The following is a 55,509-nucleotide window of genomic DNA, read 5'->3' on the forward strand; positions in this document are numbered from 1 at the left end:
CTTGTTTGTAGGATTCCACTTATCGTCAGTATCAGCTAAAATAGTCTTTCCTGCCTCATAAGTTTCAACCACTACTTTCTTTATTTCACCCTCATACTGTAAATTAATTCCAGCTTCTACAGTAGCTTCTGCATGATATTCCACTGGGTATTTCTTAATAAAAGTTCTTAGTATTGATTCACTTTTTACGTTTTCAAAAGGAGTTAGATCCATGTCTTTTGCTATTACATTTATAAATCCAAATACGCCAGAAAACGGTTTATCTGGTCCGGTAAAACCGTTCTTGGCTAATAATGTAGCAAAAACTGAATTCCTAACTGCTTCTGCTGTTGCACCTGCTTTCCACATAGACAGTTTACCAGATCTTGATTCCCTTAACGCTATGTGAGGAACTAAAGTGAGTGATAAAGCATTCTTTGTTTTTTCATAATCCAAGTTTAAGAGTTTAGACAGAGCTGAGGCAGAGCCTAGCTGGAGAAAGTTTACGTGATCATATCCTTTCTTCCTTAAACTCGTACTATCACACAGCCTAACCCCTATTTCATAACCAACAACAATACTCTTTAGCAAATCTTCTCCAGAGACATCAAACATACTACCAACTGCAAGCAATCCACCAATTAAATCACTTGGATGGAGGGGCTCCTTACTTAAATATATATCATTAAAATCTAAGTAACGGATCAGTAAGGTATTATAAAAGGATGCAAAATCTGGTGTTGCATCTCCTCCACCTAACATAAGTGAATTACCGGGGAATAAATTACTCATTTCCCTTACTATTTTTGCTGGAGGTGAATCTAGAGAAGATAGTCCAACCGCAATGCTATCCAGCACTCTTCTTTTAGCTTCATGTAAGAGCTTATCAGAAAAATCATCAGAAGATACCACGTACTCGGATATTTTATTAATGAGCTCCATATAAGTAATGATTGAAACTAGCAATATAAACTTTTTGAGATAAATTTAAATAACATAAGAGAGAATTTTAATCATGATGAATATGACAAAAATAGCATTTATAGCAGTTGGAAAGATTGGTCAGACAATAGCATTTAACACAATTATAGATGGGTACGCTGATGAAGTCATGTTTTATGATATTATTCCAGAATTACCAGAGAAATTTGAACATGAGGTTAGACATGCGTTAGCGTCTAAGAGACTTGCTGTCGAGATTTTGTCAACTAACAACCTCGATGACATTGCAGGAGCAGATATTGTAGTGATAACTGCTGGTAAACCAAGAAAAGCTGGGATGAGCAGAAGAGATCTCTTTGTAGACAATGCAAAAATTATGATTGATTTTGCTAACAAATTACCAAAGAAAAACCCTGGGGCTTTGTACATAATGGTAAGTAACCCGGTAGATATGATGGCCTCTGTGTTTGCAAAGTACTCCAAAGAGTATGTAATAAGCACTGGAGACCAAGTAGAGACAATGAGATTAATGGCCTACATTTCCAAAAAGTTAAAGATACCAGTGTACAAAGTGAATGGCTTCGTTGGAGGAGAACATGGAGAAGATGCTGTAGTGTTATGGAGTACAGTAACAGTGAATGGAAAACCGTTTTCAGAGAGCCTCGGAGTGACAAAGGCGGAAGTAGAGGATTACGTGAAGAAGATCCCCGGAGAAATAATAAGAGTTATGGGAGGTACTACATGGGGACCTGGTAAAATAATTTCAGAAATAATAAGGGCTTATGCACTAAATGAGAATAAGGTTATGTCAATAACTATACCAAGACAATTCGAAGATGAAATAATTCATGTGAGTGTACCGACAGTTATAGGTAGCTCTATTGGACCTACACTAGAAAGTTTGTTAGATGAAAAAGATAGATGGAACTTGATGGCTTCAATGAAAGACTTCTATAATGTATATAAGGAGAATTTAAAAAGCCTTGAAGAATCAATACAAGCGCATTGATTTTATATTTTTTAACTCAATTTTTTTATCATGAAAATACTTCTAGTCGATTATGACAACACGCTTTTTGACACAAACGAATGTGTAAAAGCCTCAGCAAAGGAACTGTGGGGATTAGATGTTGACGGAGAAGAAGTAAGAAAGATTAAGAAAGAAGGGAAAAGTGCTATTTACTCGTTGGCTTATACAAAGTATAGTCATTTAGCTAAACCAAACTACGCGATGATAAACTACGTTAAAGACATGGTAAGTGAGGGAAATATTGTTTTTGTACTGACAGCTAGGCACTGTTCTGTTAGACCATATGTTGATTTTTCTCTCCTCTCTCACGGTATTATTGTTAGTGGAATTATCTGCAGAAATGATGAAGAGATGAAGATGAGAGATGAGGAATGGAAAGCTAAGATTATTGAGCTTTTTGAAGGGGAAATTGAAGTCTACGATGATAAAGAAGAGAACCTAAGGTACTTTTACAATTTTTACAAGAACAATATAAAATATTTTCTAGTAAGAGGTGAAAAAATAATTGAGTACAATATAAACTAAATAGGACTATATACACTATTTAGTTCTATTTAATCTACTTACATTAGTCTTAAATTCTCCTTCATTTACTTAAAAGTATGCGATTATTCATAATATTGAGTTCAGCCTTGCTTTCAATACTCAGTATTTTTATTTCCCCACAATATGCTGCATTACCCCTTCTACCTTTATTTTTGTACTTGGAAGGAATAAGATTAAAACCTATAGTGGTTTCTCCTCTTCTTTTGCTCTCAGTACCATTAGATAATTTGGTAGTGTATGGTTCAGTATTAGAGTTAGTTCTCCTCTCCTCATCATGGTGATAAAAATGGTGGATTTAATCAAGTTGATTATTATAGGAATTATTCAAGGCTGTGTCTGTTTTAGCGTTAAAATCAAATACTTTCAAACACTATTAAATACTTGGTGAATAATAAAAAACTCTACAAACTCAATAATTTTGCAAAGTTGATGTGTGTTGTTCTTGATGCTATGGTTAAATGGATTAAGCAAGGAAAAATTAGAGTTATTAACAGATGTAAATCCCCGAATCAGAGCTCAAAATATTCATCAAAGGGGATAATATTTTCGGTGAAGAGAGTCCCAAATATAAAAAGAGCTAATCATGTTGAAAACACAATCAAAGACAATTAAAAGGACAGTTGCAATTGAGTGTTATACTAATCAATTCGGGAGAAGAATTCTCTGTGAGATTGAATCTGCATATAAGAAGATGTTAATGGAGATGATTGGTTTTGCACTAAAATATGATGCTACTCAGAAAACTCTTAACGACACTTTTTACAAAAAATATCGCAAAGAGTTTCCATGGTTATCAACGCGTGTTATAAAAGGTTCTTACAGAGATGTTCTTAGAAGGGTTAAATCATTTAAAAAGTTAAAAAGAAAAGGGAAAGCAAAAATTGATAGACCAGAAGTCAAAAAAGTCACAATCACGTTTTCCGATTCGCAAGACTGGGAACTGAAAAATGGGGGTATATGGATTAAAAGTGATGCAATCAAGGATGAATGGTTGGAGTTAAAATATAGAGACACAAAGCTTTTGCATAGGTACTTATATCATGGGTGGGAATTAGCTGAAGAGCTAAAGATTAAGCTAATTGACGGTAGGATTTTCTGTTATTTAACTTTCAAAAAGGAGGTAGAAGTCAAAGGGAGCAAAAACGTTCTAGCTGTTGATATTAATGAAAACAACGTTACTGCTGTGCTTTTTAAAGATGGGAAAATTACTGAGGCTTATAGAATTGAAACTGGTTTAGGAAATCTAGTTGTCTCTTACTCAGAAAGGAGAAAGAGAATAACTCAAGGTAAATCAACAAAGGACAGAGAAGTCAAAAAAGCTTTGAAGAAGTTGAGAGAAAAAGAGAGGAAAGAAGACACGATCTATCAAACAGTCAGTATCCTAGAGAAAATAGCCATCAAGAACGACGCTGTGATTGTAGTTGGAGAAGTGTTTAAAGGAAAGAGGAAGATTGAGGAAAGGACGTATAATGATAAATTGAGGCATAGAATTCACCAATGGAGCGTTAGTAAATTGTTTAATGTATTGGAAAACAAACCAGTATATATAACAAGCATAAATGAAGTATATACCTCGACCACAGATCCATTTACTGGGAAAAAACTAGAGAGTTTCACTCCCCTGATGATGCGCTATGCGTGGAGGGGGAGAAAGAGAGTTAAAGTATTGAAGTTTAGATTGAGAATAGCTGAGAATGGACTAGACAGAGACGTCATAGGGGCAATAAACATTGGTTTAAGGTATTTGAACTCAAATGGGAGCCCCATGGCATTGGGCTCGACTGAGCCCCATGCGGTGTGGTTGAAGCTGATGATACCACACCTAGGGCTAACCCTACCCATGAAATTGAATGTGTTGAAAAATAACGAAAAGTATCATGGGTAGGGAAACGCATATCAGAATGGCTACCAGTAAGTAGCAAAACACAAGTTCTAATTTCCTCTCACTTCCTTTTAGGGTTAGACGTAGCAATAGCGTATACATTTGGGCTTTTCATGGAGATAGGATCGATAGGATCAGCACTGATATATTTTAGAAAAGATATAATTAACGTGTTCAGAGATAAAAGGCTTTTAATTTACCTAGTTATAGTTACTTTAATAACTGGTATAGTAGGAGTACCCCTTTACATAATTTCAGATAAGTTACTTGCAAACGCATACAATCCGGGTATACCGATGCTAATACTTGGGTTTGCATTGATTATTGACGGTGTCTATATTAGGTTTTCAAGGATAAAAACTAGGGAGTTCAAGGAGTTAAAAATAAAGGACTACTTGTTGGTGGGGTTTGCTCAAGGATTAGCCGCTTTACCCGGAGTAAGTAGATCTGGAATGACAGTCTCAACGATGCTGTTCTTAGGAGTGAAACCGGAAGACGCGTTTAGATATTCTTACCTAGCTTATATTCCAGCCGCTCTGGGTGCCGTAGGAACAACAATACTGTTTAGCAAAGAAAACATTCATTATGTAGTTTCTTTAGCAGGTACAGAAGGAATTATTGCGGCTATAATAGCAGCACTTATTACTGGTTTAATTACAATTGGTCTATTGCTTAGATTTGCTAAAAGGAGAAATATTTATGTCGTGGACTTTGTATTAGGAGCTGTTGCTATTGTGATTAGTCTTCTAGCTCTTCTATAACTGATGACATGAATTCGTCCATCTTTTTTACGATATCCGTTTGAATGTTATACCCCTTTGCAATCTCACTCGGCATCTTATACTCTACATAAACTTCTCCTCTCTTCTCCCAAATAGCAACTCTCAAAGGAAGATCATAAGAAACTTCAATTTTCTTTTGCATTAATAACGTGCCAACTTTAGGATTACCGAAATAGATTACCTTACACTTGTCTAGTTGGAGACCTACCTCTTCAGCGTTCTTTTTATGGTCTACCTCAAAAAACACAGTCGCATTTAATTTATTTATTTGATCTTTTACCTTTCTTTCACATTCTTCAAAGTTAAATTTACATTCTACTATTTCCATATGAGGTGATGAAATCATAATATAATTAAATCTTTTTCCAAAACTTTAATCTACTGAAAATATCAATAATTTGCAATATAAGGTTGTAGGTCTATCAAAAGCCAAACACTAAAAGGTACTTTAACGAGGACAAGAGTCCTTACTATCCTCACACTGCTCTCAATTAAATACATTACCACTCGGGAAGAAATATAAATATGATGAGTTTCTTGTTTAAGAATATGAAAAAGGATATATTAATACCTTTCCTTCTCCTAGAACTCCTAGGTGTAGGAATGATCTACCTAGGATTTAAAACAAAGGGTGAACTCTCAGTAAGTTTAGGAATTGCTGGATTGCTTCTTCTCGTTGTTACTGCTTGGTATTTTAGTGAGAAGAAACCAATTTGGTAGCTTCTTCTTTCAGTTTTGGATTAATCTTAGCTTCCTCTAGGACTTTCTTTATTTTCTCTTGAATAATCTTCTTTTCCTCCAAGTTAGCCTCCTTGTATGCCTTCATTAATTCCCTGAGATACTCTTCACCGAAAATCTTGTCAACCGAATATCTCAGCTCGAAATACTTTAGCTTATCCACATTATCAGCAACCCTAAAACCAGAATAGTGAGAAGGGTCATAAGCTGCAGACCTAACTAATCCCTTGTATTTCTCTGGTCTAACGATTTTACCAACAACTATTACTGCATCCCTAGTTATCTTTTCTTTCTTAACTTTTTCTGTAATGTCTTTCACTTCACCAAATATTATCTTTTGTTCGTCCCACCACGTAGCCTTGTAAACTACAGCAACGGGAGTATCGTCGGAAACTCCTCCTTCCTTTAACTCCTCTACAACTTTGTCAATAACTGCAATCCCGGTATAAATCACCATAGAAGCTCCTTTATTCAGTAGAGGTGCGAAGTCCTTTATTGACCCCTCCATAGGTACTGAAGCTGATGCCCTTGTGATTATCACTGTTTGAGAAACTCTAGGCAATGTTAATTCAATCCCTAAAACTGAGGCAGCTGCTATTGCAGCTGTAATCCCTGGAACAAGTTCATAGTTAACCCCTGCATCTTGCAGAGCCCACAATTCTTCCATTAATGCACCATAGATCGAAAAATCTCCAGACTTGAGCCTAACTACCAGCTTACCTTCTTTAGCCCTTTTTATCATAATCTCTGTTAACTGTTCAGTAGTCAACTCAGCAGTATTTACTATTTCAACATCTCTCCTAGCCCACTTTAGCAACTCCGGGTTAACTAAAGAGCCTGCATAAAGAATTACGTCAGCTTCCTCCAAGTAGTTCTTCGCTTTTACAGTTATTAACTCTGGGTCTCCGGGACCTGAACCAATAAATACAACCTTACCTTTCAACCTTTCTCACCCCAATTAACATTGAAAAATAGTCCTTATTAAAAGAACCATCCCATGGGATAATTTTCTCTCCATCCAAATAACATCTCCTAGCGTAATACAAAGTGTAAGAGGAATTAAGCATTTCGGATATTTTATCTAGGTTCTCATTTGCTTTCATTACCACAATGGTCTCTACTTTATCTTTAACCTCCTCAAGTAAAGATAAACGACTAGAAGGAATAATGAGAATACTTTCGTCACCCAACGCAAGAGGCAATTTCATCCTTGAGGCACAAGAAGTTATAGAGCTAACACCAGGGATTAACTCTATCTTTGTAAAGCAATTACTTACAAATTTATGAGTTCTAAAGAATGTGCCATATAAAGTTGGGTCTCCTAAGGTTACAAAGACTGAAAAATCACCTGCCTCCTTGCAAATCTTATCACCTATACTCTTTAAGGCACTTTCTTCAACCTTCTTAGCCATAGGGAAACCTAATGTTACTAGTTTAGCATCTTTCTTAGCGTACTTTTTCACTATATTAAGTGATAAGCTCCTATTAGTCCCAGTAGAATATGGGACAAAGATCACATCAGCATTTGAAATAGCATTTACTCCTTTTATAGTTATTAACTCTGGATCTCCGGGACCAAGTCCAACAACATACAATTCCTTTGTCAAGGTTTCTCACCATAAACTATGAATATTGGGTTTCGTGATAACATAGCATATCCTTTACTTGTTTTCATCCCTTTAGCAACTATTACCTCAACAACATCTGTCTTATAGTTTAAACTGTTAAGTGACGTAATAGCTTTTGATATAGTCTCTAAGAGTATTGCGTCTATAACTATTTTCCCGCCTTTCTTTAACTTTTTATCTGCAGTAAAAATTGTTTCTTCAAGCCTCTCAGTACCTCCAATAAATATTGAATCTACCACCTCGTTAACATGATCTAAAGCCTCTGGAGCTTCTCCTTCTATGATAACAACATTTCTTAACCCAAACTTTTCTACGTTTTTCCTTGTAAGTTCAACTGCTTCTTTTTCCTTTTCAATTGCCCAAACTTTTCCTTTTTCACCAACAAATAGTCCTGCCTCAACTGTAACGCTTCCGCTTCCACTACCTACATCAATAAACTTTGCGCCCTCAAAAAGTCTAGCTTTTGACAATGCTAAAACTCTGATTTCCTCTTTTGTCATAGGTATCTTCTCCGCCCTAGTAAATTCTTCATCTGGAATTCCTGGTATTCTCATAAATCTCCCTCCTTAGCCAGAATTTCACCTTGATCTGAAATAATAACTACTCCTATCTTTTTCTCTTCGTCTGCTAACCTCCTTAACCTACTAACTACTCTTTTTGCAATAACTGAAAACACTTTCTTTTTCTCTTCGTCTGCCAAATAAGTTAAAGCTTCTGCTACAGTAACTGAGTTGGCAATTTTTTCAATTTTATCATAAGATAACCTAGCTACAACCGAAGCATGAGTAATGGTTTCAACCCTAGCATCACCATATTTGCTATGAGTATTAAGTAACCCTGCTGCTACTTTAGTTATCTTCCCGGGTAAACTTACAACAATTACGTGAGAGAAGCCTTGCTCAAGAGCTAACTTTACGGAGTCACCGACTCTATCACCTATTTTAACTACGGAGTCACCGAACATTTTTCTCGCATATTCAAAGCTAGTATTGCCTGGAGCTAACACAATCTTCTGATTGCCTAAAGTTTTGACAACACATATTTCAGTCTTTATATGTTCCAAGTATTCGTCGTCACTAACTGGGTACTCTATTCCAGTAGTGCCTAAAATAGATATGCCACCTACTACTCCTACGTCTTTGTTCATTGTTTTCTCAGAAATTTTTTCACCTTCTGGGACATCAACTCTGATCCTAACACCACTATCAACAACCTCTTTTACAGCGTCAATTATCATCTGTTTAGCTATAGGACTTATTGCCTTACTTCCAATTTCTAATTTCAAACCAGGTTTTGTAACAACTCCAATACCTTTACCACCCTCAACAACTATCCCGGAATCACATCTACTACTACAGCTTATAATTTTAAGACCATCTAGTACGTCTGGATTGTCTCCAGAAAACTTGCTTACTGTTGCACAATACTCTCCTCCCTCTCTGTTTTCATAACTGTCCACAAATATTTCTAATCTCAACCCTACGGGTGTGGGTATTGTAACACTCTTAGGTTTTTCATTTCGCAGAAGGAAAATTACAGAGGCTTTAGCTGAAGCAGCTACTGAAGCACCAGTAGTTATTCCAAACCTTTTAAGAGTTGTAAGCATTGACATAGTCATACCTCGAGGTATAGCCTCTAGGTGTTATCATTTTACCATTACAGATGAAAGACTTTGAATTACCAACAATCAGCGTAGTCACCATGTTTATCTTATTTAAGTAGTTCTGCCAATCTCTTAAGGTAGTCACTATGACCTCTTCATTATCTCTATAGGCACCTTTAACTATTCCAACTGGGGTTTCTCCTTTCCTCTGCTGGCTTATAATATCCATTGCCTTTAAAAGCAAAGGTTTATTGATGGGGTTATAAAGAGCAATCACAAAGTCTCCTTCTACTGCTTTTTTAACTTTGAAGAGAATTTCCTCTGCCGGTACAAGCAAATCACTCAAACTGATAACTACAAAGTCCATTGATAATGGTGAACCAAGCTTGGCTGCAGACGCTAACGAAGCAGTAACTCCAGGGATTATCTCAACATTAACATTAACATTATTTGCACATATCATTTCCAAAGTAGGGCTAGCCATTGCATATACTTGTGGATCTCCACTAGAGATTAAAGCAACTGTATGACCTTCCAAAGCTTTCTTTATCGCAGTCCTTGCCCTATATAGTTCTTCTTTCATTTTTGCAGTAATAACTTCCTTTCCTTCCGTTAAGTCCTTTACAAGTTCAGCATAGGTCTCATATGCAACAATGACATCACTTTCTTTTATCGCATCTATCATCCTTAATGTCCTGTTACCTTTGTCCCCTGGACCTATACCTATAATATAGATTTTACCTCCCATCTTCTTTCACCATTCTAATTAATTCGTTTACGATCGAAACTGCAATACTACTTCCACCATAAGTACCCCTCAACACTATTGAAGGTATATTAGATTTTACAAGTTCCTCCTTTGCTTCTATCGCATTTGTGAAACCTGGAGGAGAAGCTACAACAAGTGGAACCTCAACCCCTTCTCTCACCATCTTAACTACCTCAGCTAAGGCTGTAGGAGAATTTCCTATAACAACTATCTTAGGAGAGCTCAAACCCATCCTTATACCGGCAGCTGTCCTTGTTATTCCAAGTTTTTTAGCTAACTCTTCTGATTTATCTAAATAGTTCTCTACTTTATTCCATCTTATACCAGCAGAAACCATTTTAACATCAGTTAAAACAGGTATTCCAATCTTTAAGGACTCAATGCCAACATCTATTGCATCCTGTGAAATGTAAAAACTGTCAGCTAGTTCTAGGTTGCCAGCCGCATATACTCCCCTAGCTATTACCCTCCTTTTCCTCTCGTCCAATGAAGGAAACTTCTCCCTAACCTTTTCAAGCAAGAAAGTCATTGTTCTTTCTTCTATCTCTTCAGGATCTTCAACGTAGTTATATGTCTCTCTTTCTAATGCTGAGGCAATACGATATAAAAGCGCAAGTTTAACCAAACTTGAGTCTGCCAGAGGTTTTGTAAAGTATACTTGAATTTCTTTTCCCTCGTAAGTCGTTCTCTGCCATTTATAGAATTCCGAAACATTAAAACTACCCATTATGTCTCTTGCAACATGATTTCCTCTTCCTAGAAAAGCTAAAGCAAAAATGAACTTGTTTATTCCTTTAGAAGGCAAATCGGTAACTAGACTCCTCCAGTTAGGCTCAGTGTATTCATTATGAGATAAATATACTGGGAGATTCAGTTTTTCCTCCAAGTACTTGGCAAGATTAACCATATCTTCTACGAAGGTATGTCTTCTAGAACCATGCGTTATTATTATAACTGCTGTATCGACCACATAAGTGGATAGCTTATCCAAATATAAAAACTTTGTTAAGAAAAAGAACAAGAAGGGATATAAACTATTGATAAATCGCTAAATTTCAAGTCTTTATTTATTATATCATTCACTGTGTAGTGATGAACAGCTTCATCTGGATATGTGAGCTTTTCCATAACTGTTAGCACAACATTATTACAACCAATCTCTTTCAACTTTAGAGCGATCCTCTTTACCCCGTCCGGGTAAGGTTCTGGATTAATCAATAAACCTCTTCCAGTGGCTAGAAACTTCTTTATATCGTCATAGTTAATTTCTCCTCTAACGTGAAAAGTTATGAATATTACTTGTGATAAGTCTTTCCTTACAACGTGTAGAGCCTTGATAACAGAGGAAACACCGGGAATAGTCTTAAGAGGTATGTTGTATTTCTCACACCCCTTCCTTATCTTTTCTAAAAGCTGATAATCAGAAACTGCAACGTCACCGTGGTCTAAAAATGCCACTTCCATGTTAGTTGCGTAATTAAATATCTCCTCTAACTGTTTGCTTTCCTCCTTATATGTCATCCTAATCACCTTTTTGCCTTCTAAGAGAAAAGAAAATCTGTCTATGACACTTCCCCAACCTGCTACAACTTGACACTTTTTTATTGTTTCAACGCCTTTTACAGTTATCAACTCTGGATCTCCTGGACCAACACTAACGACGTAAAGCATGTTAGAACCCTGCTATAGCTATGGTCACTTCGCCATTATAAACCATTTTTCTTAAAAGTAAACGCGAATTCTTACCTCCTGCTATTAGCGCTGAAATCTCGGCTACTCCCTTCAAGCCTATCTCTTTTAATTTCTGTGATTGAGGAGTAAGGCATTCGTCTTCGAAAGAGTTAATCTCTTCTCTGCTCACTAACCTAAAAGGAACTCCTAGCTCATCGGCAACATATTGTACTTTTTCCCTTATTGATGCAATTACTTTTACTCTACTTAAAGGTATGTTCATTCTGCTTAGGGTCTCTTCTATTGCTTCCTTAATTGTCTTTTCGTTTGTCTCTAACTTACTCCCTATTCCCAAAGAGAAATTATAAGGTTTAAGGTAAACAGTGTTTTCGTCTAAGACGGGGGGTAAAGAGTCCGTTATGATCACTTTGTATTCACAATCATCACTGATCGTATACCCTACCACGTTATCTGGTAGCTTATCAATGCCTTTAACACATACTTTTTCCCCTTTAAGGATAGCAGAATTCACTTTTACGATCGCCTTTATGTTTTCTATCCTGCAGAAAAGTAATCTTGCTAATTCTTCTACGCTTGTAACCCCAAAGTTCTCACTTGCTGTAGTAATTATAGCCTCAGCATTAAGAAGTTTCGAAATCAGTGTTACTAGCTCATTGGCTCCCCAATGTGCGCCCAGTATAGGTATCACATATTTTCCTTTATCATCAACAACTAAAACCGCAGGGTCTACGTCTTTGCTCTTAGCATATTTACAAGCAGTTCTTACTGCGCCACTTAATGCCATTGTAAAGATAATCGCATCATAACACTTCCATATTTTTTCGAAATCCGCTTCTGAGTAACGAAAAAGTGAAACCGGATAAAGAGGTTTGAGTTTTTCCTCTAGCCTTTTTGCAATTTCCTCCTTTGAGGCATAAACTATTGCGATCCCTCTCCAAAACATTCATCTTTACCTCGAGGAGTTATACAGTATAACTTTTAATAATTTTAAATGCATTTACCTTGAGATCATTTTCTTTTATACTATTAGTACTTTGCTTCTAGCCCTATTATGCGAAAAAGCAAGGCATATAAATTACAACTTTTACGACAACATTATTCAGGTTAACCTATCCTATCTTTTTTATTTTTTACCTTAAAGATTTGGACTTTAATCAATAATAAAGCTTTTATTATGTTTATTTAGTTTGAGTAGAATAGGATGAAGGTTATTCGCTTAAAGGACTATCCAATTATGATATATGAAAAAGATGGAAAAGAATACGCTTGGTTAGCGGGATGTCCGCATAAGAGAAGACCCATTCTAGCTCAAGGCTATGAAATACATGATGATATAATAAAGTGTCCATTTCATGACGCAGAATTTAATTTAGTATCTGGAGAATTAGTAAAAGCTCCAAACTCTAATACTCCTTGCCCTACAGACTGTAAACTAATAAAAGCTAAAATAAATGGAGATGAGGTTGAGTTTGAAGGAACACCCTTTATACCAGAATATCCTAACAAAAAGTGAAATAAACTGTTTCTTATTTCTAACTTAGATTTCCCCTTCAAAAACAAAAGCCTTTATTCCATTTCTGTCTTTTACTCCTCTAGCCATTCCTACAGTATTGTAATGAGCTGAGACGTTGCCTTTAAAATCAACTCCTATAAGACCCACGTTACCATTCCCAAACATCTCACTAATCTTATCAACTGCTGACCTTATTGCATCTTCAATGTTAAATCCCATTGAAACTAGTATGTCAACCTCTTTTGCTGGCAAAACCCTCATTATTATCTCTCCTATTCCAGTTGAAGACACTGCAACCCTCGGAGTTGCATAGTACCCTGCACCGGGGATTGGAGAGTCTCCAACTCTACCGGGTAATTTATTTGAAATTCCACCAGTACTAGTTCCAGCGACTAGATTACCTTGATTATCAAGAGCTACTGCACCTACAGTGTCCCCACCTTCACTGTTACTTAGATAGTTTAACAAAGATTTTTCTCCACGATTACCTACAAGCAAAACATGCCTACCGTCAAGCATAACTTTTAAAGCTTCTCTAATGGGGTTTTTCACTCTGACAGAAGCAACAGCACCAGCTCTCCAAGTGTTTCCGTGCATTATTCCAGCGTCCATTTCTATTTCTCCTTCTGAGTTTTTTACACTGCCTATTCCAGCATCAAATGCACCAGAGTCTTCCATGTATGCTATTACCTCAACTACAGCCTCAATTGCACTACCTTTTTTAAACTCCTCATATCCTCTGTCTAAAGCGTTTTTTATTTCCTTTAATCCTCTTTCATAATCTCTTCTATTCCATTCCCCTGCCCCACCATGAATAGCCAAAATCGGTTTAGTATATTTCATATTGAAATAAAAAAGGAGAAGGTGGAATAATAAAATAAATTGCTCTTCAATTTCTTAGTGTTCAACTTTTAACTCATTAATCCTTAGTGTTTCCGGACCTATAGCTAAACCTATTATCGCGATGATTGCCCCTATAGTAAGTACTGTTAGAGCAGCTATATGAGGAGCCATGTAGTCACTTAATAATGCAATATAAAGTTGTGCGAGTCCTGCTATAATAAATGCACCATTATATGAAAAACCTACACCAGTAGCTCTGCTAAATGTCTTAAATCTTTCTGCTAAATAAGCGGGGGTTATAGCAGATGGTAAATTCATTAAGAAACCAAAGGCCAAAATTATATACTCAATATTTGAAGTGGTAGAAAACAAATACAACATAGACCCAGCGAGTATTGCTAATATAGAGCCTATAATACCAATTGTCTTCCTGCCTATGTAATCCGAAAGGAATCCAGATATTATCATTGCTGGTATACCGATAAGGTTCATAATAAGTGCTAGGAAGCCGTACACTTGAGGCGTTAAGCCAAGAACCTTGCCTAAGAAAGTCGGTACAAATTGCGGGCCAGCATAAATCATTAACCAGAAACCTATCATAACAATTATAGTCTGATAAAGTGGTTTAAGCCCAGTTATTATAGGTTTCTTTTCTGCCTTTAGATAGATTTCTGGTTCAGTTACCTTATATCTTATAAGTATAGCCAGCAACGCTGGGATAATTCCAATTAGAAAGATATATCTCCATCCAGTAGTTACTATAAAGTGGTTAGGTAAGTGAGAAAAGTAGGTAAATAGAGAATCAACAATAACAAAACCAATCAGTGTACCCGACTGTAAAAGTCCAGAGAAAAGTCCCCTTCTAGAGTAAACGCTTTCCATGGCTAATGTAAAACTTGCTGAGACATCACCACCAATAAAGATCCCTTGAAAAATTCTAAGCAATGAAAGAGCAACGGGAGCTAATATCCCTGCTTGTTGATAAGTGGGTAAAAATGCAGTTAATCCAATAGCTAAAGAATAACCTAGAACAGTCACAAGGAGAGAAACCCTTCTTCCTCTCCAGTCTGCAATAGCTCCAAAAATTAACGAACCCAGAGGTCTAAATGCTACAGTGAAAACAACTGGAAGGATAGCTCCTAACAACCCAAGCGTTGGGTAGAAGAGGTTGCTTAAGATTGTTGCTGTAATTACCACTGCACCCAAATCATATGAATCCATAACCCATGAGAGCATTGAGCCAAGATAGTTTATTTTCCAATTCATAAATTAGAAACAAAGTTTATAATTTAAAAATCTTGTTTCAACAGCTTAAATAAATAATTATAAATTATAAGCATTATACAGAGTTATACTAAATAAAAAAGACCTTTTACTGACAACAACTAACAAAGAAGAGAAATTACGTAGACAATTGAAAAAGTATTAAACGTATTAAATACTTACGATAAGTTTTTTAATACAGGCATCTCACATTTGCTTATGTTAGGACTTATACTTGCTATAATATTCATAATCATTGATGTAATATTTTCAATTTGGAACAGCTATAATGCTGGAAAAATTTACGCCTATAGAAAAGGATTAGGTGGAGTAGTTTATACTTTAGGTGGATTTTTGCCAATGGCTTATGTATTTACAATAATAGTCACAATAATTTTCGCTTACTTGGGTTATCTATCTTTTGCTGACGTCTCATTTCTCCTCGGTTTTAGTTTTCTTTTCTTTGGCTTAGCCATTGTAATGTGGGGAGTAATAGCTACCACGTTTTCATTTATTGCAACAGTAAAGGGAAGAAGCTGGACTTCAGGGTTAATTACGATATGGAATGCTTTTGCAACGATATGGGATGCATATACATATATATCAGGGTTTTTATCAGCTTGGAAATCAGTTAGAAGAGCAATTGATTCTAGTGATTTCTCTATCTTAGATGTAATTGCAATAATAGCTATAGCTGTGGGTATAGGCTTTGCTATCTCTTATACAGCTTTTAAGGAAGGAATAAAAAGCGAAAGAAAGGTGAGATACTTTTGGTAGTCATTCTTCCTCCTCTTCTTCTTTGACTTCAACCTTAACTTCTTCTGCTTCTTGGACTGCTTTCTTCATTTCATTTATTTCGTTTTCTGAAAGTGGCTTAATTTCAGCCTTTGTTGGAGTAATCCTTAAGTATTTATCCCAGTAAATTATAACTCCTTCATCGGTTATATCCATAGGATGCCTTACCATTGAAATTTTACTATCTCTCATTTTCCATACAATAACTGATCTGTAAAGTTGTCCTTCAAACTCATCAAGATCTAATCTCACTATTCCGTCAACTGCATGTTCAACTCCTGGTCCTCCAAATCCTTTTTCACCAGCAGATACTTGGCTAACGAAAATTGCGGTACAACCTAAACCTGCTATAATCCTTTTTAATTGCATTACAATTGATCTTGCCATTGCTGGTTTAGTTAAATAAAGGGTACTGACTGAGTCAATAACAACTCTTTTAGCTTTGGTGCCCTTTATTGCTTCCCTCAATACACTACTAAGCTCTCCAATGTTATCAATATCTTTTACTAGGTATTTTTCCTTTTGGGCAGTTGAGCCAATACCAGCCGTAAATGCGTCAACTATAGCAAAAGTCCCTTCTTTTTCGTATTTAGTAACGTCCCAACCAAAATGTTTAAAGCTCCTTAAAACTGAAACTGGATGTTCCTCAAGTGCTACAAAAACACCTGGGTCGCCGTGAGTCAACCCGTTGTATAAAAATTGCTTTCCTATTATCGACTTTCCAGTCCCTGGACCTCCAGATATTAATACTACGTTTCTTTCCGGAATACCTCCGTAAAGTATTTCATCTAAACCCGGTACGTAAGTTCTAACTCTTGGTACTTTCATAAGATAATATATAAATTTCTCTGATGATAAAATTGACGGGTCTTAAAATAAAGATGTGAGAGACTCACGAATAAAAAGTAAATGAACTATTCTTCCTCTTCTTCTTTTTCTTTACTCATATCTATTATTTCGGCTACTAAGAACCCTGCAATAAGCCATAAAAGGAATGTGTCTACCGCGAACGCTGGAGAAGTTAAGGCAGACGTTATTATTGTAATAATAGTGAAGACTACAGCACCTAAGGCTAAGGCTAATTGAGACCTTCTTCTTCTTAGTCTCTTTAAAGATATCTTTGCTAACGAAAAGTCAGCAGCTAAGTGAACATAAGCACTTGCAAAAAGTGAGATTAAGGCTACGTATTCAAAAGCGTCTCCTACATTAAAACCAAAAACTGCTACAGAGCTTAGTGCAATTACCCAGAATGCAATTATTGTAGCTACATTAGCGTTAAATGGTTCATTGCCCTTCAACTTGGCTAGAGAACTTGGGAAAAATCCATGAGATGCCATAGCAAAAACCGTCCTTGAGGTTGAAAAAATAAATGTTAGTGTTGCAAGAATAGCGTCATTGGAAGCTGCGAATAAAACAAAGACTAGTGTAACTAAGCCAAACCTATTAATAATCAAAGAAAGGATATTCAAGTTTTGGATATCTAAATGATAGAAAAGAACATGATCTCCTATAGCATATATGTCTAATACTGCCAGAAGTCCTCCTAAAAGAATAACAGTAATTATAGCCCTTGGAACAGTTTTCTTAGGATCTTTTACTTCTCCAGATAAGGGTGCTATTGAGCCATAACCAGTCGGAATGCTAGAACCAAACAATATAGCATATCCTAAAGTGTCTAATGGGGGAATATGAGAGAATGGATTATAAAAAGTGAAATGTGTTGTAGAGAGAAAAGAGAGTGCAATAGAGCCTAGCATGACTATTTCTATCGTTGCAGCAATAATTGCATACTTAAATGAGGGACTTTTTCCAAGTAAAGCCAAAAGTGAGGATATTCCAAGGATTGCTACCAGAGAGTACAATGGACTTATTGGTAACACTGCACTTAATACGTAAGCACCACCAAGAGAGTATGCTACTCCATAAAATGACGAATATAAGAGATAGGCCCAGCCAGTTTCAAAACCAAGTCTTTTCGTTAATGAGTAGTAAGCATAAGTGTAATAACCTCCTTCAGAAGTGAACTTTGTAGAAAGCTTATAAATAACCATTCCGTTAAGAAGTACTAAGAATGTACCAAGGGTAATTGCGATAGGCCCAAAGAAACCTGCACTTTGAAGTGCTACTGCACCATATACTAATACACTTAAAAATGGTGATTGACCACCTAAAGATAGAAAAACTAAGTCCCTCAAACCAATTTCTCTTTTTGGTTGCTGTGGCTGTTGTTTCAATGGAGGCTTACTATTGCTTGGTGAAGAGTTAGACATCTAAAAAGTGCTTATGAATTCTTCATTTTTAAAACTTTCTTGGTTATTCTTCTTTCTTCTTTACTTGCAACTTAACTTTATATCTGTTTCTCCCTGCTTCAACCATTTCATATTCGACAACATATCCAGAACACTCCCTGTGCACCGTAATCTTGTTTTCCGATAAAGTCATCTGTGGATCTCCACAGGTGACTATCAAATCTTTTATCCTTTCTTCTATTTCTTCTCTTGATGAAGCATAAAACTCACTATAAACACCTTCTAGTGAGATACTAGAGTATGCAGATTTGTAAAAGGAAAAATTAAAAACAAGGTAAGCTATCACTATGTCTATAGAAGAGAAAATAATTGAAAATGTAGGAAGTAAATTACCTAAGAAAGGTACCTTCAGTACGTAAAATGCTAGAAATATATAAAGGGCTGACGCTAGACCAGAAGAAATAATTATAGTTGCAAGACCACGTTTATATTCTTTCTCAAGGAAAGATGTTACGAAACCTATTATTAGGCCACTAATTATTGGTAGCCACCAAACGGCTATAGCTAATGGTATGGTATATTTAAGTTTCACTCTTAGTATAACATCAGCATCATTTTTAAGTCTTATCGATACTAGTTTACAATTAAAAATATTTTTTACTACTTAAACTCGAGTCAACGTTTGGAGTTTCTAAAACGATAAAAATAACTAAATTCCTTTAGTCGTAAAATCACAAACGAGAATTATTTTAAATAAAAAAGAATAGCTTAAGATCTAGCTACTTCTCCTAACACTTTAAATATCTCATTAAAGTCTGCTTCGCTCAGTTTTACAAAAACACCGTAGTGGCCCATAACACAAACAGCATAGTCACCAGCAGCTACTGACCATCCATGAAGTGGTGTCCATTTCATTCCGCTGAATTTACTAAAACCGTCTGCCTGCGTTTCTGCCATTAGTGTGTTTGCTACACACATCTTTGCCACCATTTCTGCCATTTCCTTTGATATTTCCCCAGTGTATTCTCCCAGTTTTCCATCTGCCGTAAAATGACCAGTTGTTACTGTCCCCTTTATTTTCATTAACTTTTCGAGCTTTTCGGATGCCATATTTTATCTACTTTATATTATATGAATCATATATATAAGAATTTTGTGAAAAACATTCTAATAACAAATTTAACTTAATTTCTTATATGTTTAAATTAACATGATAATCATGTTAAATCTTATCAAAGGAAATCTAAAGTAAGTAAAAACTGTAAAGAGTAAAATTTATATTCTAAACTATTTTATTAATAATTTATTAAATTAACAAAAATATATAGCTAGTTTTAAAGGAAAAAGAGGATAAAGATACTCTTAATGGACCTTAAAGATATTAAAAGAATGAAAGAAATAGGAGAGGAATACGATAGACTGCTTAACGAAACTCTTAATCTTATATTCAAAAAAGCACCTAATTGTCTTGCCTTAGAACTTACTGATTCACTTTCTCCAGTTTTTTCTGTAGACCAAGTCAAAACTAAGGCTTTGCTAGCTTTTCGTTACAAATGTGAAGGGAAAGACGGTTATATTGTAATTACCGAGGAAGGTAAAATCGTTTTTGAAGATACAGAAGGAAATATAAACGAGTTAGGAGATATTAACACATGAAAAAAGTAACAGAATTTAAAGGAAGATTATTTGAAGGACCAATATGGGTTAAAGACACGCTTTATTTTGTTGATATTTTAAATGGTGAAATACATAGCCTTAAAGGAAATGAACATAACGTAGTTAAGTTTGACACTTATGTAAGTTCGATACAACCTAGGAAAAAAGGAGGATTGATAGCTACAGTGGGAAAAGGATTTTATGCTGTTGAAGGGGACTCTGTGTCCTTGTTATATGAGGTTAAAGACTTGGATTTAAGGACAAGATTTAATGACGGTAAATGTGACCCGGTTGGAAGATATTGGGTAGGGACAATGGATTTAAAAGAAAAAGAACCCATAGGTGGACTCTTTGTGCTTGATAAAAACTTTACTTTCAGAAAAGTCCTAGATAATGTTACAATATCTAACGGACTTGCATGGAGTTTAGACAATAAGAAGTTCTATTACATAGATTCCCCAACAAAGAAGGTTTTCGTTTTTGATTATGACGCAGAAAAGGGAGAAATTAGCAACAGAAAAACACTGATAGACCTCTCTTCCTACCCTGGAGTACCAGATGGAATGACAATAGATAGTGAAGGTATGTTATGGGTAGCATTATACGGAGGAGGAAGGGTGTTAAGAGTGACTGAAGGGAGAATACTAGAAGAAATAAAAGTCCCTGCTTCTCACGTGACTTCAGTTACCTTTGGAGACTCTGACCTAAAGACTTTATACATAACTACTGCAAATGATGAAGAGAATGGTGGATATGTTTATGCTGAAAGAGTAAATGTAAAAGGGGTAGAAACATATTTCTGTGACTTTTAACCAAAGAAGTTAGTCTTCACTTTTCCCTCTATTTTCTCTTCGCACACTGCTTTACTCATTTCTATTGGATCTTCGAAATACTTGATTTTCACTACTTTTCTGTCATCAAAGTACTCTGGGAAAGACATTTTTAGTAAATCAGTTGTCAACCCAGTATTTACAATAGAATAAACTGGTTTTCCCATGGCATATGCCATGAACAGCTCAATTTCTGTTCCAACTCCTCCTCCTAGGCTAACTAAAACGTCTGAAGACCTAACAAGCATGACTGACCTGCATCTGAACTCACACCCAGTAAGTACTTTAATTACTTCGTTAGGTAAAGGTACATCTTCTCTTTCAATTGGAATAAAGAGGATAACTGGGATGTTTAACTGTATTGCCTTATCTACTACTGTCTTCATTAATCCCCAATAACCACCTAAAAGAAACCTTACGTCTTTCTTGCATTCAGCAACTTTTTCCACGAATATTTCTGCCTTCCTCTCTAACTCTCTTGGTACAGTCCCGCTATGAGCAGCAATACCAATTTGCATCTAACCACCGTGCGCCAAGGTTGATAAGACTTTTAACAATACAAGGATTATTCCGATTAAAAGTCCAATTTCAGCTAAAAGTATTGTGAGTGTCCAGTCTTCTTCTTTTTTCTCTTCTCCGTTATCCATATTATTTAAATCATAAGAAAAAGTATTAAAATTATGTGCAGAATGTTAGCTTACGTGGGGAAAGACAAGGAAAAACTAAAGAAATTAGCCCAATGCCTAATTCTATCTGCCAAAGATGATCCAATTACTCATGACGTTCATAAGGATGGCTGGGGTATAGTAGCATATGATGGAGAAAAAGTGGTATATTATCGCAGTGCAAACCCAATATTCAACGAGAGTGATGTTTTATTTAACTTGATAAACCTATTAAATGGTAACCTTAAAGTAATAATTCATGCAAGACTTGCATCAGATAAAAATCTGGTCTCCTCTTATCTTTCTCATCCTTATATGGAGAGCAACGAAAAGTCCATTATATATTTTGCCCATAACGGAAGCGTTAACAAGGAAGACCTTGGCAAAATCCTTAATATTGATCCTAGGTTGATGGTTGATTCAGAATTAATTGGTAAGTATATCGTGTCACACGGTATCGAAAAAGTAAAAGAGCTTCAAGCATATACAAAGTCTGCTTTAAACTTACTTATCCTTAAAATAGATAGAGAGAGTAAAGACGCTCACTTGTATTACTACAACTATTATAACGTTGATTATATAAGAAAGAAGGGTACACCAGAAGAATATTATTATCTTTATCACGGAGAGGATTACGTATTTTCTTCATCATTAGCATATTCTGGGTGTGAAAAAGGAAATAATAAGGTTAATTTCGGAGAACTAGAAGAACTTAAAAGTTCCTAATCATTATTTATGAAACTATCTGCGTTCTCTATGTTGTTGCTTTTATTAGTATCTATTATAACGATCTGCTCAATAGTCCTCTTATTTCCTTCTTTTGAATAGAAACTTCATATTTCGCTTACCACATCGACCTCAGCGATCTTTTTAGGACAGGTTGACGGGAATCAGCAACATTATCGAATATTAGGATTAAATGATTTAAATTAGGAAGACTTTAGAAGATTTTAACTTATATTTTCAAGTTGGAGAACTATTCGGGGATTCGGTTTCCAAGACTAGTAAAGACATAAAACTTGTGGTATCAGAGGCTAAGCTACTTCTGTAAGGGGGTATAGTGTGAACCCCTAGTAAGCCAAATAGTAGTGATTTACCGTGAAGTGTAGTAAGATAATTAGAACGGTAAAAGATTTAAGTTTAGCTTATGTAATTCTTATATTCTCCCGATTGATTAGTTTAATCAGCAATATAATCTTGTGATGAAGAGGGAAAGTCTGGATTTATGAAGAGAACTTACCGTTCACCAGATAGCAGTAGTTTTTACGAACCACCACCATCTGACTCATTACGGCTACACTCCAGCCCCCTCACAGCAGTAGCTCCTTCCTTGTCGCCAAGGGATTCATAGCCCTGCTGGCCTTGGGAACTGGAGCCCACTAAATATTATCTCAAAAGAAAACTATTTAAATCTTTTGGATATATATCCTATTGTGAAATTACCAGACTATATCACGATAAATATTCCTTTTATTGTGAGTGATGAAAGGGCAAAACTAATTTGGTGGACTTCATGGTATTCCAAGTTATGTGCTCATAGGCTATTAAATGACGTGAAAAGCAACACTGAGTTATCAAATTACTCTCAAACTTCTTTTCTTCAATATTCAAGAAAGAGGTGTTACGACATTTTACCAAACCGCAGATACATTGATGGCATAGCAACACTAATTCACTCCTCTTTGAAGAGTGCTAAAAAGCTGGGTGTAAACATTCAAGAGTTGGAGTTAAACTCTTGGTTACTTTTTCAGAGCGAAGCTGAGAAAGTAAAATATGGTAATTTGAACATTCACTTAACGTCAAACGAAAAGGTCGAGATATTAACTTTTGACAAAGAGAAATATCCTAAAAAGATTACAATAAACGTCCATATACCAAAAGGTTACAAGAAGTTAGTCAACGTTCTGTTAGAAAAAAGTGAAAAAAAGGAAATTGGTTATCCTTCTAGAGTTATTATAAAGGAATATAACGCTTACTCTTATAGACTCTACATATACTCAAAATTGCAAATTATGGTTCCTTACACTTTGTATAAAGAAGCTATGAAGAGATCTGATAAGCCGTTAGGCAACCTTATTGCTGGAATTGACGTTAACACTGACAGATTAAACTTAGTCATTATTGACTCTAAAGGTAATTTGAAAGATAAGAAAACCTTTTGGTTTGACGATACAGTTTCGAGAGGTTATAATAAGGAAAGTGCATGGAGTAAAATAAATGAGGAAATACATAAATTGCTAAGCTATGCTTACAATAACGGTGTGTCTACTATCGTACTAGAAAATCCTAACGTTGTTGGTTATTTGCGTTATTATTGGATTAGGAATGGTGAAAGGAAAAGTAGAAACTACAATTTCAAGGTCTCGATGTTTAGGAACTCTTTGATAGAAAGGATAAGCTATAAAGCACCACTATACTCGATGAATGTTGTTTATATATCACCTAAAGGAACCACTAAATCGAAAGATCATGATAAAATAATGAAGGAGAAAGGAATTGATAGACATACAGCCTCAGCTTACTTGATAGCATTAAAGTATCTAAAAACCTCATAATTTGAAACAGTTTATCATGAAAATCAAGACAGTTTTCAGATCATCTGATTTCGTATAATTTGATATAATTTAATGAGTGACGACATCAAAAGTAAAAACAGAGCTACTGGTATTAGTGCAACGTTTATTAGGAAAAACGTAGATTCTGAGGCTAATAGGAAAGGTAGAAATGTAATACTTAGCTTCTCAATCGAAAGTAGTCTAAGTGATATGAAGATAAGGAACAAAAGCGCACTTGCTGTTGCTCTATATATTTTTCTCATCATCGTTTACCACTTCCTTGTATGTTATTAAATTTTTTCGTCATAATAAATATGACAAATAGAGCATAATCCCACCAAAAAATATTGCAAGACCATTAGCAAATGGATTATTGTATCTGAAGTGGGCTAAGGCAAATCTTCTCCATTTTCCGTGTTTCTTTACATAAATCCCTTTTTCCGTGAAGACGTCAAGTAGCATATGCGAAGGACCGACCAAAATACCTGAAATTAATATAGAAATAATATAAATAAGCACGGTCTCATATCTGTTTGAATAATAGCTATAATCGTAGTAATAGTGGCCCAAGTAAAAAACAATAAATAGGACTGGTAGAGATGAGATTACTCCCCAAAGAATGCTTCGTGGAAAAGTGTGGGTAAGAGGAGTTCTAACTGGGATTTCACCAAATCTAGTCACTACCTCTTTATGACCAAGTCCATCTATAATAGTGTTTCCGAGAAAGGAGATTAAGAAAGAGATAACCAAAATGTTGAAAAAGGGGATTCTAAAGAGTAAAGAGAGAACTAAAGAAATTAAGCCTGTAGAAAATATGTAATGTGTACGGAGTCTCACAATTCATGGATTTAATAAAAGGATTATTTAAGCTTGTGGCGAAAGTAAAGGACTTGATAAACACTAAGTATATTGAGGAAACTAAAATTCGATCTACTTCTCATTATTGCTCATTGAAGTAAAATACATTATTTAGTGAATACATGGTTCTGTCAGCTAAGTAAATAGAAAACCCCTATTTGCTTCTCTAATATAGAAGTGTTACAAAATTTTATGTATCTTTAGCTGAATCTTTAAACAGCCGATCCTAAATAAAAAATTCTAAAAATACTAGAAATTTAATAAAAAGTTATTTCTCTCTTACATACTTTTACCTGTTTCTGGAGAGACTCGAGAGATTAAAAAAAAAAGCACTGAACCTATCAAGTCGAATACTTTCTTACTATTTCATAAAATTCCTTAAATTCTCCTCCCTTCCAGACATTAAATTCAGCATTCTTAAACACTCCAATGATAAATTCCTTGTTAACCTTTATTGGAAGATTATTTACAATGTAATTTGCAACACCTTCTGGGTCTTCCTTAGCTATCTCAATGCCTTGCCTATACGCATTAATTACCTTTTCTTCTGAAGAGTTAATATGAATACCACAGCTCCCTGGCACTCCTAAAAGATCTTCGAAAGCATCTCCTTTTGCAACAGCTGAAGTTAATGTTGCTGCATCAATTTGTCCACTTTTTAGCATACTAAGCAATTCAGTCATATCGTCCTTGTTTATAATCTCAGCTTTTAATTTCTTTAGATCTATTAGAGCTCTAGCTAGAACATCTGCTGCACTTCCTCTTCTCCAGACACCTATCTTTCCTTCTTTTAGTTTCGGTGAGATTACCATTAGTTTCTTTACAGTAACGTAGTCTATTCTTAAACCTCTTTTAGCCAAAGACACTGTTGAATCAACTATTGCATCTGCATTAGATCCTTCTTTTCCATATGAAATTTCTATATCTTTATTTTTCATTTGATATGCCAACAATGAATATGAAACTGGTCCTGGAGCGGCTAATATTCTAATTTTGTTTTCGGAACTCATGAGTTTCTATGAAACTTAATTCCTTAAATATTTCTATTAGAATAATTAGGTTTAGAAAGACTTAAATAATAGGAAGAAAATTCAATTTTTATGCAAAGAAAAGAAATAACATTTATTAATGCACTTCTTGTTATAATACCACTCACAATTGCTGTAAGAGCATCAAACAATATGCTAGTGACAACACTTCCATTAGTTATAAAGTACATGTTCAATTTCAACGAAGCAGAAGTAGGGATAATTTCTGCTCTAGCTTCACTGACAACATTTATAGGAAGCGGTTTAATAAACAGTAGACTGAAGGGAGAAACAAGGAAATTAGTATTTAGAATTTCGGCAATAGCTTACGCAATTATTTTACCGCTATTCTATTTTGCTTCCCCTATAACGGTTTGGATATTAGCTGGACTTGCCGGGCTAGTTTTAGGTTTATTGATGCCTAACATTATAACATACGCTGGGCTATTAAAGGACAGAAAACAAAGAGAAAGGGTCTTGTCAATCTATACTCTGGCACTAAGTGTTAGCCTTGTAATAGGTCCTGCAATAGAGACATGGATTTTGGATTATTTCTCTCTACCCATGGTGTTTTTGCTATTTGCACCTTTTTCGATACTTTCTGGTATAATGTCATTTTTCGTTGAATTTCCTAAAGAAGACGGCAAAAGTGTAAAAGTAAAAGTGTTTTCAAACCCAGGTTTCATAACTGCTGTGATTAACATTTTCACTTATAATGTAGTTTTCTCAATCCTGCTGGCTTTTGGGGGGATATTTGCTAAATCAACATTCAATATCCCTTATTCCACTGTTACCGCAATATTCTCAGCGTTCTTTGTAACCTCTTTTTTAGCAAAGCTATATCTTTCTATTATGCCAGCAGAGAAGCTCTGGCATTTTATGTCTTTAGCTATAGGAATAACTACATTAGGACTGGTTTTTATTTCCGTTCTTCCTTCAACTCTTCCGCTCTTCGTCGCAGCTCTTCTACTCTTGGGCATTCCACACGGTTTAACATATCCTCTCTCTGTAATATCAATTAGTAGGACGTTCAAACCAGAAGAGAGAAACGCTGCTAATAGCACTTTCTTTGCTATAATGATGTTAGTAGGTATTGTTACACCTACTGTTGCAGGATTTGTTATACAAAGCGTGGGATTTAGGCTAACCTTAACATTTATAATACCTATAATAATTGTCTTGCTCTTCATTTTACATAGATATGTCAAATATGTTGATAATGTCTCTTAGGTGGTTGCAATAACACTAAAAGGAGAAGACCTACAATAGCTGATATCAAACCAAACTCCTTTGCTACTGTTACATTAAACTGTAAAAGAAGGGAAAAAATAAAAGAGCCTAAAACACCAGCTACCGCTTTTCCAGTATATAACATTGCGTTATTTGCAGTTGAATATTTCTCACCAAATAAATCACCGGTTATTGAAAAGAATAAGGTTATCATTGAACCACCGAAGAAGCCTATAAAGAGAACTGAAGGTAAAAGTAAGTTAAGGAGGAAGAAAATACTGCCTAAGATAACCATAAAGATAGTTATAAGAGTAGTAGTTATCCTTCCTATAACGTCAGATATATGACCTAATATTGGTCTGCTTATTCCACTAAGTAATGGAAATATTGTAATTAAGAATAACACGTTTTTTCCAGCTACTACAGAGAGGGAAGAAGAGTAAATGGTAAGAGGAACCGCACTCAGCGCGAAGGAGAAATAGATTAACCACCATTTTCCAGTTCTAATCACTTCTCTTGGTTTTTCTCCCTTAACTTTTGTTGGATAATCTACAAAATGCAGAAGTATCGGTAAAGTAACTAACTCAACTAGCCCTATGATCATCATCGGTAACCTAAAATTTTGGATAGGATATATGAAAGGGTTTACAATTGCTGACCCCAAACCAAAGCCTAAAGATACAAAACCAGTAGCAAAGCCCCTAGTTTTACTAAACCATTTTACTGCAAGGTTTGCAGCTATACCATACAAAATTCCTTCTCCCATGCTTCCCAGAGACCAGAAAATATAAAATTCATAAATAGAAGAGGAAAACGAAGAACCAAGAAAGCCTAAAGCAGAAAGAATAACTGAAATAATACCTATTCCTCTAGGGCCTCTGTAGTCAGCTATATTACCACCTAAAATTTGGAAGGAAGTTGAAAATATTGTAAAGAGAGTAAACGCAACTTCCACTTCTGGTAAAGAAACTTTCAAATCTGAAGTTATATGAGGAAGAAAAGCATTCCAAGCATATTGATAAAGAGAATTGAACGACATTATTATAAATCCGGCAACTAGTATACTTTTCCCTTTAAACATACCAAGTTTTTGAAACAATCATTTATATTCTTTTTCTTTTTAAATTGTTCTATGGGTTATAAATCGCGTCTTTATCATCTAGGTAAGTGGAATTTTGCAAGGTATAGGTATAACCTTATGATAAGCAAAAAATTCGCATTGAAAATGGCTAGGAAGAGATGGAAAGAAAGATATTTCTGATTTGCTATTTATTCATGTGAAAGTTGAGATTTATTTGAACATCTTAGAGTTTAGGAATTCGATCTCAAATTATATAATTGTAGAAGAAAAAGAAGATGAATGGACAAGGATTAGAGGTGTAGAGGATGAATATTATTATAAAGAGTTTAATGGCTATGCCGTACTAGTTTCACATGACTTTCCGCTTGAAAAAGGACATATATTTGACAGTTTAAAGGTAAATAAACTGAGAGAAATTTTAGATCAGCCCGGGAAAGTAAAATATTATCTAACACTAGAAATAACTGGAAACTATCTGAAAACTACTGAGGAAGATTGTCTAAACGAATTCCCTGGCATTGATTTAGTAAATGGAGTATTAAATGATTTTCAATTTGAGAGAGATGAATGTTGTGTTAAAATTATAGCTTTCATGGAAACCCTTGAAAAATTTAAAGAGTCTTTTGAAAATATAATAAAAGGTTTTCAATTGTATTATTCCATTATCAAAAAGCAAGAAGAAATAGCTATTAACATAACAAAAAGATTTTTAACAGATAAGCAGACGTAAGTACACATTTATATATATTTATTTTTGCTTATAATAAAAATAGAAAGTATTTTATATGTTTAAAGTTTTCATAAGAAAAACTTTTTAAAAAAGAAATCCATATAGATAATTTGGGAATTGAAATGGCAAAAACAGAATTTAACGAGGGAAATGCAACAAGACTAGAATACGTATGGCCAATAAGATTTGCAGTAGGATGGATGTTTTTAGACGGAGGTATAAGAAAAGCGGTTCTCAAACCAGCCAAATTGGATCCAAGCTCTTCCTCTTTCGTAGGAGGTAAACTAGTAACCTTCCTACCACATGCAGGACCTTTCAAACCGTTTTTGTTAATGACTTTAGAAAATCATGCACTTCTTGTAGCATTCTTGACCATCTTCAGCTATATAGAGATTATTGCAGGAGTATTCCTTATAGTAGGGTTCTTAACAAGGTTAGCAGCCTTAGGAGCAGGTGCCATGGCAATAGGAATGGCTCCTGCATATTGGCTAGGTTCTACATGTGAGGACGAATGGCAGATAGGTGCTTTGCTGACAGCTGGTGCCATAGTAGTAATGCTAACTGGCGCTGGAAGAGTTTGGGGACTTGACTACTTCTTATACAAGAAATTTGGAGACAGAGGAATAGCAAATGTTCCAATACTTAAATGGATTAAGTTATGGTGACAAAAATGAATAAAGTAACTGTAGTTGGAATAATTTTTGCATTATTTACTATTGGGTGGATATTAGGAACAGGCCAATGGGCTTATGGTAACGTAGTTGGACCATTATTTAACAACTCTAAATTGCCGAAACTTAACATTACATACATTCAAGCATATAATACACCACAAGGAGTTAAATTAGTATTGAACATTACTGACATAGACGGTCCGGATGCGTATCCTGCATCAGCTCCACTAATGGAAATATATAACTCCACTTGGCATATGTGGTTAAATTCCTCACAAATATCCAATGATACAATTAAGATAATACAGGCACCATGGAATGCTAACAAAAAAGACTCAGTAAATTGGTACTCTGGATTTGTTGTAATACTAGGAAGTGAAGCGCAGTTCCAGTTAATAATACCCCATCTTCACCTCTCTCCGGGCAAATATTTCGTTAAGCTGTATACTCCATCCATAAGCACCAGCAGAGAAGCTGTAGCATCCTTTACAATTTCAAGTTAACTTAAATTTTTTCTTTTTCTATTTTTAAATCATGGAAGATTACTCTAATGAGGTACGTGAAAGGGCTTTACAGCTTTACTCTGAAAATAAAGTGCTAGGTCTTCTAAAGAGAAACAACTTACTTATAGGAATTGTTAAAGACGTAGAAAATGATTATAGAGTAGTTTATGACCTAGAGAAAAATTACGGAAAATGTGAGTGTAGATTAGGGAAAGACTGTGAGCATATTCTCGCAGTAAAGATAAGCTTTGAAAAAGGAGAATTTGTTAATATTGATAAAATTGAAGAGAAAATTACAAAAATGAACAAAAAGGAGATAACTTGGGTACTATTAACTTTATTAGAAAAATTTCCTCAATTGTCTAATTATCTGGCTCCGCAGGAAAATCCTAGAGAGGTGATTAAAAGATACGAGAAAATAATAATGCAATATCAAAATAAAAATACTCTTAACTCTTTCACTGATTTTCTGATAAATAACAAGGAGAAAATAGAAAAGAGTGATATTTTTGATATTTTACATTCAATCTCTTCATGCAGTACAAAGTGCTTTTATAGTTTTACCAGTGAAGAGAACTTTGCCAAAGACTTTTTGAATACTCTTTCTGATATACTAATTGAGAAAGGAATAGAAAGTAAGGACGTGGAAATACTAGAGAAGATTATGGAAAAAGATAAGTTTGGAAACCTGGATGATTTCTTCATAAGGTTATTTAACCAAGAAAAATTTAGGAATTCAATAAACCCTGATTTGTATCTAAACGTGTTAATAAGAAATAAAGACAAAGAAAGGTTGAGAAGTTTTTTACTTAATGTAAAGCTTTCCAATGAAGAGAAATTCGATATTCTTTCAAAGATTGATGAAAATGAAGCCTTAGAATTTGCAAAAGTTAATATGCTATACTCAAAGCTATTTGAGTACTACTATAACCTAGGAGAGTTCAACACTGCTCTCCAATATCTAGAGAAAATGATCGATCTAAAAGACATTTCTGGTTTAAGCAAAAACTTAGAGAAAATAACTAAGATTGTAAAAGGAGAAAATGAGTTAGTGAGAAAACTTTTCTTAATTGCTGATAACAATGTCTTACTTTATAGGTTATTAATACCTTTGTATGAAGTTGCGTCTGGTTCACTAAAATTCGATATTGCAACCTCAATTTTAAACAAAATAAACTCTTTGCCAGAAGACGATTATGTAAAAATTGTAAAGATCATAGCAGAGCAAAGAAAAGAGAAGTTGCCTGAGACTGTGACCTTATTTGTAGATAAACTGGCCGAGAAGAAGAAATATGAAGATATTATTGAATTATTGAGAGAATCTAGAAAATATTTAAAGAATGAAGATTTTAACAGCTTACTTTCCGTAATTAAAGAAAAATATAAGAAGAAGAAACAACTATATGAATTAATAAACAGATACTTATCATAATACCCCCTTTAAACTTTAGGTAAGTATTCCAGAGAGTACCTCATTATTTTTAAAATGTATATCACAGCACACCCTCATATTTTTAAAAATTTATGGTTATAGACTTTTTTAAGGGTTTTCAATAAAGGACTTTAATATAGTTAATTTTATTTTTGTGGCTAAGGGGTTATCGGATTGAAGAAATGACCCAAGAAAAAAAGTCCTTATTCTTAAGGGAGAGCTCTGGTCTAGTAAGAGAAGTTAGTCCATGGGCATCAATGTCAGCTACATTCGGTTTAGTAACTGGAGGAGTACCAATACTAATACTATCATGGTTATTCACAGCTCCCGGAGCTAATTGGATATTATCTTTTTTAATTGCCTTACCTCCCACATTGGGAATGGCATTTCTTTTTTACCTAGCTGGAGCTTCAATGCCCAGATCTGGGGGTGACTATGTTTTTAATAGTAGAGCAGTACACCCCGCGATAGGTTTTGTAAATTATTGGGGTTTGTTCATAGGTTTTGCTCTCTCTCTAGGTTATTACAGCTATTTAGCTGCTCAATGGTTTGCGTATCTGTTTTCTGGGATCGGGTTGGCATATAACAATTCCTTCTTTCTAAACCTTGGTAACTCTCTAGGTACAACCCCGGCTGAAATTATCCTAGGTACGGTTGTGGTAATACTTTCTACACTGTTGGCTTTAGCACCTAGGTTCCAATGGAAATTCGTATTATGGGGAGGAATAATCACTATTGTAGCAACAGTAATAATGTTTGTTGCTTTGGCACAAATAACACCTAATCAATTTGCTGGAGCTTTAACAGAAAACACCGGGATTCCTAATGCTTACCAAGAGGTAATTGATGACGCTGAGAGCAATGGCTTAACATTTTATCCAACACTTTATGCTTCTTTTCTAGCTTTACCAGTGATTTGGTATTATTATACATGGTATAATTTGCCAGCTTCTTGGTCAGGGGAGATGAAAAGACCTAAAATGAATATACTATATTCAGTTATAATATCAATATTAATAATAGCGGTATACTACATTCTCATAGTCTTCTTTAATGAGAAAGCTTTTGGTAGCACTTTTCTTACATCATGGAGTTATATTTCCAACCAGCAGTTAAACGATACCGTATATAACACCCTCTCAAACATAGGTAATTTTACACCATATTTCGCATTTATAGTAAACCATAACCTACTTCTTTTCATAATAATGTTCATAGCCTTATGGCTACCCAACTTCTACAGTAATCCTCCACTAGTTGTCGCATTAGTAAGATACTTGTTTGCATGGTCATTCGATAGATTAATGCCCTCTTGGTTAGCAGATGTAAATGATACCCTGAAATCTCCACTCAAGGCTACAATTCTAGTAGGAGTTTTGGGTGAAATAGGCGTGCTACTTTACGCATTCAATACTCCCGTTGCAATAGTAGATACTACCGTTGTTTTCGAGATTGGCTACGCTATATTTGCCATATCCACAGCACTTTTACCTTTCTTAAGGAAAGATATATACAAAAGAGCTGTACCTCATAAATGGAGTATAGGAAAGATACCAGTAATTTCTATTATAGGAGGTGCGGTATTCGCATTCCTGCTGGGTGTTTTAGCATTTACATGGGGAAACCCAGTCTTACTACCAATTAATTTTGTAACGCTTTTATCATTAGGGATAATTTACGCTTCTGGCATCGCAATTTACGTGATAGCATACTATATAAATAAGGAAAAAGGAATAGACTTAAACATGTTGTTTAATGAAATACCACCAGAGTAAGTTTAGCAACAAATATTTTTAAACTCTTTTTAAATTTTTTTAATTATGAATATTGTTTTCCTTTCTTTCTTTAATAGCCTTTTCTATGTTAATTGCTATGTTTTATGTAATTTACTAGGTGGAGAAATGGAAAAGTGAGAGAAGAGTACTTCTGGCGCTGTATGTAGAGGGAATGATGCTAACGATGAATTTAGGGGCTTATCTTTATGTGGCTTATAAAGATCTATTCCTTTTCCTAGTCATGAACGGAGCATACATGGTTTTTGGTCTCTACGCAATTCTTAGCATGAAAAATGCGAACTAAAAGATCGTATATCCTCTATTTGCAATCTTAATGGTAATTTCTGGAGTTTTTATGGAATCCCTCTTTTACACTCTACAAACGGGTTTGCTAGCTAACATAGACACTTCTATAGAGAACATATGGTTTGTTGAAGTTATGCTTGCTGAAATGGTCTTCACCTTAATCATGTCAAGAGGAGTCGAAAACTCTAAGGAATTACTTAATTGCTTTACTTCTTTTAATGCCATGGTTCCCTGAAATCTTTCCAAGTAGTGTTAGCAATTATGTGTTCTTTATCTCTTCAGCAATAATGATTGGAGCGACAGTGTTTGTATATGAAACTCTATATAATCAAAGATTTAGTCTATACTCTTTACTCATTGGTATATAGGATAAAAAGCAATGTAGGTTTGTTTCTAGTATATTTCGTCCTTATAATGATGGTATCAATGTTCATAGGGGCTTTGATTTACTTATTTTCGCCTACTAACGTCTCTTTGGCTGAGGCAATAATAATAAACAATGGGTTAATGCTGTTTCTTTTAGTCTACCTTTTCTTGAATGCAAAAAATTGGCTAAGAGACTAGACCTCTCACCTTTTCATTCGCTTTCTGTTTCTACCTTAACGGTGGTTAATGAGATACTAATGGGGCTACATTCTCTTTAGCCTCTTTTGGCGCAACTTACTTTTCTTCTCTTTCCTCCTCTTTTCTGGTTACGCTAAACAGCTATTGGTTCTTTTACCCAATGATGGCTGAGATGCTCTCCCTTTATCTAATTGATTATGTAAAAGGTAAAGTTAGGAAAGAACTCTTCCCTGTAATAGGGATAACGACTTTTCCTCCAACACTTTTTAGTTTCTCACAGTGGGTTTATTCAAGTATCATAATTGACATGGCTCTTTCTTTATTAGGTATAATAAACTCAAAGGGGGTATGGAGGTACATCTATTTGTTAACTGCAATAAGTGTGATTTCAACTATTGTAACTCCAATATTTTTTGATTTAGTTATAGTAGCAGTAATGATACTTTTCTATTTCTACTTATTTAACTGGAGTAAGAATTCTCAATAACTCTCTTTCATAGACTACGGTAATTAATCTTTCTTTTTCATCTACAATAGTTACTACTGGGTCTTCGCTTTCCCTAAAAAACCTTAAGACATCAATTATTTTGCTATCTTTATCTAACATCTTTACCTCTATCTTATCTACATCGCAGACTCTCCTAACATTGTATTCTGCTGGGTCAATTTCAAGGAGCTGGCCTACTGAAATGTAACCAATTGGGTGCATATCATCATCAACAACTACAATGCCTCTATACCCCTTCTCGTTTATTATGTCTATTACTTGCCTTAATGTCTGATAACAATAGGCTACTGTTGTATTCTTAATAACTTTAGTTACAGGCTGTTGAAGGTTTACCTTTACTTCTTCCGTTTTAGGTTTACCATATCTTAATCTGAAAAGAAGAGGGAAAAGTACTGTAGCAAAGACTATTGATAAGACTGAAAAGGAATATTGATAGGATGAGATTAAGCTAGAAGTTAGTGCTGAAACTAGTAATGATGCATCAACTCCCCCCTTTACCGCTGTACCTAGACCGTTAATTATTGGGTCTACATTAACAATTTTTGATGTAATAAAACCGGCCAAGAATTTTGAGGAAACTATAGCTGCAAAAAGGACTAATGATATTGTTAAAAGTTGGAGAGAAATTTTTACAAAATACAACCCTATTCCTACAAAGAAGAGAGGCTCAAAAAATCCGTAAGTAAAACCTCTCAACCTTTCTACTAAATATGGTCTATCCTTTAAGTATCCCCTTAGAAGAAAACCCAAAAATAAAGCAGCTATCGCTGAATTAAAACTAAGAACTTCTGCAACATATCCTATTAAAAAGATAATTGAGATAATGGTTGCAAACTCTATTTCTCTGACTTTTATGTAACCCTCAATTAGCTCTAATAAACGTGAGATCTGACTACCTAGTAAAAAGATGATTATTACTAGTACTATTATACTTATTATACTTATTAAATTAAATTTTGTGAATATAGCAAATAGAACAACAGCCAAAATCTCGTTAAACACTGATTGGTTAAAAATGATCATACCAAGTTTTTGTTTAGATAGCCCTAGGTCAATTAAAAGCCTTGTTAAGGGACCGACACTGGTCATAGCTGAAGGAACAATTAACAAAGGGGAGAATTGCCCTAGACTTAAAAGTACAAGGCCTATAAGAAGGAACGGTAAAGATAGTTGAATGACTGATGAGATAAACTGTTTTCCTTCTATTTCTAGTTTTTCTCCAAGTTCTTCCGCTCCTGCTAGGAATAACAAAAAGACTATTCCTAAAGAAGTTATAAATGATATTATCTGGTTAATCTTGATTATACTTAAAACACCATCTCCTAAAATAATGCCTACAATTATAGGACCAACAAATCTAACTAAATTTAATCTTCCAAACACTTCTTCTGCTAACTTTGCTGATATCAACATTATCCCTAAGTAAAGTAAGCTGGCGACAAGTAGACTCATGGAAGAATATTACTCGTCACAATTAAAACGTTAACTATGAACTTAATTAACAAGATTTATATAAAACATAAATATTAATTATAATATAATTTAAATTTACCCTAAAGTGCAAGACTTTTGGTTGTAATAAAACTCTTAAGTTATCTATTACCCTAGAACTAATAACTTCTACTCCTAGAAATCACAGCCTTGTTAAACCAAGTCTAAACTATTACAAATAAGGCTCTTTTACTCTTATCTTTTTCATAATGTCATAATATTCTGGAAACTCTTACCTCACATATTTCACTGGTATGTCATAACTCTTTTCAGTATCTGCTTTTGTTCTTATGACTCTCTTGATTACTCTTAAAATAAAATTCTTATGAGATAAAAATTAATTATTGAGTTAAATAAACTTTTCAACATGCGTTAGATATTATCCTAGAATCCACTCCTTTTGATTCAGCTTAGCTATTAGAATTTCCTTAAGTTGATTAAAGTTTGTTGTGAATAGTCCTTTGAATTTTCTACTTCTAGCTTATCTTAGATAATATTCTACTACTACTATAATACCTACTCTACCCTTATTTATAGCATAGATAGACACTTGATAATTTAAGGGGAAGTTTTCTATTTTCTCATTTATTCTAAGATGTAACTTATATGGATTGAGAGTATTTTCAACTGATATAATATTAAAAGGAAAATCTGAGAAGCTAAGATCAGATAATAAGTTATTTGCTGTTGTACTTATTGCGAAATAAATTTTACCTTTAGAAGAAGTTATATAAGAGAAAAAGAGGAGAAAAGAAAATATAAGATTATAATTTCCTCTCTTGCAAATTTTACTAACTCTTTTCCTAAAAGATAAGAAATTGGGAGAAGAAAGAGAGAAATAAGAAAGAAAAAATCTAATGATAAAGAGAGCACTAAAACATAAGAAATATTGTAAATAGCGAGAGGAAAGGGAGAAGAACCGGGAAAATTAACTTGTTCTGGTTCTTCATATATTAATTTAAAATAATTAAGCTGGGATAAAAACTCCTTATGACTACGACGAATGTTCTCTTCATCAATTAGACTCCAGGGTATTGACATAACTTCTTACTTAATCTCCAATTGTCTTTATATATAAAATATTAACTGTTAAAACTACCCAGCTTTCCTAACTTGTTCCATTGCCCACATCATAGGACAATAACCACCGCACATTGTACAGGCCTTAACTTTGGGTTTACCGAACTGTGTATACACATTATAAGCACTCTCTGGATCAATAAGATTTGAAATCATGTTATCCCAGTCGAGTTTACCCCTATAATAACTCACCAGATCATCCCATTTCCTAGCTTTTTTACCTAGTTTAACTACATCACCTGAATGAGCAGTGATTCTATAAGCTATTACGCCTTCTTCTACTTGCTTCACGGTTGGCAAACTTAAATGTTCTGCAGGTGTTAAATACCATAATAGATCTGCTCCGCTTGCAGACGAAATTGCTGCACCAATGGCCGAAGCTATGTGATCATAAGGAGCACCTACATCAATTGGTAATGGACCCAGAACGTAATAGGGAACACCACTAGTAAGTTTTTTCATTAGCTTTACGTCCCAAGCTATCTCATTTAAAGGAACATGACCTGCACCTTCTACCATTACTTGGACTCCTTTCTCTAATGAACTTTTCACTAGTCTAGCACTTTCTATCAGCTCACTTATTTGGAATTCATCATGCGCATCTCCAGTAGCTCCAGGCCTTAATGCGTCTCCCAAAGAGATAACTGCATCATATCCTTAAACATCTCCAAGATGTAATCTCAGTGCTTCCTATACGGGTTTTCAGAATTGTTATGCAACATCCACCCGGCTATCATATCTCCTCCTCTAGATACTATAGATATAATTCTTTTGCTCTTCAGTGCCTTGATAGCCAATTCCTTAGTTATCCCCGCATGGATAGTCATAAACGCAACTCCATCTTTAAGATGTTTCTCAACTGCATTGAGCAAATCCTCTTCCGTAAAATAAGCTCCTCCAGATTTCTTTCTAAAAGATTCAATAAAAACTTGATAAACAGGTACAGTACCAACTGGCAAGTCGGAATGCTTTATTATTTCCCTCCTAATCTCATCTAAATCACCGCCTGTCGATAAGTCCATCAATGTATCTCCCCATTTGTTAGCTATTTTCACTTTTTCTAATTCAGATTGTAGATCAACCACTTCACTGGAAGTGCCTATATTAACATTAACTTTTGTAGTTAAACCTTTCCCTATAGCAACTAACTTTCTAGAGGGATTTTTTATGTTTCTAATGACCATAATCTTTCCATTTGCGATCCTTCTTCTAATCTTTTCAGCAGAGACTTTTTCTATCTCACTTATCCTTTTCATTTCCTCTGTAACAATTCCATTCCTTGCATCTTCAATTATTGATATAAGAATAACTCAATAAAGTAACTTATAAACATTATTATATACAATTTGTCTCAATTTCTTAATTATTTTGGAGTCAAGCTTAAATAAAGTGGACAATAATGTAACTTATGATTATTGTTGTAGGCTCTGGGCCAGCAGGCATTTATGGAGCAATAACTGCTTCTCTAATGGGAGAAAGAGTTAAGCTAATTGAAGAGAAAGAAAAACTCGGTGGAACTTGCGTCTTATATGGTTGCATACCATCTAAAGCAATGCTTCACCCGCTTACAATAAAATACTCTTTAGAAAGACTAGGAAAGAACATAGACTTTTCCTATGAAGAATTAGTAAAACTTGCACAAGATGTTATAAATAGAGTATCTAAAGGAACGGAATACATGCTAGAGAGTGCAGGAGTAGAAGTTATTCACGGGAAAGCCACTTTAAAGGGAAAAGAAATTGAGGTAGCTGGACAAACGTATAATCCAGATAAACTGCTCATAGCAACTGGTACTTTAAAACCTGAAGCAAAAGATACAATAGCTTCTGATGATCTTCCGTATTTAGATAAGGACTTCAAAAAAGTTGTAGTAATAGGGGGAGGAGTTGGCGGAGTAGAATATGCTTGGCTACTCCATAAAGTCGGAAAAGAGGTACACGTAGTGGAGAAAGATTCTCTCCTTTTAGCAAAGCATGACCAAGACTTAAGAAACACAGTTACAAACCACTTTAAGAGGATTGGAGTTAAACTTCATTTAAATACAGAAGCGAAAATAGAGGAGGGAAAAGTTAAGCTATCTAGTGGAGAGGAAATAACACCAGATTACATTTTGTTGAGCTTTGGAAGAAAACCTAATCTAGCAGGTTTTGAGAGTATTCCTCATAAGTATTTCGTTGATGTCAATGAATATATGGAAACGCAAATAAAAGATATTTATGCTGCGGGAGATATAACAGGATCATTTACTGCACATGAAGCTATACACAAAGGTTATATTGCAGGGTTAAATATGAAGGGAATAAGAAAAAGCTACAATGGCAACGCTGTTCCTAAAGTAATTTACACTTCACCTCAAATAGCTTATGTTGGAAACACAGATCATGGTAGATGCGTCAAAATTGATTTGGCTAGCTTACCAAGAGCTATAGCAGATAAAGAGACTGAGGGGTTTGTAAAGGTTTGTGAAAATGACGGAAAAATTGTAGGTGCTGTAGCTTTTTCCGAGAGAGCTGAAGAGATTGTATCTCTAATTGCTTTAGGAATGAAGCTTAATGCTAGTATAGATGACTTAATCGATTTCCAGTACCCTCACCCGTCATACTTAGAGATAATATGGGAAATTCTAAGAAAAATTAAGTCGGGATAAGAATCTTTTTCTCATCAAGCTCTTTTAAAAATAAGGCATTCTGCATAATCTCATTTTCATCAAATTTAGGATCAACAAGTTGTTTAGCTACACTACAGTCAAACTTTGTCCCTTCATATTTCACTAAGCCTTTGATGTCTTTTGGCAACACAGATTTTACGAGGTTTTTAGGTAAAGGTATCTCTACAGCTCTTTTACCTAGAGCTCTAGCATATAATTCAAAAAACCTTTCTAACTTTATTGGCTCACATTCCGTTGCGTAAAAATAGAGTAATTCTGGTTTTTCTTCAGCAAGCTTATTAATCATTTTAGCTATTGAGGTTGCACTAATAGGCATAAATGTAATGCCAGTCTTTGGGACAATTCCCCATTTCGCCATTTTGTACATCATAACAAACTGTACATGGACAGCATACTTGCCATAAACTAAAGTAGGACGAAGAATAGCTAAGGGAAAATTCCCTTTTGCTATTGAATATACTGCTTGTTCCCCCTCGAACTTTGTCTTTTCAAATGGGGTCTGAGGGTTTAACCCCTCTCCCAACTGTTTCTCAATCTTCACTTCTCCAGTAATACCATAAGTTGAGCCACTAGTATGGATAAATAAGGGCTTTGTACCCACATCTTTAATTAAGGTTGCAATTGCTTTTGGTACCTCTGCATTTGCGATTCTGAGACTCTTTTCATCACCGCTAATTTCACCAATGAAATTTACTATTACGTCATTATTCTTTATTTCCTCCCTAACTTTATCCACATCAGAAAGGACATCAAGCTTAACAAGTTTTACTCCCTTACTTGATAGAATATCGTAGTATACTTTTTTTACTGGATTTAAGTTTCTGTAAGTAACTGTAACTTCATGAGCTGAGGAAAGGAACTCAGCCACTTGAGTTGCAATAAAACCGAGACCAAAAATGAGAACTTTCATAGTGATAGAAGTGACGGAAAAAATAAAATTCTTTTGTCAGCTTCCTTGTGCTTGTTTTCCTAGTTCCCTAGGAATCAGCTGACCAAATAGCTCTGCACATCTCTTGAAATCATTCGTTATTTTATCTGTTAACTTCTCTACTGGTATAGCCTTATAAATATATCTCGGCCTACCACCCTTTGCTGAGGAGTCTTTTACTCTCTCTACAAATCCCAAAGAGACTAATTTATTTACACTCCTATTTATTGAAGCCTTAGACAGTTTGAGAATTTCTGCTAATGCATCCTCATTCTTTCCTTCGCCACCTAGCAAGATCTTTAACACTTGGAAATCAGTATCTGATACATCATAGCAGAAAGTAAGGGCTTCAAGTATTCCTACTTCTTTTCCACTAGGCAGTCTTATTTTAGTTATTTCCAATTCCATAGTTAATCTGATATATAATTTAAATAACGAGTATTTAAATCTTTGTATTTTAAGCAAATAGATTACCCAAGTATTAAAACCTAATCTTCACATTTCTAATTAATAAAAAAATACCAAAACTATAAAAATATATTATAAGTTGCAAATCTAAGGAAGTATAAAAATATTATTGCCTTTGACTCCTTTATTAGTGTGGAAATAGAAGGAATTTTGATTGAAGAGAACCTTTTACAAAGTGAGAAGGAAAGAAGAGAGTTGGAAAGCAGAGGTTACAAAATTGTGAGAAGGAAAGAAAATGAGAACCTGTTACATATATTTGAAGAAGACAAGACCACTCTGAATTGCAACAAAGACGAAAATGTGTTTAAGATAGCCCTTCTTAATTCTACTCTCTGTAGGATCACAATAACAGATAAACTCACTACAGTTATCTTATTTGCAGGAAAAAGAGTCCAAACATATAGCTTTAGGATACCTAGAAAAGTGGCTATGAAAGGTATTAGGGAGATTTACAAAAATGTACGCTCTTTTCATGAATTTGTAGAAAGATATCTTGCTTTCCTAAACGAAAATAATGACGATAAAATGTTAGAATGGTTAAAAGAAACTATAAACGAAATAAAGGAGAAAAAAAGGGCATAATTTACTAGTTACAAGAGAAAGCCTCGCCCTTTAGGGAGGGGATGATAAAAGAAAGTTTATAAAGCGTTTTATTAACCAATACCTTGAGTTAACCGTGGGGAGCCATCCTCAAGCGACTACTATAAGCGACAGTCCTCCTCTCTATTCTATGCCCTGCACGGTTAACTCCCATTTAGCAGAGAAGGAAGAAAAATAAGAAGAACTAGTGTTGTTAAACTAATAGTGACAGATGACGTTGAAACTAAGTTAAAATCTCTATGCAGTTTGGCATCAAAACTGTGGAATGAGGTTAATTACGCAAGAAGGACGCAATTCTTCGGAATAAGGATGTTGATCTGAAAGGAACATATAAAGAGTTCTACGAAAAATACAAGAAGTTAATAGGTCCAGCGACAGATCAACAAATATTAATTAAAAACAATGAGACATGGAGATCTTTCTTCAACTTGTTGAAAGCAAAGAAAGAGGGGAAATTGCCGACATTCGTAACTAAGGTCAATCCAGCTGGATATAAAAAGAAGGGGAAATCGAGAGAGCTGTGGGTCGTGTTAAGAAATGACCAATACAAGATTGAAGGAAACAAAATCGTTCTAAAAGGACTTATGCTATAGGAAGGATAGAAGTAGAGTATAGAGGGTTAATTCACTTAAAGGGTAAACAAGGCAGACTAGAAATTCACTACAATGGTAGCGGCTGGTATGCTCATATTACTTTTGAAGTTGAGAAAAAAACTGTATGAGTCCCACTTGATGATGCACAATGCGTGGAGGGAGGAGTTAACAGCTAATCTCAAATGGGAGGCCCATGGCGTTAGCCTCGACTGAGCCGGTTTGGTTGAAGCTGACGATTTTACACCTAGGGCTAACCTACTCTATTTGTTATAAAGAATTTCGATAGCAGAAAAGAGTTAGAAGAAAAATTAATTAAAGCGATAGAAGGAATAGAGAGTTTGAGGTATTTCTTATGAGCTACGATTATATCATTTCACAGTACATAAATTACATACACGATCTAACTATAGAGAGTTGCAAAGGAAACGAAATTTTAGTTTATTTTAAGGATACACTAAATATTGTTAGTAAAGAAGGTTGTGATAAGCCATATATAAAAGTATATAAGGGAAATAGGCTTTATTTCACGTACTATGGGATCCCTTCTGTTAATGAGTTTTGGCCTTTCCTAAATGCCCTTGTAAGGATCTCTAATAACGCTATCCAGCTAGACGATAAGGAAAAGGAACTTGCTTCAAAAATAAAGGGCAATGTAAAACTCTTTGTTACCCCAGATTGTACGAAATGTCCAATAGCTGCTGAACTCTTATACCAATTACCAATATACAATGAAAATGTAAATCTTGAGATAATAGACGTAGAAACATATGAGGATTTAGGTAAGAAATTTAGAGTTCTTAATGTACCTAAAATAATACTTAATGAAAAAGTAGAAGTACCTGGCACTTTCCCGCCGGCAATTATACTAAAAATGTTAGCTAAGGGAAGTGAACAATATTGATGTTCATCTCTTTAGCTACTTTTTCCACTTTTTCATCTGAAGCAATTAACAAAGCCGAAAGCTCTTGAGCAACTAACAAAGACTCTGAATCTGCCTCATCTAAGTCATTAATCTTTATTTGGTTTATGAGAATAAGCTCTTACCCATATATTCTCAAACATCAGAGGATTTATACTAGATTTCAACGCTTTGGCGTAAGTTAATAGAGTAACTACAAGCTTCTTATCCTTATACTTTTCTAAAAGAACAGGCAAATATTTTAATGAACTAAATGTAATTACGACAAACTCAGCCATAATTAAACTATATAAATTAAAATGTTAATAAATTTGTGGAGATAAAATTGGCACAAACAATCACAGACCCATTAGAAAAATTAACAGATCCTCAGAATATACAAAGATTATCAAAATTAATTGACTCATTGCCAGCCTTAGAGAAACTAGCTGACAAAATGACTGAAATGGATAAGAAAGGAGAATTAGATCAACTTTTAGCACTTGCAGACCAAGCAATGTCGATACTTGATGCAGTACAAAAAGCAGATCTGATAAACGCGTTAATATCCTTCGGAATGGATCAAGTAACAAAGATACAAGCTTTATGGCCGTTAGTGGAAAAGCTAACTAGTGATAAAGCTCTCGGTATTATACAATCACTCGATGTAGACTCATTACTAACAGCGACAGAAAAGCTAACACCAATGCTACAAAAACTGACAAGTGATAAGGCACTAAAAGTTATTGAGAGCTTAGACGTGGACAGCTTACTTACTGCTACAGAAAAGATGCTACCATTATTAAACAAGCTAACTACTGATAAGGCAATAAAAGTCGTGGAGAGTCTTGATATTGATAACCTCTTAGACACAATAGAAAAGATGATGCCATTATTAAACAAGCTTGCAGCGATGACAGCTGATATGCAGAAGAAAGGACAAATAGATATGTTAGTTAACTTAATGCAACAATCATTAGATTTACTTGATGCAGTACAAAAAGCAGATCTGATAAACGCGTTAATATCCTTCGGAATGGATCAAGTAACAAAGATACAAGCTTTATGGCCGTTAGTGGAAAAGCTAACTAGTGATAAAGCAGTGAGCTTGTTACAGTCACTCGACATTGATGGACTACTTAATGCTACAGAAAAACTACTCCCACTACTAAATAAGTTAACTAGTGATAAGGCACTAAAAGTGTTGCAGTCTTTAGATGTAGACTCACTATTAACAGCGACAGAAAAACTAACACCAATGCTACAAAAACTGACAAGTGATAAGGCAATGTCGCTACTTGAACAAATGGATATAGACTCAATGTTAAACTCCATGATGGCTTTAACGCCAATGCTAAAACAGCTAACAAATGAAAAAACAGTAAAGCTATTAGCACAAATGGATATGTCCTCAATGTTTGCTCTACTCGAAAGACTTGCAGAATTACAAAAAGCTGGTGTATTAGATAAATTAATGAAGATATTTGAGGTATTAGGAGATCCACAACTGATAGACGGTTTAGTTTCAATAACACAGAAGATGGGAGTTGCACTGAAGCTGTGGATAAACGATTTACCAAGCGTGAAACCAGTAGGATCATTTGGATTAGTGGGAGCTTTAGGAAATAAGGATACAAGCTACGCAATGGGAGCATTACTCAAGTTTGCAGAAGATCTAGGAAAAGCCTTGAAGGAGTAAACTATTTACTAAATTTTTTACTTGGGAAATTTTTTCTTTTTCTGTGAAAGTTTTTGCCTCAAGTTCCTCTTTTTTACCTTCAATACCCATAAGAAAAGAAACCATACATTCTGCAGGCATTTTACCGTATCCGCCTCCTCCATAACCAATAAACTTTGCATTTGTCTCATAAAGAAGTCTCTTCACTTTCAGACCCAGTAGATTATATGAGTTACAAGTTAAGTTAAGGGATTTTAATCCATCATCCTTATGCCCATCAACCCCAGCTAGTGTTGAAATGTAAGTAGGCTGTTCTCGATACAGCGATAAATTTAAATAATTTTAGCTACTGTCAATTCTCTTGAGGCTAGGCTGGATGAAGCTCCTTTTGATGATGCGCAATGCGTGGAGGGAGGAGCTTACAGCTAAAATCTCAAATGGGAGGCTCATGGCGTTAGCCTCGACTGGGCTCCATGCAGTGTGATTGAAGCTGATGATACCACACCTAGAGCCAACCCAGGCCATGGATTGAAAGTATGGAGAAGTAACTAGAAATGACATGGTCTGGGAAACGCTTAAAGTCAGATATGATTTCTGAAATACGTAGAGCTTCTTCAAAAACATCATCACCAGAGTACAAAAGAAGTTGTACGTTATAATTTAATCCTTTTCCATCCCCTTTGCCTCTTTCCTCTACTTTCCCAGTACTTGGAAAGAACTTACCATCATCCCAAGAAGAAATTAAATTATGGGATAAACTGGCTAAGGGAAAAATGAATGAAGAGAGAGTTTACTATAAGGATAATAGACATCCAGATTTACACACTGAAAGATGCGTAAAGATAAACAATGCCGTTGCATTATGTTATTTAGATTATAAAGCAAGGAACTAGTTAGAATAACAGTAAAGATAGTTGATAAGAAATTCCATGAAGTCTCAATATCAGGGGATTTCTTCATAATGTCTCCTAGAGATTTTGCTGATTACCTAGAAGATTTACTGAAAAGAGTATATGTAACTAAGTATGAAGAAGTTATTAAGAGAGTATTTGAAGAGAAAAAACCTAACTTGTTCGGTTTTACAGCTGAGGACTTGATTAATGCTTTTAAAGAAATATTGAGCAAACCGGAAGTCCAAGAAGTTATATAGAGAGAACAGCTAATATTTCCCTTTCACTAATACTTCCTAAGAGTGATCTTGCATCAACAACTGGTAAGAACCCAATATTCTTTTCTGCCATTAGCATTCTCGCAGTTTCAAGAGACGAATCTGGAGTTACTTTATAAACATCAACTGTCATAAATCCTTCCGCTGTAGTATCTTCTAAATTCCTTCTTGCTAACAGTGCTCTTCCTATATCTTTAGCTGAAATTATTCCAATAGGTCTCTTTTCATCTACTACTACTGCATGCCTCTGCCAGTATGACTTCATGAAATCTGCTATTTCTGAAAGCTTTGCATTTTTAGTTGCAACAAGAGGTTCAACATTCATGACATCACCAACTTTTGTATCTCCAGAAACCTTACAATTTCTAATCAAGTCTCTTTCCGTAACTATTCCCACTATCCTTACACCATCTCCTACGACTAGAGAACCTATTCCTTCACTTGTCATTATTCTACATGCTTCCTTTACTTGCGATGTGGGAGTTATGAATATCAAATCCTTACTCATTATATCTTCTACTTTTCCATCTATCTTTCTCCAATTATACACAATATCTCTAATAGTAATTATTCCATCTTTTTCAACTAGAACTCTCCTAATGTTGTTATTTACCATAATTTCTAATGTTTTAAAAATAGAAGTGCCTTTAGAAACAGAAATAACATCAGTGGACATCACGTCTTTTATTATCATTATTTAACCCTCTCTAAATTAACAGCATGAGCTTTAAAACATTCCTCTACTGTTATATACTTCCACATAGCTTCTGGCTTATAACACTCCATAGCCGGCAGATAAGAAGGAATTACTTTAAAAAGTGTTAGAAGAGTCTGAAAGAAGGTGTTCATTAAAAGATACACTAACGAGAAGTATTAAGGTTAATGTGAAATAGTAGATAATTTAAAACTTTTTAATTTAAAAAATAAATTATAATTATGATGGCAGAAGAAGAACTCCTTGAGCCTGGAGAAAACAGATTAAAAGAAATGCAACCTTACATATTCGACCTAATAGACCAACTCAACAACATATTAACATAAATAAAGTCTTTTAACACAGAATAGTCTAGCGAGAAAAATATCTGTAACTCTTTCAGTAATGACATTACACAAATATTACCCAGACATTTTTATGAAAGAAGTATGGAATGATGTGTTACAAATAGTTGAAGAGTTGAAGAAGATACCACAACTAGCTAATCAACTTAACGACCTATTAGCAGATGTAGACAAATTAAATGAGCTAAAGAAAGAAGCAGAATTTTAAGGTTTTCTTTTTTATTTTCACACTCTCTTTTCTTCCTTTATTTCACAAAGCTGATTTTTACCTTAAATTTTAGTGATAATATTTATTAGAACGGAATGTGTTTATTTATTTACGATGTGGCGAAAAAGAATTACGCCAAATGAAAAAGCAACAAAAAATAGCGGAACAATACGCAGTGAGATTCGAAACTTCATTAAGCTCTTTGGTCCTGCTTGGCTAGTCATGATGGCGGATATGGATGCTAGCAGTACTATCGGTGCAGCGGAAACTGGTGCAATTTTCAAATATGGTTTTATTTGGATTATGCTACTTCTCATAATTCCTTTGTATATCGTACAAGAGGTCTCAGGGAGAATTGGAATTGCAACCCGTAAAGGTTTAGGAGAAGTCATTAGAGAAAATTACAGTAAACCAATTGCTGCTTTAATGACCGTTCCTATGGCATTAACAGATGTAGTGACTTATATAATCGAATACCTTGGAATTGGAATTGGCTTTGAGATTTTAGGAATTCCATTAATCGTGAGCATACCTGCAGTTTTCCTCTTACATATTCTTATTGTAACAAAGAGAAAATATTCTCAAGCTGAGAAAGCTCTTATTGGTATTTCATTTGCATTAATATTGGGATTTCTCGTAACTTTGTTTTTAAGAGGAATAAAACCATATTCCCCAATTTACATTGAGCCCACTCCTCTGTTCTTCTTTTTAGTGGCAGCTAACATAGGAGCAGTTGTAATGCCTTTTATGCTGTTTTTTCAAGCTTCTGCTACCGCGATAAAAATAGATGAAGTTGACTGTAATGATAAGAAGCGCGCAATTAGCCACATGAGGAAGGAGACCTTGATTGGGGCAATAGTGACAGAACTTTTAATGATTATAGTAGAAATGACATTTGCCGGAATACCACTAGATTCCTCATCTTTTGCAAGTGCATCCCAGCTTGCCACAGTTATGGAGCCTTTAGCTGGTAAATACTCACCAATATTCTTTGGGATAGGATTAATAAGCGCTGGTTTCCTTGCCTTAGTAGTTATTTCTTTAGGAAGTGCATGGGGAGTTGTTGAAGCTTTAGGTATTGGAAAAAGAAACGCATGGAAAATATACGTGCTTGAGAGCACTCCTGCAGTAATAGTTTCTCTAATTTTACCCTCTTCTCTTCTCATAAACATAGTACTCAGCTTACTGGTATTCTTTGTTTATGCTTTGATTGGTCCAATAATCATACTTGGGATAATAGCAAGGAACAAGAGAATAATGGGAGAGTATCACTCTAAAGGAGTAAGAGAAATAGCTTATTGGGTTTCTGTGATTTTACTTGTTGTAATAGCTATCATTGCGACTTTTTAAAAGTAGAAGTTAACCCACTCGGGACTATACTTCCTCTCCTTTCCTTTATATCATATCCTTGGGATTTCGCATATCTTATAAAAGTTTCATCGAGTTTGTCTTTGCTGTATTTATCTAGTTCGATTAGAAAATGAGTTAAACTATTGACAAGATCACTCAAGTATTGCTTATCCCCCTCTATTGGCAGGTCCTTGTTTGAATGATAAAATGGGATTAGATCGTCGTTATATAATACCATAGCAGGATAACCTTCAGTAACAAAAGAAAAATGATCAGAGAAAGGAGAGGGCATTTCAATCCTTTTGACATTAAAGAAGTGCGAGAATGGATAAAGATCTGGAGTAGCTGAAAACACAACTTTATCGGGAAACAGTGCATCTAGGGATATCATAACAAATGTGTTATTCTTATTGTATTGGGAAGAACCAGTACAGCACCTAGGTCCCTCTTCTGAAGAAAAGAAGACAAATTTTAAGCCGTGTCTGTTGAGTTTTAGGTTAATTAATCTCTCGATTATATCTAATGAAAAGAGATTATCGTGATAACCAGTTAGCCAATGATCAACATGGGCACCCACAACTATATAATCTTCTCCTTCACTTACCGTTACTTCCAAGTTACAACTTGTAGTGTCCACGAGAGAAGATTTAGCTATAATTTTCACTTTGTCTCCTTCTCTTAACCGTTTCTCTGAAAAAATGGCTGGAATCTTAGTACTCACACCGATTCTTCTAAGCTTTCCCTCATCATAAAATATAACTGCCTTATATCCTTTCTTTACTGCCTCTTCGTATAAATCCTTTACTTGAAAAGGGTGTGAAGGCATTGAATAGAACTTAATATCTTTTCCAACTACTCCATCAACTTCCCCAGAAGTATAAGGAAGAAGTGATGCGTTTACTTTTTCCCATTAACATATACCTCTAGATCTTGGACCCATTCTTTGGTCTTTACCTCAAGGAAAGTTCCGCCAAACTTACTTTTAAGAGATCTTAGAATTTCCTTCTCTTTTTCACTACCATGAATAACTTCTTCCAATGATAAGAATTCTAAAGAAAGCATAAAAAAGAGAGTGAAAAAAGAAAAAATAACTTTTTTACCTATTTTCTTCCTTTTGTGCTTCTTGCGATTCTATTGGCTTACCTAATACTGATTCTGGAAATTGACTGTAAATAACACCTGCAATAACTAATAATAATATTACAACATATCCTACTGCAGCAACTTGTGATGGTGTTACTGAAGGACCCTTGTAGTTTTGCGTCTCTGCTATAGCAATTGCAAACATTATTATAACTCCAATGACGAATATAATCTTGAACGTCTTATCTAGCTTATTTAAATATTCTTGATTTCTAATGTCTGCCATCTCCTCTCACTCCTTATAAATTAATTTTGCGGTAATTATCATGGCAATCATGACCATAACGCCAAAATATAAGCCACTTATTCCCATTTGTAACGTTCCACTTAATATGTGTCCCGAAGCACATCCGCTAGCCATTCTTGCACCAAACATCATTAATGCAGTGCCACCAAATGATCCTAAAGCCCTCACCCCTTCATTGCTACCAAATCTCTTCTCCCAGCTGGGTGGTATAATCTTTCTAAATGCTGTAAATCTCCTAGTTAGAAATATTGCTGCAAAGAATGAACCTAATAATGTGCCGATATCACTAAATGGCTCCCAACCAATTCCTTTGAATACTATTTGGCTATATTTGAAGTTTGGTAAGAATAAAGCGCCCGCCATCCATGAGTAAGTTGTAGACTCGCCAAATATCTGGTGCAAGAACATTTCTGCTACGACTGTTAAACCAACAATTGCACCTACTGAAACCATAAAGGATCTAGTTACATTGCTTTCAACTGCCCAGTATTCATTTAATTTCTTTACAATACTCTTATCGTCATAAGGCAAACCACCATATGTTAAGAACATTGCAATGTCTTTCCTTTTTGCTATTTCTGTATCTGGTAACTTACCTTCTAAAGTCCCTCTTATACAGCTATGAGTTCCTCCTTTATATCTTGGCAAATAGTAGGAAATCGCAAACAGCACTCCTGCATATACTAATGAGATTAGGAATAAATCAATTGGTGTTAAGCCATCCCAAGGTATTAAGTATTCTTTTCCATCAACATGAGTAGCACCAATTATAACACTACCATAGTTTAATGTCTTAACTAACCATTGACCAGCAGGAGTTTGGAACAAAGCTGTCCACGCAACTGCACCTACTAAACCTCCTAAAATTGCATATATTGCATCTCTTCTTCCTTCACCAAGTGCCATCCATGTTGAACCAGGGAAGTAGCCAGATATTGCCAAGCCAATTCCGAAAAGAAGCCCACCTAGACCTACACCAATTATATATAAGGGCTTTGGAGACCAATGAAAACCTACTCCTGCAGCGTAAAGCGCATACATCACTGGTGTTGCTACAGCTGCTCCAATAAGTATACAGTCCACGAATAGTCTATCTTCCCATTTAGCTAGTCTAATTAAAGTCTCAGGATTTCCTATACCCCATGCTTCTGCAGCCGCACCAATTATAAAACCTATAACCAGACCAACCCATAGTGGTGCAGTATAAGTTATCATTTCACTTTCACCAAATGTTGTGTATATTATTCGAAGATAATTTTTTATATTACTAAAAATAGTTTAAAAATAATTAACTGAGTTAATTTATTCATAGATAAACAAAATATCAATATCTTAATGAATATATCCTTAAACTCAGTTAAACTGAAGATTATAAAAAATAAATAGGAAAGAAAATAATTAGCGTGAATGGTTGGCTCTTTCACCAAATTGTCTCTACAATTCCTTTACGATACTTCTATTTTTTTAAGACTTTCCTATCATGTTTAAATTCTAAAAGATAACTAAATAAAAAAGTTTTACGAAATATTAGTAACTTAATGTACCTTTAGAAGCATTAAATTATAAACCATTTATTTATAATTTATTAAGTTGTAATCAAAACTGACGTATAAATATGCTCGAAAAACAGAGTTGTTTCATTTTTTGTTGATGAATTTTTCGTCATATAGCAGACAGCTGACTAATCTCCCATCATTCAATTGATAAAGTCTAGGAGTAATATATTGCTTCAGCTCTATCAAAACCGCATTTTCACTTTCTTTTTTAATACTATCTATACTCTTGAAACTCATTACTGCTTCTATCTCGCTTTTAATAATCTTCTCTAAATCTTGATATCCTATTCCTTCTACTCTTATTTTCAACTCTGATAATACATCTATTTTGATCTTCTCTCCCCCTATATCATAGTACTTCCCTTCCAACAAGTATTTCAGGTCTTCAGCAACTTCCCTCGCATTCCACCCACAATACTCAAAAGCATAAGGACAACGAGGATGAAAATGACACCCTGTTGGTAAGTTAACTAAATTTGGTGGTTCTCCTTTAACAGGGATCCTTTGCATAATCTTCCCTACTTTCGGTACTGCAGACATTAAAACTATTGTATAGGGATGCTTGGGGTTCTTTATTACTTGTTCTCTCTCCCCCACCTCAACTAATTTACCTGCATACATTACATATATTTTGTCTGAGAGATAAGAGGCTACAGAGATATTATGAGTTATTAGGAGATAGGATAATCCTTCTTCTCTTTGTAAGGACTTAAGTAAATTAAGTATTTGGGCTTGCGTAGACACATCTAATGCACTTGTTGGCTCATCTAAAGCTATAAACCTAGGGTTGGTTGATAATGCCCTAGCTATTGCAACTCTTTGTCTTTGCCCTCCAGACAGTTCATGAGGATACCTATATGCAAACCACTTAGGTAGTCCTACTTTTTCTAAGAGTTCTAATACTCTCTTGTTTGCTTCTTCTCCCGATAGGTAACCTGTTGCAATCATAGGTTCCTTTATAATATCAGTAACCGTCATTCTTGGATCTAATGAAGAATATGGATCTTGAAACACCATGCCCATATATCTTCTAAGTTCCCTTAGCCTACTTTTTGGGATTTTAGTGATATCATACTTCCCCTCTATCCTCTTTATAACTCCCATATCTCCTTTCTTTAACGCTTCATCGTACTCATTAAGCTCATCATCAGAAATATTAAAGAGTATGCTTCCCTCGGTAACTTCTTCTAAGCCTATCAGTAACCTAGCTAGTGTTGTCTTTCCTGAGCCACTCTCCCCCACAAGTCCTACAGTCTCCTTTTCCTTAATCTTTATGTTAACTCCTTGAACAGCCTTAACTACTGCTTTGTTAGTTGAAAACATTCCGCCAGAGACGTACTGTTTCGTTATATTATATCCTGCTATTATCATTTCTTCTCACCATAGAGGAAACATGCAACTTTATGACCATTTTCTAAAGTATACATGGGTGGTGCTTGATTCTTACAAATATCCATTGCATAAGGGCATCTAGGATGAAACATACAACCCTTAGGAAGATTCCTCAAGTCCGGGACTTCTCCCGGAATGGGTGAGACTTCCTCGCTTTCAATAGATGGAACAGCCCTTAATAGAGATTGGGTGTATGGATGCAACGGTTTAAAGACTATTTCGTCCTTACTACCAACCTCCACCACTTTTCCAGCATACATGACTGCTATTCTATCTGATACTTCGTAAAGTACTGAAAGATCGTGAGATACAAAAATGAATGAAGAGTTGTATTTGCTCCTTATGCTTCTAACAAGGTCTAAAACTTGAGCTTGAACTGTAACATCTAGAGCAGTAGTGGGCTCGTCAAGTAATACTATCTCTGGATTGTTAATTAATCCTATGGCGATTGCGACTCTTTGCCTCATCCCACCTGATAACTCATGGGGATACATATAAACGGCCTTCTCTGGATTAGGAACTTTAAGTATTGAAAGTATTTCAACTGCCTTCCTATAACCCTCTTTTATTAAAATTCTCTTTATATATCTACTCAAAATGGGTGTCCTCTCTAGTTTATTACTTCTTGCGACTTTATAGAGAAAGGGTAAGGCCACTTTAGATACTTTCTCTTCTGCTAATGACAATATTAGCTTCTCCTTCTTTATGTCATGCAGATCATTTCTTTCCCAAATAAATAACACTTGCTCTTCTAAACCCTCAAGGTCTTTCTCTTTTATAAACTTAAGTAATTTCTCATTATAATCTTCTTTATTCTTAAGGATAATTAAAATTTGTCTCATATCATCTTTCGTAGCTTTATATCTAGCTAAAATCCTTCTTGCCAATACTGAAGGATAGTGATAGTAAACTGCTTCGGCTATTTGATATCCTACTTGGAGTACTGGGTTTAAGGCAGTCATCGGATCTTGAAATACAATGCTTATCTTTGAACCTCTTATGCTCTGTAACTTTTCATTAAGCTTCTTTAGTGCTTTTTCATTCTTCTTCTTAACATACTTAGTATTTCCAACGTTAATTAAATCTTGGATTAGATTATTGCCCATATAAGTTATCTCACCTCTGGTAACCCATGCATTGATTGGCAAGAGTCCACCAATTGCAAGCATTAAGGTAGACTTACCAGATCCACTTTCCCCAGCAATTCCTAATACTTCACCTTTATAGAGCTCTAGATCAACTCCATTTAATGCATGAAATATTCCTCTTCTGGTTACAAACTTTAATTCTAGATCTTTAACTTCTAATACTTTATCCATCTTAACTACTCCTCCTCCTTGGATCTATTACGTCCCTTAACCCGTCTCCCATTAAGTTAACTGCCAATGCAAAGAGAGTAATCGCCAATCCGGGGAAGATAACTGTCCATGGTGCTGATTGTAGATAATTTAGTCCTAGTGATGTTAAGTATCCCAATTCCGGTATCGAAGCATTAGGTATTAATCCAATAAATGCTAACGTCGAAAATATTACCATCACAGAACCTAGATCCAAAGATATTTGGATAAAAATAGGGGGTAACACGTTTGGCAAAATGTGTCTAATCATTATCTTAAAGTCTCTGACTCCAGCAATTTTTGCTGCATCTATAAATGGGGTCCTTTTTATAGATAAGGTCTGTGCTCTTGCATATCTCGCATATAATGGCCACCATACTACTATTAACGCTATTATCATACTTTCGTAGTTTCTGCCTAGAGCAAAACCTACTGCTATGGCTAATACTAAGAAAGGAATAGCGAAGAATATGTCTGTAATCCTCATTAAAACATCATCTAATAAACCCCCTATATAGCCAGATATTATTCCTAAGGTAGCGCCAATTGCGGCACCACCTAATACTATTATTAGAGAAAAGGCAAGATCAATTCTTATTGCAGCCTCTATTGCCTTTAACAAGTCAATCCCTGGATATGTAGTACCTAATGGATGTTGTGGTGATGGTGGGAGGGGAATTGGATTAACGAAGTTTTCTTGTAGAACGTTTGGATTCTTTATACCTAATAACCAGGGAGCGAATTGCACTATTAATGCATCTATGACGTAAATCATAAAGATTATAAAACCTGCTACTGCTGTAGGGTTGGCAAAGAAGATTTTTAAGGAATTTTTAAGTTCTGAGTACCTCTCCAATTCTATCACCTAGTACCTTATCCTAGGGTCTATCAGAGCATATACTATGTCCAATATTAATGAAGCCAATACAAAAACTATTCCAAATATCAGAGTGGCAGCCATTATCCCACCTACATCATTCGTTAATATAGCTTGGG

At 35.0% G+C, this 55,509-nt stretch carries 70 protein-coding genes and 3 pseudogenes (1 of these 73 only partly in view); 34 read left to right on the plus strand and 39 right to left on the minus strand.

From position 1 onward, the window contains the following. A partial coding sequence (locus AC3OCB_RS04525) for an MmgE/PrpD family protein (protein ID WP_498341047.1) occupies positions 1-921 on the minus strand: 921 nt, incomplete at its 3' end. Between the two features lie 82 nt (positions 922-1,003). Here AC3OCB_RS04525 and AC3OCB_RS04530 point away from each other — a divergent pair. From AC3OCB_RS04530 to AC3OCB_RS04555, 6 genes are all read left to right on the plus strand, one after another. Next, on the plus strand, positions 1,004-1,930 hold the full coding sequence (locus AC3OCB_RS04530) for a lactate/malate dehydrogenase family protein (RefSeq protein WP_498341174.1): 927 nt from the start codon (positions 1,004-1,006) through the stop codon (positions 1,928-1,930). Between the two features lie 30 nt (positions 1,931-1,960). Continuing rightward, positions 1,961-2,476 (plus strand): hypothetical protein, encoded by a 516-nt coding sequence (locus AC3OCB_RS04535; RefSeq protein ID WP_498341049.1) that lies wholly within the window; start codon positions 1,961-1,963, stop codon positions 2,474-2,476. Positions 2,477-2,553: 77 nt separating this feature from the next. Then, the gene (locus AC3OCB_RS04540) at positions 2,554-2,778 is read left to right on the plus strand and encodes a hypothetical protein (protein ID WP_498341051.1); all 225 of its coding nucleotides are present in this window, start codon (positions 2,554-2,556) and stop codon (positions 2,776-2,778) included. 103 nt (positions 2,779-2,881) lie between these two features. Next, the gene (locus AC3OCB_RS04545; protein ID WP_498341052.1) at positions 2,882-3,109 is read left to right on the plus strand and encodes a hypothetical protein; all 228 of its coding nucleotides are present in this window, start codon (positions 2,882-2,884) and stop codon (positions 3,107-3,109) included. Next, a complete protein-coding gene (locus AC3OCB_RS04550) occupies positions 3,084-4,382 on the plus strand; it encodes an IS200/IS605 family accessory protein TnpB-related protein (RefSeq protein ID WP_498341053.1) in 1,299 nt (432 codons plus the stop codon). Before AC3OCB_RS04545 ends, AC3OCB_RS04550 begins: the two co-directional genes overlap by 26 nt. An 8-nt stretch (positions 4,383-4,390) precedes the next feature. Next, entirely contained in the window at positions 4,391-5,140 is a 750-nt protein-coding gene (locus AC3OCB_RS04555; protein WP_498341175.1) for an undecaprenyl-diphosphate phosphatase, read from the plus strand. Here AC3OCB_RS04555 and AC3OCB_RS04560 read toward each other — a convergent pair. Further along, a complete protein-coding gene (locus AC3OCB_RS04560; protein WP_498341055.1) occupies positions 5,118-5,489 on the minus strand; it encodes a DUF302 domain-containing protein in 372 nt (123 codons plus the stop codon). The two genes, AC3OCB_RS04555 and AC3OCB_RS04560, sit on opposite strands and share 23 nt — an antisense overlap. Positions 5,490-5,710: 221 nt before the next feature. Between AC3OCB_RS04560 and AC3OCB_RS04565 the strand changes: the two genes are divergently transcribed. Continuing rightward, a complete protein-coding gene (locus AC3OCB_RS04565) occupies positions 5,711-5,881 on the plus strand; it encodes a hypothetical protein (protein WP_498341056.1) in 171 nt (56 codons plus the stop codon). A 193-nt stretch (positions 5,882-6,074) separates the two neighbouring features. Here the strand turns inward: AC3OCB_RS04565 and cobM are convergent. The 8 genes and pseudogenes from cobM to cbiG all read right to left on the minus strand — a co-directional run. Continuing rightward, positions 6,075-6,842, minus strand: a pseudogene (cobM, locus tag AC3OCB_RS04570) (precorrin-4 C(11)-methyltransferase); the annotation flags it as partial. Continuing rightward, positions 6,832-7,506 (minus strand): cobalt-factor II C(20)-methyltransferase, encoded by a 675-nt coding sequence (locus AC3OCB_RS04575; protein WP_498341057.1) that lies wholly within the window; start codon positions 7,504-7,506, stop codon positions 6,832-6,834. The gene AC3OCB_RS04575 and the pseudogene cobM, both read right to left, overlap by 11 nt. After that, a complete protein-coding gene (gene cbiT, locus AC3OCB_RS04580) occupies positions 7,503-8,081 on the minus strand; it encodes a precorrin-6Y C5,15-methyltransferase (decarboxylating) subunit CbiT (RefSeq protein WP_498341058.1) in 579 nt (192 codons plus the stop codon). The genes AC3OCB_RS04575 and cbiT overlap by 4 nt, the downstream gene beginning before the upstream one ends. Next, positions 8,078-9,133, minus strand: coding sequence for a cobalt-precorrin-5B (C(1))-methyltransferase CbiD (gene cbiD / locus AC3OCB_RS04585; protein WP_498341176.1), 1,056 nt, complete (start codon positions 9,131-9,133; stop codon positions 8,078-8,080). Before cbiD ends, cbiT begins: the two co-directional genes overlap by 4 nt. Next, complete coding sequence (locus tag AC3OCB_RS04590) at positions 9,117-9,878, minus strand: precorrin-3B C(17)-methyltransferase (RefSeq protein ID WP_498341059.1); 762 nt, start codon at positions 9,876-9,878, stop codon at positions 9,117-9,119. Before AC3OCB_RS04590 ends, cbiD begins: the two co-directional genes overlap by 17 nt. Continuing rightward, complete coding sequence (locus tag AC3OCB_RS04595; RefSeq protein ID WP_498341061.1) at positions 9,868-10,869, minus strand: precorrin-8X methylmutase; 1,002 nt, start codon at positions 10,867-10,869, stop codon at positions 9,868-9,870. Before AC3OCB_RS04595 ends, AC3OCB_RS04590 begins: the two co-directional genes overlap by 11 nt. 35 nt (positions 10,870-10,904) lie before the next feature. Continuing rightward, positions 10,905-11,570 (minus strand): cobalt-precorrin-7 (C(5))-methyltransferase, encoded by a 666-nt coding sequence (locus AC3OCB_RS04600; RefSeq protein ID WP_498341062.1) that lies wholly within the window; start codon positions 11,568-11,570, stop codon positions 10,905-10,907. A 1-nt stretch (position 11,571) separates the two neighbouring features. After that, positions 11,572-12,534 (minus strand): cobalt-precorrin 5A hydrolase, encoded by a 963-nt coding sequence (cbiG, locus tag AC3OCB_RS04605; protein WP_498341063.1) that lies wholly within the window; start codon positions 12,532-12,534, stop codon positions 11,572-11,574. 258 nt (positions 12,535-12,792) lie between these two features. On the opposite strand from cbiG, the gene AC3OCB_RS04610 reads away from it, so the two are divergent. After that, a complete protein-coding gene (locus AC3OCB_RS04610; protein WP_498341064.1) occupies positions 12,793-13,104 on the plus strand; it encodes a Rieske (2Fe-2S) protein in 312 nt (103 codons plus the stop codon). 24 nt (positions 13,105-13,128) lie between these two features. Here the strand turns inward: AC3OCB_RS04610 and AC3OCB_RS04615 are convergent, their stop codons facing one another. Next, positions 13,129-13,947: an isoaspartyl peptidase/L-asparaginase gene (locus AC3OCB_RS04615; RefSeq protein ID WP_498341066.1), complete on the minus strand. Its 819-nt coding sequence runs from the start codon at positions 13,945-13,947 to the stop codon at positions 13,129-13,131. A 54-nt stretch (positions 13,948-14,001) separates the two neighbouring features. Beyond that, positions 14,002-15,213: an MFS transporter gene (locus AC3OCB_RS04620; RefSeq protein WP_498341067.1), complete on the minus strand. Its 1,212-nt coding sequence runs from the start codon at positions 15,211-15,213 to the stop codon at positions 14,002-14,004. Between the two features lie 216 nt (positions 15,214-15,429). Between AC3OCB_RS04620 and AC3OCB_RS04625 the strand changes: the two genes are divergently transcribed. Beyond that, the gene (locus AC3OCB_RS04625) at positions 15,430-15,987 is read left to right on the plus strand and encodes a hypothetical protein (RefSeq protein WP_498341069.1); all 558 of its coding nucleotides are present in this window, start codon (positions 15,430-15,432) and stop codon (positions 15,985-15,987) included. Here the strand turns inward: AC3OCB_RS04625 and AC3OCB_RS04630 are convergent, their stop codons facing one another. From AC3OCB_RS04630 to AC3OCB_RS04645, 4 genes are all read right to left on the minus strand, one after another. After that, complete coding sequence (locus AC3OCB_RS04630) at positions 15,988-16,833, minus strand: KaiC domain-containing protein (protein ID WP_498341070.1); 846 nt, start codon at positions 16,831-16,833, stop codon at positions 15,988-15,990. An 86-nt stretch (positions 16,834-16,919) separates the two neighbouring features. Then, the gene (locus tag AC3OCB_RS04635) at positions 16,920-18,275 is read right to left on the minus strand and encodes an APC family permease (protein WP_498341071.1); all 1,356 of its coding nucleotides are present in this window, start codon (positions 18,273-18,275) and stop codon (positions 16,920-16,922) included. A gap of 43 nt (positions 18,276-18,318) precedes the next feature. Beyond that, entirely contained in the window at positions 18,319-18,846 is a 528-nt protein-coding gene (locus AC3OCB_RS04640; protein ID WP_498341072.1) for a hypothetical protein, read from the minus strand. A gap of 176 nt (positions 18,847-19,022) precedes the next feature. Next, positions 19,023-19,364 (minus strand): DUF2173 family protein, encoded by a 342-nt coding sequence (locus AC3OCB_RS04645; protein ID WP_498341073.1) that lies wholly within the window; start codon positions 19,362-19,364, stop codon positions 19,023-19,025. A 279-nt stretch (positions 19,365-19,643) separates the two neighbouring features. Between AC3OCB_RS04645 and AC3OCB_RS04650 the strand changes: the two genes are divergently transcribed. After that, a complete protein-coding gene (locus AC3OCB_RS04650) occupies positions 19,644-19,910 on the plus strand; it encodes a hypothetical protein (protein WP_498341074.1) in 267 nt (88 codons plus the stop codon). Further along, entirely contained in the window at positions 19,907-20,722 is an 816-nt protein-coding gene (locus AC3OCB_RS04655; protein ID WP_498341076.1) for an SMP-30/gluconolactonase/LRE family protein, read from the plus strand. Before AC3OCB_RS04650 ends, AC3OCB_RS04655 begins: the two co-directional genes overlap by 4 nt. Here the strand turns inward: AC3OCB_RS04655 and AC3OCB_RS04660 are convergent. Both AC3OCB_RS04660 and AC3OCB_RS04665 read right to left on the minus strand, forming a co-directional pair. Beyond that, entirely contained in the window at positions 20,719-21,258 is a 540-nt protein-coding gene (locus tag AC3OCB_RS04660; RefSeq protein ID WP_498341077.1) for an SLOG cluster 4 domain-containing protein, read from the minus strand. The genes AC3OCB_RS04655 and AC3OCB_RS04660 overlap by 4 nt on opposite strands. Further along, the gene (locus AC3OCB_RS04665; RefSeq protein ID WP_498341078.1) at positions 21,259-21,387 is read right to left on the minus strand and encodes a hypothetical protein; all 129 of its coding nucleotides are present in this window, start codon (positions 21,385-21,387) and stop codon (positions 21,259-21,261) included. Positions 21,388-21,420: 33 nt separating this feature from the next. Between AC3OCB_RS04665 and AC3OCB_RS04670 the strand changes: the two genes are divergently transcribed. The 4 genes from AC3OCB_RS04670 to AC3OCB_RS04685 all read left to right on the plus strand — a co-directional run bounded on the left by AC3OCB_RS04670 (position 21,421) and on the right by AC3OCB_RS04685 (position 24,254). Then, positions 21,421-22,131: a class II glutamine amidotransferase gene (locus AC3OCB_RS04670; RefSeq protein WP_498341079.1), complete on the plus strand. Its 711-nt coding sequence runs from the start codon at positions 21,421-21,423 to the stop codon at positions 22,129-22,131. Between the two features lie 499 nt (positions 22,132-22,630). Next, the gene (locus AC3OCB_RS04675) at positions 22,631-22,756 is read left to right on the plus strand and encodes a hypothetical protein (RefSeq protein WP_498341080.1); all 126 of its coding nucleotides are present in this window, start codon (positions 22,631-22,633) and stop codon (positions 22,754-22,756) included. A gap of 82 nt (positions 22,757-22,838) precedes the next feature. After that, positions 22,839-23,960: an SSO2105 N-terminal domain-containing protein gene (locus AC3OCB_RS04680; protein WP_498341081.1), complete on the plus strand. Its 1,122-nt coding sequence runs from the start codon at positions 22,839-22,841 to the stop codon at positions 23,958-23,960. A gap of 72 nt (positions 23,961-24,032) precedes the next feature. After that, positions 24,033-24,254, plus strand: coding sequence for a hypothetical protein (locus tag AC3OCB_RS04685; RefSeq protein WP_498341082.1), 222 nt, complete (start codon positions 24,033-24,035; stop codon positions 24,252-24,254). Between the two features lie 9 nt (positions 24,255-24,263). Here AC3OCB_RS04685 and AC3OCB_RS04690 read toward each other — a convergent pair whose 3' ends face one another. Continuing rightward, entirely contained in the window at positions 24,264-24,797 is a 534-nt protein-coding gene (locus AC3OCB_RS04690; protein ID WP_498341083.1) for a DUF1286 domain-containing protein, read from the minus strand. Between the two features lie 362 nt (positions 24,798-25,159). Next, a complete protein-coding gene (locus AC3OCB_RS04695) occupies positions 25,160-25,828 on the minus strand; it encodes a DUF3834 domain-containing protein (RefSeq protein ID WP_498341084.1) in 669 nt (222 codons plus the stop codon). A gap of 90 nt (positions 25,829-25,918) precedes the next feature. On the opposite strand from AC3OCB_RS04695, the gene AC3OCB_RS04700 reads away from it, so the two are divergent. Next, on the plus strand, positions 25,919-27,076 hold the full coding sequence (locus tag AC3OCB_RS04700; RefSeq protein ID WP_498341085.1) for an MFS transporter: 1,158 nt from the start codon (positions 25,919-25,921) through the stop codon (positions 27,074-27,076). Here AC3OCB_RS04700 and AC3OCB_RS04705 read toward each other — a convergent pair. Next, a complete protein-coding gene (locus tag AC3OCB_RS04705) occupies positions 27,051-28,157 on the minus strand; it encodes an MFS transporter (protein WP_498341086.1) in 1,107 nt (368 codons plus the stop codon). The two genes, AC3OCB_RS04700 and AC3OCB_RS04705, sit on opposite strands and share 26 nt — an antisense overlap. A gap of 51 nt (positions 28,158-28,208) precedes the next feature. Here AC3OCB_RS04705 and AC3OCB_RS04710 point away from each other — a divergent pair, with 51 nt between their 5' ends. From AC3OCB_RS04710 to AC3OCB_RS04755, 10 genes are all read left to right on the plus strand, one after another. After that, positions 28,209-28,337, plus strand: coding sequence for a hypothetical protein (locus AC3OCB_RS04710; RefSeq protein ID WP_498341087.1), 129 nt, complete (start codon positions 28,209-28,211; stop codon positions 28,335-28,337). A 16-nt stretch (positions 28,338-28,353) separates the two neighbouring features. After that, positions 28,354-28,887, plus strand: a complete 534-nt coding sequence (locus AC3OCB_RS04715) for a hypothetical protein (protein ID WP_498341088.1) — start codon at positions 28,354-28,356, stop codon at positions 28,885-28,887. Positions 28,888-29,009: 122 nt separating this feature from the next. Further along, complete coding sequence (gene doxD, locus AC3OCB_RS04720) at positions 29,010-29,552, plus strand: thiosulfate:quinone oxidoreductase large subunit (protein ID WP_498341177.1); 543 nt, start codon at positions 29,010-29,012, stop codon at positions 29,550-29,552. A 5-nt stretch (positions 29,553-29,557) separates the two neighbouring features. Beyond that, complete coding sequence (doxA, locus tag AC3OCB_RS04725) at positions 29,558-30,064, plus strand: thiosulfate:quinone oxidoreductase small subunit (RefSeq protein WP_498341089.1); 507 nt, start codon at positions 29,558-29,560, stop codon at positions 30,062-30,064. Between the two features lie 31 nt (positions 30,065-30,095). Then, the gene (locus AC3OCB_RS04730; protein WP_498341091.1) at positions 30,096-31,496 is read left to right on the plus strand and encodes a hypothetical protein; all 1,401 of its coding nucleotides are present in this window, start codon (positions 30,096-30,098) and stop codon (positions 31,494-31,496) included. A gap of 182 nt (positions 31,497-31,678) precedes the next feature. Beyond that, positions 31,679-33,271, plus strand: a complete 1,593-nt coding sequence (locus AC3OCB_RS04735; RefSeq protein ID WP_498341092.1) for an APC family permease — start codon at positions 31,679-31,681, stop codon at positions 33,269-33,271. Positions 33,272-33,389: 118 nt separating this feature from the next. Further along, entirely contained in the window at positions 33,390-33,575 is a 186-nt protein-coding gene (locus AC3OCB_RS04740; protein ID WP_498341094.1) for a hypothetical protein, read from the plus strand. Positions 33,576-33,626: 51 nt separating this feature from the next. Then, positions 33,627-33,812, plus strand: coding sequence for a hypothetical protein (locus AC3OCB_RS04745; RefSeq protein WP_498341095.1), 186 nt, complete (start codon positions 33,627-33,629; stop codon positions 33,810-33,812). Positions 33,813-33,889: 77 nt separating this feature from the next. Next, on the plus strand, positions 33,890-34,141 hold the full coding sequence (locus AC3OCB_RS04750) for a hypothetical protein (protein WP_498341096.1): 252 nt from the start codon (positions 33,890-33,892) through the stop codon (positions 34,139-34,141). Between the two features lie 163 nt (positions 34,142-34,304). Further along, complete coding sequence (locus AC3OCB_RS04755) at positions 34,305-34,628, plus strand: hypothetical protein (RefSeq protein WP_498341097.1); 324 nt, start codon at positions 34,305-34,307, stop codon at positions 34,626-34,628. On the opposite strand, the gene AC3OCB_RS04760 is transcribed toward AC3OCB_RS04755, so the two are convergent. From AC3OCB_RS04760 to thiC, 3 genes and pseudogenes are all read right to left on the minus strand, one after another. Next, entirely contained in the window at positions 34,599-36,101 is a 1,503-nt protein-coding gene (locus AC3OCB_RS04760) for a cation:proton antiporter domain-containing protein (RefSeq protein WP_498341098.1), read from the minus strand. The genes AC3OCB_RS04755 and AC3OCB_RS04760 overlap by 30 nt on opposite strands. Positions 36,102-36,866: 765 nt before the next feature. Next, entirely contained in the window at positions 36,867-37,181 is a 315-nt protein-coding gene (locus AC3OCB_RS04765; protein ID WP_498341099.1) for a hypothetical protein, read from the minus strand. A gap of 54 nt (positions 37,182-37,235) precedes the next feature. After that, positions 37,236-38,521, minus strand: a pseudogene (gene thiC / locus AC3OCB_RS04770) (phosphomethylpyrimidine synthase ThiC). Between the two features lie 107 nt (positions 38,522-38,628). Here thiC and AC3OCB_RS04775 point away from each other — a divergent pair. Then, the gene (locus tag AC3OCB_RS04775; RefSeq protein ID WP_498341100.1) at positions 38,629-39,867 is read left to right on the plus strand and encodes an FAD-dependent oxidoreductase; all 1,239 of its coding nucleotides are present in this window, start codon (positions 38,629-38,631) and stop codon (positions 39,865-39,867) included. Here the strand turns inward: AC3OCB_RS04775 and AC3OCB_RS04780 are convergent. Then, entirely contained in the window at positions 39,854-40,798 is a 945-nt protein-coding gene (locus AC3OCB_RS04780) for an NAD-dependent epimerase/dehydratase family protein (RefSeq protein WP_498341102.1), read from the minus strand. The two genes, AC3OCB_RS04775 and AC3OCB_RS04780, sit on opposite strands and share 14 nt — an antisense overlap. A 36-nt stretch (positions 40,799-40,834) precedes the next feature. Beyond that, positions 40,835-41,224 (minus strand): Lrs14 family HTH-type transcriptional regulator, encoded by a 390-nt coding sequence (gene lrs14, locus AC3OCB_RS04785; RefSeq protein ID WP_498341104.1) that lies wholly within the window; start codon positions 41,222-41,224, stop codon positions 40,835-40,837. A gap of 192 nt (positions 41,225-41,416) precedes the next feature. Here lrs14 and AC3OCB_RS04790 point away from each other — a divergent pair, with 192 nt between their 5' ends. From AC3OCB_RS04790 to AC3OCB_RS04800, 3 genes are all read left to right on the plus strand, one after another. Further along, the gene (locus tag AC3OCB_RS04790; RefSeq protein ID WP_498341105.1) at positions 41,417-41,866 is read left to right on the plus strand and encodes a hypothetical protein; all 450 of its coding nucleotides are present in this window, start codon (positions 41,417-41,419) and stop codon (positions 41,864-41,866) included. Positions 41,867-42,315: 449 nt separating this feature from the next. Further along, entirely contained in the window at positions 42,316-42,477 is a 162-nt protein-coding gene (locus tag AC3OCB_RS04795) for a hypothetical protein (protein WP_498341107.1), read from the plus strand. A 352-nt stretch (positions 42,478-42,829) separates the two neighbouring features. After that, positions 42,830-43,378 carry a thioredoxin family protein gene (locus AC3OCB_RS04800; protein ID WP_498341108.1) on the plus strand — a complete coding sequence of 183 codons (549 nt, stop codon included), beginning with the start codon at positions 42,830-42,832 and terminating at the stop codon, positions 43,376-43,378. A 107-nt stretch (positions 43,379-43,485) separates the two neighbouring features. Here the strand turns inward: AC3OCB_RS04800 and AC3OCB_RS04805 are convergent, their stop codons facing one another. Continuing rightward, positions 43,486-43,674, minus strand: a complete 189-nt coding sequence (locus AC3OCB_RS04805) for a PIN domain-containing protein (RefSeq protein ID WP_498341110.1) — start codon at positions 43,672-43,674, stop codon at positions 43,486-43,488. 47 nt (positions 43,675-43,721) lie between these two features. On the opposite strand from AC3OCB_RS04805, the gene AC3OCB_RS04810 reads away from it, so the two are divergent. Continuing rightward, positions 43,722-45,074, plus strand: a complete 1,353-nt coding sequence (locus tag AC3OCB_RS04810) for a DUF1641 domain-containing protein (protein ID WP_498341111.1) — start codon at positions 43,722-43,724, stop codon at positions 45,072-45,074. On the opposite strand, the gene AC3OCB_RS04815 is transcribed toward AC3OCB_RS04810, so the two are convergent. Both AC3OCB_RS04815 and AC3OCB_RS04820 read right to left on the minus strand, forming a co-directional pair. Continuing rightward, entirely contained in the window at positions 45,051-45,377 is a 327-nt protein-coding gene (locus AC3OCB_RS04815; protein ID WP_498341178.1) for a hypothetical protein, read from the minus strand. The genes AC3OCB_RS04810 and AC3OCB_RS04815 overlap by 24 nt on opposite strands. A 181-nt stretch (positions 45,378-45,558) precedes the next feature. After that, the gene (locus AC3OCB_RS04820; RefSeq protein WP_498341179.1) at positions 45,559-45,828 is read right to left on the minus strand and encodes a hypothetical protein; all 270 of its coding nucleotides are present in this window, start codon (positions 45,826-45,828) and stop codon (positions 45,559-45,561) included. Between AC3OCB_RS04820 and AC3OCB_RS04825 the strand changes: the two are divergent. Next, positions 45,788-46,203, plus strand: a pseudogene (locus AC3OCB_RS04825) (lipoate--protein ligase family protein); the annotation flags it as partial. The gene AC3OCB_RS04820 and the pseudogene AC3OCB_RS04825 overlap by 41 nt on opposite strands. Here AC3OCB_RS04825 and AC3OCB_RS04830 read toward each other — a convergent pair. Together AC3OCB_RS04830 and AC3OCB_RS04835 are read right to left on the minus strand one after the other, a co-directional pair. Next, on the minus strand, positions 46,196-46,915 hold the full coding sequence (locus AC3OCB_RS04830) for a CBS domain-containing protein (RefSeq protein WP_498341113.1): 720 nt from the start codon (positions 46,913-46,915) through the stop codon (positions 46,196-46,198). The pseudogene AC3OCB_RS04825 and the gene AC3OCB_RS04830 sit on opposite strands and share 8 nt — an antisense overlap. After that, on the minus strand, positions 46,915-47,070 hold the full coding sequence (locus tag AC3OCB_RS04835) for a hypothetical protein (protein ID WP_498341115.1): 156 nt from the start codon (positions 47,068-47,070) through the stop codon (positions 46,915-46,917). Before AC3OCB_RS04835 ends, AC3OCB_RS04830 begins: the two co-directional genes overlap by 1 nt. 283 nt (positions 47,071-47,353) lie before the next feature. On the opposite strand from AC3OCB_RS04835, the gene AC3OCB_RS04840 reads away from it, so the two are divergent. Beyond that, positions 47,354-47,488, plus strand: a complete 135-nt coding sequence (locus tag AC3OCB_RS04840) for a hypothetical protein (RefSeq protein ID WP_498341117.1) — start codon at positions 47,354-47,356, stop codon at positions 47,486-47,488. Positions 47,489-47,602: 114 nt separating this feature from the next. After that, entirely contained in the window at positions 47,603-48,838 is a 1,236-nt protein-coding gene (locus AC3OCB_RS04845) for an NRAMP family divalent metal transporter (protein ID WP_498341118.1), read from the plus strand. Here the strand turns inward: AC3OCB_RS04845 and AC3OCB_RS04850 are convergent. From AC3OCB_RS04850 to AC3OCB_RS04885, 8 genes are all read right to left on the minus strand, one after another. Then, the gene (locus tag AC3OCB_RS04850) at positions 48,822-49,664 is read right to left on the minus strand and encodes a M28 family peptidase (RefSeq protein ID WP_498341119.1); all 843 of its coding nucleotides are present in this window, start codon (positions 49,662-49,664) and stop codon (positions 48,822-48,824) included. The two genes, AC3OCB_RS04845 and AC3OCB_RS04850, sit on opposite strands and share 17 nt — an antisense overlap. Before the next feature lie 71 nt (positions 49,665-49,735). Next, on the minus strand, positions 49,736-49,900 hold the full coding sequence (locus AC3OCB_RS04855; protein ID WP_498341120.1) for a hypothetical protein: 165 nt from the start codon (positions 49,898-49,900) through the stop codon (positions 49,736-49,738). Between the two features lie 34 nt (positions 49,901-49,934). Continuing rightward, positions 49,935-50,207 carry a hypothetical protein gene (locus AC3OCB_RS04860; protein WP_498341121.1) on the minus strand — a complete coding sequence of 91 codons (273 nt, stop codon included), beginning with the start codon at positions 50,205-50,207 and terminating at the stop codon, positions 49,935-49,937. Positions 50,208-50,213: 6 nt separating this feature from the next. Next, complete coding sequence (locus AC3OCB_RS04865) at positions 50,214-51,443, minus strand: YeeE/YedE thiosulfate transporter family protein (RefSeq protein ID WP_498341122.1); 1,230 nt, start codon at positions 51,441-51,443, stop codon at positions 50,214-50,216. A 422-nt stretch (positions 51,444-51,865) separates the two neighbouring features. Further along, positions 51,866-53,155 (minus strand): ABC transporter ATP-binding protein, encoded by a 1,290-nt coding sequence (locus tag AC3OCB_RS04870; protein ID WP_498341123.1) that lies wholly within the window; start codon positions 53,153-53,155, stop codon positions 51,866-51,868. Next, positions 53,152-54,495 (minus strand): ABC transporter ATP-binding protein, encoded by a 1,344-nt coding sequence (locus AC3OCB_RS04875; RefSeq protein WP_498341124.1) that lies wholly within the window; start codon positions 54,493-54,495, stop codon positions 53,152-53,154. The genes AC3OCB_RS04870 and AC3OCB_RS04875 overlap by 4 nt, the downstream gene beginning before the upstream one ends. A gap of 1 nt (position 54,496) precedes the next feature. Continuing rightward, complete coding sequence (locus AC3OCB_RS04880; RefSeq protein ID WP_498341126.1) at positions 54,497-55,369, minus strand: ABC transporter permease; 873 nt, start codon at positions 55,367-55,369, stop codon at positions 54,497-54,499. A 9-nt stretch (positions 55,370-55,378) separates the two neighbouring features. Continuing rightward, positions 55,379-55,509, minus strand: partial view of an ABC transporter permease gene (locus tag AC3OCB_RS04885; RefSeq protein WP_498341127.1) — the end only. Its footprint extends 925 nt past the window's final position; 131 of the gene's 1,056 nt are visible here — the last part of the coding sequence; its start codon lies beyond the right edge, outside the window — the gene reads right to left on this strand; the stop codon is at positions 55,379-55,381.

The sequence above is a fragment of the Sulfurisphaera sp. genome, assembly GCF_059755235.1.

What these genes read in the sequence shown, in the direction of transcription:
- AC3OCB_RS04530 (WP_498341174.1), top strand. Translation starts at nt 1,004, where the DNA reads ATGACAAAAATAGCATTTATAGCAGTTGGAAAGATTGGTCAGACAATA.
- AC3OCB_RS04535 (WP_498341049.1), top strand. Translation starts at nt 1,961, where the DNA reads ATGAAAATACTTCTAGTCGATTATGACAACACGCTTTTTGACACAAAC.
- AC3OCB_RS04540 (WP_498341051.1), top strand. Translation starts at nt 2,554, where the DNA reads ATGCGATTATTCATAATATTGAGTTCAGCCTTGCTTTCAATACTCAGT.
- AC3OCB_RS04560 (WP_498341055.1), bottom strand. Translation starts at nt 5,489, where the DNA reads ATGGAAATAGTAGAATGTAAATTTAACTTTGAAGAATGTGAAAGAAAG.
- AC3OCB_RS04565 (WP_498341056.1), top strand. Translation starts at nt 5,711, where the DNA reads ATGAAAAAGGATATATTAATACCTTTCCTTCTCCTAGAACTCCTAGGT.
- cbiT (WP_498341058.1), bottom strand. Translation starts at nt 8,081, where the DNA reads ATGAGAATACCAGGAATTCCAGATGAAGAATTTACTAGGGCGGAGAAG.
- cbiD (WP_498341176.1), bottom strand. Translation starts at nt 9,133, where the DNA reads ATGCTTACAACTCTTAAAAGGTTTGGAATAACTACTGGTGCTTCAGTA.
- AC3OCB_RS04590 (WP_498341059.1), bottom strand. Translation starts at nt 9,878, where the DNA reads ATGGGAGGTAAAATCTATATTATAGGTATAGGTCCAGGGGACAAAGGT.
- AC3OCB_RS04600 (WP_498341062.1), bottom strand. Translation starts at nt 11,570, where the DNA reads ATGCTTTACGTCGTTAGTGTTGGTCCAGGAGATCCAGAGTTGATAACT.
- cbiG (WP_498341063.1), bottom strand. Translation starts at nt 12,534, where the DNA reads ATGTTTTGGAGAGGGATCGCAATAGTTTATGCCTCAAAGGAGGAAATT.
- AC3OCB_RS04610 (WP_498341064.1), top strand. Translation starts at nt 12,793, where the DNA reads ATGAAGGTTATTCGCTTAAAGGACTATCCAATTATGATATATGAAAAA.
- AC3OCB_RS04615 (WP_498341066.1), bottom strand. Translation starts at nt 13,947, where the DNA reads ATGAAATATACTAAACCGATTTTGGCTATTCATGGTGGGGCAGGGGAA.
- AC3OCB_RS04620 (WP_498341067.1), bottom strand. Translation starts at nt 15,213, where the DNA reads ATGAATTGGAAAATAAACTATCTTGGCTCAATGCTCTCATGGGTTATG.
- AC3OCB_RS04625 (WP_498341069.1), top strand. Translation starts at nt 15,430, where the DNA reads ATGTTAGGACTTATACTTGCTATAATATTCATAATCATTGATGTAATA.
- AC3OCB_RS04630 (WP_498341070.1), bottom strand. Translation starts at nt 16,833, where the DNA reads ATGAAAGTACCAAGAGTTAGAACTTACGTACCGGGTTTAGATGAAATA.
- AC3OCB_RS04635 (WP_498341071.1), bottom strand. Translation starts at nt 18,275, where the DNA reads ATGTCTAACTCTTCACCAAGCAATAGTAAGCCTCCATTGAAACAACAG.
- AC3OCB_RS04645 (WP_498341073.1), bottom strand. Translation starts at nt 19,364, where the DNA reads ATGGCATCCGAAAAGCTCGAAAAGTTAATGAAAATAAAGGGGACAGTA.
- AC3OCB_RS04650 (WP_498341074.1), top strand. Translation starts at nt 19,644, where the DNA reads ATGAAAGAAATAGGAGAGGAATACGATAGACTGCTTAACGAAACTCTT.
- AC3OCB_RS04655 (WP_498341076.1), top strand. Translation starts at nt 19,907, where the DNA reads ATGAAAAAAGTAACAGAATTTAAAGGAAGATTATTTGAAGGACCAATA.
- AC3OCB_RS04660 (WP_498341077.1), bottom strand. Translation starts at nt 21,258, where the DNA reads ATGCAAATTGGTATTGCTGCTCATAGCGGGACTGTACCAAGAGAGTTA.
- AC3OCB_RS04665 (WP_498341078.1), bottom strand. Translation starts at nt 21,387, where the DNA reads ATGGATAACGGAGAAGAGAAAAAAGAAGAAGACTGGACACTCACAATA.
- AC3OCB_RS04670 (WP_498341079.1), top strand. Translation starts at nt 21,421, where the DNA reads ATGTGCAGAATGTTAGCTTACGTGGGGAAAGACAAGGAAAAACTAAAG.
- AC3OCB_RS04675 (WP_498341080.1), top strand. Translation starts at nt 22,631, where the DNA reads ATGAAGAGAACTTACCGTTCACCAGATAGCAGTAGTTTTTACGAACCA.
- AC3OCB_RS04685 (WP_498341082.1), top strand. Translation starts at nt 24,033, where the DNA reads ATGAGTGACGACATCAAAAGTAAAAACAGAGCTACTGGTATTAGTGCA.
- AC3OCB_RS04695 (WP_498341084.1), bottom strand. Translation starts at nt 25,828, where the DNA reads ATGAGTTCCGAAAACAAAATTAGAATATTAGCCGCTCCAGGACCAGTT.
- AC3OCB_RS04700 (WP_498341085.1), top strand. Translation starts at nt 25,919, where the DNA reads ATGCAAAGAAAAGAAATAACATTTATTAATGCACTTCTTGTTATAATA.
- AC3OCB_RS04705 (WP_498341086.1), bottom strand. Translation starts at nt 28,157, where the DNA reads ATGTTTAAAGGGAAAAGTATACTAGTTGCCGGATTTATAATAATGTCG.
- AC3OCB_RS04710 (WP_498341087.1), top strand. Translation starts at nt 28,209, where the DNA reads ATGGGTTATAAATCGCGTCTTTATCATCTAGGTAAGTGGAATTTTGCA.
- doxD (WP_498341177.1), top strand. Translation starts at nt 29,010, where the DNA reads ATGGCAAAAACAGAATTTAACGAGGGAAATGCAACAAGACTAGAATAC.
- doxA (WP_498341089.1), top strand. Translation starts at nt 29,558, where the DNA reads ATGAATAAAGTAACTGTAGTTGGAATAATTTTTGCATTATTTACTATT.
- AC3OCB_RS04730 (WP_498341091.1), top strand. Translation starts at nt 30,096, where the DNA reads ATGGAAGATTACTCTAATGAGGTACGTGAAAGGGCTTTACAGCTTTAC.
- AC3OCB_RS04735 (WP_498341092.1), top strand. Translation starts at nt 31,679, where the DNA reads ATGACCCAAGAAAAAAAGTCCTTATTCTTAAGGGAGAGCTCTGGTCTA.
- AC3OCB_RS04745 (WP_498341095.1), top strand. Translation starts at nt 33,627, where the DNA reads ATGGAATCCCTCTTTTACACTCTACAAACGGGTTTGCTAGCTAACATA.
- AC3OCB_RS04750 (WP_498341096.1), top strand. Translation starts at nt 33,890, where the DNA reads ATGAAACTCTATATAATCAAAGATTTAGTCTATACTCTTTACTCATTG.
- AC3OCB_RS04755 (WP_498341097.1), top strand. Translation starts at nt 34,305, where the DNA reads ATGGCTGAGATGCTCTCCCTTTATCTAATTGATTATGTAAAAGGTAAA.
- AC3OCB_RS04760 (WP_498341098.1), bottom strand. Translation starts at nt 36,101, where the DNA reads ATGAGTCTACTTGTCGCCAGCTTACTTTACTTAGGGATAATGTTGATA.
- AC3OCB_RS04765 (WP_498341099.1), bottom strand. Translation starts at nt 37,181, where the DNA reads ATGTCAATACCCTGGAGTCTAATTGATGAAGAGAACATTCGTCGTAGT.
- AC3OCB_RS04775 (WP_498341100.1), top strand. Translation starts at nt 38,629, where the DNA reads ATGATTATTGTTGTAGGCTCTGGGCCAGCAGGCATTTATGGAGCAATA.
- AC3OCB_RS04780 (WP_498341102.1), bottom strand. Translation starts at nt 40,798, where the DNA reads ATGAAAGTTCTCATTTTTGGTCTCGGTTTTATTGCAACTCAAGTGGCT.
- lrs14 (WP_498341104.1), bottom strand. Translation starts at nt 41,224, where the DNA reads ATGGAATTGGAAATAACTAAAATAAGACTGCCTAGTGGAAAAGAAGTA.
- AC3OCB_RS04800 (WP_498341108.1), top strand. Translation starts at nt 42,830, where the DNA reads ATGAGCTACGATTATATCATTTCACAGTACATAAATTACATACACGAT.
- AC3OCB_RS04805 (WP_498341110.1), bottom strand. Translation starts at nt 43,674, where the DNA reads ATGGCTGAGTTTGTCGTAATTACATTTAGTTCATTAAAATATTTGCCT.
- AC3OCB_RS04830 (WP_498341113.1), bottom strand. Translation starts at nt 46,915, where the DNA reads ATGATAATAAAAGACGTGATGTCCACTGATGTTATTTCTGTTTCTAAA.
- AC3OCB_RS04835 (WP_498341115.1), bottom strand. Translation starts at nt 47,070, where the DNA reads ATGAACACCTTCTTTCAGACTCTTCTAACACTTTTTAAAGTAATTCCT.
- AC3OCB_RS04840 (WP_498341117.1), top strand. Translation starts at nt 47,354, where the DNA reads ATGAAAGAAGTATGGAATGATGTGTTACAAATAGTTGAAGAGTTGAAG.
- AC3OCB_RS04845 (WP_498341118.1), top strand. Translation starts at nt 47,603, where the DNA reads ATGTGGCGAAAAAGAATTACGCCAAATGAAAAAGCAACAAAAAATAGC.
- AC3OCB_RS04850 (WP_498341119.1), bottom strand. Translation starts at nt 49,664, where the DNA reads ATGCCTTCACACCCTTTTCAAGTAAAGGATTTATACGAAGAGGCAGTA.
- AC3OCB_RS04855 (WP_498341120.1), bottom strand. Translation starts at nt 49,900, where the DNA reads ATGCTTTCTTTAGAATTCTTATCATTGGAAGAAGTTATTCATGGTAGT.
- AC3OCB_RS04860 (WP_498341121.1), bottom strand. Translation starts at nt 50,207, where the DNA reads ATGGCAGACATTAGAAATCAAGAATATTTAAATAAGCTAGATAAGACG.
- AC3OCB_RS04865 (WP_498341122.1), bottom strand. Translation starts at nt 51,443, where the DNA reads ATGATAACTTATACTGCACCACTATGGGTTGGTCTGGTTATAGGTTTT.
- AC3OCB_RS04870 (WP_498341123.1), bottom strand. Translation starts at nt 53,155, where the DNA reads ATGATAATAGCAGGATATAATATAACGAAACAGTACGTCTCTGGCGGA.
- AC3OCB_RS04875 (WP_498341124.1), bottom strand. Translation starts at nt 54,495, where the DNA reads ATGGATAAAGTATTAGAAGTTAAAGATCTAGAATTAAAGTTTGTAACC.